Source organism: Pseudomonas entomophila L48, assembly GCF_000026105.1.
GTDB lineage: Bacteria > Pseudomonadota > Gammaproteobacteria > Pseudomonadales > Pseudomonadaceae > Aquipseudomonas > Aquipseudomonas entomophila.
Window position 1 is genome coordinate 5,839,268 of sequence record NC_008027.1, and the last position, 49,513, is coordinate 5,888,780.

A 49,513-nucleotide genomic window follows, 5' to 3' on the forward strand; every position below is an offset into this window, starting at 1 on the left:
TGCTGAACCCCGGACGCATTGAAGGTGCCGTTGACCTTGGTCAGGAACTCCCGGTCGCTGAGGAACGTGGCCTGGCCTTGCCCCTGGGCCTTCGGGCAGCTGAACTGGAACTTCCAGACGTTGCCATTGCGCTCGGTGATCTTCTGGGTGCACCCGGACTGCGGATCCTGCAATGGGATGTCATTGGTACGGACCTGTTCCGGCGTCAGGCACGAACGCACGCCCTTGCCACCCACGCTGATGCCTTGCTTGGCCAGCGCCCCCTCCATCATCGCCCGCTGTTCGGGCGGCAGGTTCTTCAGTTGGCCCAGCATGAAGGCCATGTCCGGCAATGGTTTGCCATCGACCTGCATGTTGCTGGTGGTCAGCTCCCACAAGCCGGGTTGCAACATCTGCGCTTGGACCAACGGGCTGCCCAGCCCCAGGACCAGGGCAAGCAGTGGCAGGCGAATCTTCATGGATCTAGGCTCCTCGAAATACCGGCTCCGGCCGGACTGTGCCGTTAGACGTCATTTTCCCCCACAGGTTGCAGCCCCCCCCACGAACGTGGTCTGTTAGGCAGCAGTGTGATTGGCAAGCAGGATGCGTATGGATTACCACAGCCCCTACTTCTTCGGTTACTTGATCGGCCTGATTCATCTGCTCGGCATCATCGCCGCACTGCATGCGGTGTTCACCGTGCGCACCGCTCAAGGCGCAATCGCCTGGGCCTTGTCATTGCTGTTCATCCCCTACTTCACCCTCATCCCCTACCTGATCTTCGGTGCCCGCTCGTTCTACGCCTACATCCAGGCGCGTCGCCAGGCCAACCAGGAAATGCATGTGGCCATGGCCAACCTCAACTGGCGACCCTGGGTCGAAGAGGCGTTGACCGCGCGCGAATCCGACAGCTATGCGGCCCTGCGGGCGATGCCCAAACTCGGGCGCATGCCTTGCCTGGCCAACAATGAAGTCAAGCTGCTGATCGACGGCGAAGCCACTTTCAAGGCGATCTTCGCTGCCATCGAAGCAGCCCGGAACACGGTGCTGGTGCAATTCTTCATCATTCACGACGATACCCTGGGCAAGCAGTTGCAACGGTTGCTGTTACGAAAGGCCGCCGAAGGGGTACAGGTATTCGTGCTCTATGACCGGGTCGGCAGCCACGCCTTGCCAGGCAGCTACAGCCAGGTGCTGCGGGACGGCGGTGTGCAGATCCAGGCGTTTGCCACTCGCCGCGGCTGGTTCAACCGCTTCCAGGTCAACTTCCGCAACCACCGCAAGATCGTCGTGGTGGATGGCTTGCGCGGCTTCCTGGGTGGGCACAACGTGGGGGACGAGTACCTCGGCGCCAATCCCCATCTGTCGCCCTGGCGCGACACCCATGTGCAGATCGCCGGCCCGGTACTGGCCTGCCTGCAGGAGTCGTTCGCCGAGGACTGGTACTGGGCCACACGCCAACTGCCACCGTTGATCCTGCCAGACACCTACCCCGAGAACGGCGTACTCTGTCAGGCCCTGGCCAGTGGCCCGGCGGACCCGCAGGAAACCTGTGCGCTGTTCTTCCTGGAGGCCATCCACTCGGCCACCCGCCGCGTGTGGATCACCAGCCCCTACTTCATACCCGACGAAGCGATTTTCGCGGCCCTGCGCCTGGCTGTATTGCGCGGGGTGGATGTTCGCGTGCTGATCCCGTCGCGCCCGGACCATCGCATCGTCTATGCCGCCTCCAGCCTGTTCGCCTTCGAAGCGGTACGTGCAGGGGTGCGCATGTTCCGTTACCAGCCGGGGTTCCTACACCAGAAGGTGGTACTGGTGGACGATGAGGTCAGCGCCATCGGCAGCGCCAACCTGGACAACCGCTCCTTCCGCCTGAATTTCGAGATCACCCTGCTGACCGTGGATCGCGCCTTCGCGGACCAGGTGGAACAAATGCTGCAGAGCGACTTCGACCAGGCCCGGGAGATCACAGCCGAGGACAGCCGTGACACCCACCGCCTTCAACAGTTGGGGATGCGCATCGCGCGATTGATTTCACCGATCCTCTAACGACAAGGGCCTGCTTGAAGCAGGCCCTTGTGGTCTCAGCGGTAGAGATCCTCACGCGTCCATGGCAGTTCATGGTGACCGTCCGCGTAGGGTTTCACGGCGAGAATCTGGTGCAGGTTGATCCAACCCTTGGAGAACGCGTAGGCACAGCCGGCCAGGTACAGGCGCCAGATACGCAGGGCCTGCTCGGGCACCAGCGCTGCCGCACGGTGCAGCTGGTTCTCCAGGTTCTCGCTCCAATGGTTGAGGGTCTTGGCATAGTGCAGGCGCAAGCTCTCCACATCGACCACTTCCAGGCCCACCTCACCAATGCTGGCGCTGATCATCGAGATGTGTGGCAGCTCGCCGTGGGGGAAGACATAGCGGTCGATGAACTCACCCGCACCACGCCCGACCGGGCGGCCGTCCACATGCTTGGCGGTGATCCCGTGGTTCATTACCAGGCCGCCCTCGCGCACCGCGCTGAACAATTTCCGGCAATACAGCTCCAGGTTGGCGTGGCCGACATGCTCGAACATGCCTACACTGACCACCTTGTCGAAACGGCCATCCTCGGGCAGGTCGCGGTAGTCGAGAATCCGCAGATCGACCTTGTCGTCCAGCCCCTCTTCCTTGACCCGTTCACGGGCCAATTGCAATTGCTCCTTGCTCAGGGTGATACCGAACACCCTGGCGCCGTATTCACGGGCGGCGAAACGCGCCAGCCCACCCCAGCCGCAACCGACATCGAGCAGGTACTCCCCAGCCTGCAAGCGCAGCTTGCGGCACAGGAGATCGAACTTGTCCTGCTGGGCCTGGGCCAGGGTGTTGTCCGGCTCCTTGAAGTAGGCGCAGGAGTAGGCCATGTCTGGATCCAGCCACAGCTGATAGAACTCATTGGAGAGGTCATAGTGATAGGAGATGGCTTCGGCGTCGGTGCGCTTGTCGTGCGCGGTACGCACGGCCTGGGGTTCGTCTTCACCCTTGAGCAGCGCTTCACTGAGCTCGTCACAGACGCGGATGACCTCACCGATATCGCCCTCCAACTCCAGCTTGCCCTCGACGAAGGCTGCACCCAGCTCAGCCAGGCTCGGGTGAGTGAGCTGGGCGATCAGTTGGGGTTCCTTGACCAGGATGGTGACCTGCGGGCTGGGCCCGAGATCGAAGTGGTTGCCGTCCCACAACTTGACGCGCAAAGGCAAGTGCAGGCTCTGCAACGCGGGTGGAAGTTGCGCAAGCATTCATGACCCTCCCTATCTTTGATTCGGGACGCCACGCCTTACATTACGGACGTCACCGGATCAGGGTAGTTCATTCGTGCGAAGTTTCCGTTAATCGCGACCATGGTCTAGAACTATCTGGCGCGGCGAAACCAACAGATTGTATACAATCTTTCGCGCTCGGACTAACCTTGTGCCCCTCTTCGCTTCCTCACTCTGGAGTAGAACCCATGAAATCCTATGACGTGGTGATCATCGGCGGCGGCCCCGGCGGCTACAACGCAGCCATCCGTGCCGGCCAGCTGGGCCTGAGCGTGGCCTGTGTCGAAGGCCGTTCGACCCTCGGCGGCACCTGCCTGAACGTGGGCTGCATGCCCTCCAAGGCACTGCTGCACGCCTCCGAGCTGTTCGAAGCGGCCAGTGGCGAGGAATTCGCGCACCTGGGTATCGAGGTCAAGCCGACCCTGAACCTGGCCCAGATGATGAGGCAAAAAGACGAGAGCGTGACCGGCCTGACCAAGGGCATCGAGTACCTGTTCCGCAAGAACAAGGTCGACTGGGTCAAGGGCTGGGGCCGCCTGGACGGCGTTGGCAAGGTGATCGTCAAGGCCGAGGACGGCAGCGAGACTATCCTGCAGGCCAAGGACATCGTCATCGCCACCGGCTCCGAACCCACGCCGCTGCCCGGCGTTGCCATCGACAACCAGCGCATCATCGACTCCACCGGCGCACTCGCCCTGCCCCAGGTGCCCAAGCACCTGGTGGTGATCGGTGCTGGCGTGATCGGCCTGGAGCTAGGTTCGGTATGGCGTCGCCTGGGTGCCGAAGTGACCGTGATCGAGTACCTGGACCGCATCTGCCCAGGCACCGACAACGAGACGGCGAAGACGCTGCAGAAGGCGTTGGCCAAGCAGGGCATGACCTTCAAGCTCGGCAGCAAGGTGACCCAGGCCAAGGCCTCGGCCGACGGTGTCAGCCTGACCCTGGAGCCCGCCGCCGGTGGCACTGCCGAAACCCTGCAGGCCGACTACGTGCTGGTGGCCATCGGCCGGCGCCCGTACACCCAAGGCCTGAACCTGGAGAGCGTGGGGCTGGAAACCGACAAGCGCGGCATGCTCGCCAACGATCACCACCGCAGCTCGGTGCCCGGCATCTGGGTGATCGGTGACGTCACCTCAGGCCCCATGCTGGCGCACAAGGCCGAGGACGAAGCGGTTGCCTGCATCGAGCGCATCGCCGGCAAGCCCCACGAGGTCAACTACAACCTGATCCCGGGCGTCATCTATACCCGCCCGGAACTGGCCACGGTCGGCAAGACCGAAGAACAGCTCAAGGCCGAGGGCCGCGCCTACAAGGTCGGCAAGTTCCCCTTCACCGCCAACAGCCGCGCCAAGATCAACCACGAGACCGAAGGCTTCGCCAAGGTCATCGCCGACGCCAACACCGACGAGGTGCTGGGTGTGCACCTGGTCGGCCCGAGTGTGAGCGAGATGATCGGCGAGTTCTGCGTGGCGATGGAGTTCGCCGCCTCCGCTGAAGACATCGCCCTTATCTGCCACCCTCACCCGACGCGTTCCGAGGCCCTGCGCCAGGCGGCGATGAATGTGGATGGCAAGGCAATGCAGATCTGATTGATCCGCCGGCAAGCTCGCTCCCCCGTAGGAGCCGGCTTGCCGGCGAACCGTCTTCAGCCATGCACCAGCTTCTTGTCCACCCCCTCCCGAAACCGTGAGGCCAGGAACGGCGTGATATCCAGCGGCAACGCCTCATTGTGGACAACCCTGTCCAACAGCACCCCGGTAATGGCCGACGTAAGAATCCCGGTACGGAAGTGTCCACAGGCATTGAAATAGCCCTGCACATTATCCACAGGCCCGAGTATCGGCAGCTCATCCGGCGACCCCGGGCGCAGCCCGGCCCAGGTACGCTTGAGGTTGACCTGCGCCAGCTGCGGCACGCAGCGTATCGCCCCCTGCACCAACCCATTGATCTCCGGGAAGGTGTTGCTGACATCGAAGCCCTTCTCTTCGGTCGTGCTGCCGATCAGGATCTCGCCGTTGTCCTTCTGCGCCATGTAGCAATCACTGGTGGTCAGGCAGCCATCGAGCAGCTTGGGCAGGCGCTCGGTCAGGACGATCTGGCCCTTCACCGGCTTGACCGGAATGCTCTCCCCCGTCGCCCACTCACTGAGTTCGGCCGCCCAGGCGCCAGCAGCGTTGATCAATGTGCCGCAGTGGAACTCACCGGCTTCGGCGGTGCGCACGCCTTTGATCCGCGAGCCCTCATGCAGCACGCCCGTGATGTTCACGTTGGGGTACAGGTCGACGCCGTTCTGCCGCGCCGCTTCCATGAACGCATCGCCCAGGCGGAACGGGCTGACCTGGTGATCGCACAAGAACTCCAGCGCACCGGTGGCCTTCAACGTCACCGCTGGCTCCGACGTGCGCAACGCATCGCGATCCAACCAGCGCACCTGATCAGCCAGGTGGGGGATCTGCTTGACGATGTGCTCGGCGTACAGCTGGTCCTCTTCATCCTGGATGATGTATTTGAGCCCGGTGCGCTCGAACTTGAAGTCCATGCCGTGGCGCTCGATCAGTTCCTGGTGCAGCTGTGGATAAATCGCATTGGACTGCAGGGCGAAATCGAAGAAGCACTGCGGCAGGATATGCGGCGTACTGGAATCCACCGCCACCGCCGCGCCGTGGGCTTCGCGCTTGCTGCGCGTAGACATCATGCGGAAGAAAATCACCCCGCAGCCCAGCCCCACCGATTCACCGATGGCCCACAACCCGCCCGCCGAGGCACGGGTGGCGTTGCCCGGGCGCTTGCAGTCGATCAGCGCGATCTTCAGGTTGCCGCGCTTGGACAACTGGTAGGCACAGGAGGCGCCGATCACCCCGCCGCCCGCGATGATGATGTCGTAATGCTTGTTCATGCTCAGGCCTCCGTGGCCAGTTGTTCGAATGCGGAAAACGGAATCGGGTCTACCGGGAAGCGCGGCCGCAGCCAGCCCACGTCCTTGCGCCCAGTGGCGCTGCGCAGGCGATCGCTGCAATAGCCGACGCACATGCGCCCCTGGCAGTCGCCCATGCTCACCCGGGTGCGCATCTTCAGGCTGGCCATGTCCTGCACGCCCTGCTCCAGGGCCAGGTCGATCTGGTCACGGGTCACGTGCTCGCAGCGGCAGATCACGGTGTCGGCCTGGGGCAGGTCGATCTGCGCGGCACCACGCGCGGTGTAGCGCTCCACGCCAGAACGGAAACGCTTGATCGCCGCCAGCTTGCCCAGGTACTGCTCACGCCGTTCGATGGCATTCTCTGCATCGAGCTTGCCCATCTGCTGGAGCATCGACACCGCGGCGATGCGCCCGGTCAGCATGGCTGCCTCACCGCCACGAATACCGGCCATGTCGCCGGCCAGGTGCACATTGGGTCGGCTGCTCTGCTGCCAGACGTTGCACTCGGCACGCAGGTAGCCGTCCTCGCTGAACCCATGCGCCAGCCCCAACTGCTGGCTGAGCTGGGTGCGCGGGATGAAACCGTAGCCCACGGCCAGCGTCTGCACCGACTCGCGCTGGACGCGGGTCATGTCCGGCTTCCAGTCCTGGGTGTAGGGCGCGACGCTGACTTCGCGCAACTCCCCTTCCCCGGTGGCGCCAACCACACCCCAGCCGTAGTGCATGGGGATACCGTTGAGCTTCATGTAGGCGAGCATGCTCAGGCCATCGAGGAACAGCTGCGGCTTGTTCATCAGTGCCAGGCTTTCCTTGGCGATACGGTTGAACGAGCAGGCTTCGTACACGCCAGCGACCTTGGCGCCAGCGGCGTGCAGCTGACAAGCCACCAGCGGCAGCAGCGGCCCGGTACCGGCAATCAGGGTGCTGCCCAGAGGTTTGACCACGCCGCTCTTGATCTGCAGCTGCAGCCCACCCAGCAGGATGACACCCGGTAGCGTCCAGCCCGGGAACGGCACATTGCGTTCATGACAGCCGGCGGCCAGCAACAGGTGGGAATAGTCGATCTCGTGCAGTTGCTCGTCACCGTCCAGCACCATCAAGCGCTGATCATCCCCACCCACCACCCGGTGGTTCAGGCGCAGGTCGATGTGTTGGGCGCTGGCGGCGAAATCCTCGTGCAGCTTGTTCAGTGCCTTGGTGTAGCGTGGCCCCAGGTAGCCCAGGTCGACGCCCGCGCGCAATGGCCCGCGATACACCACCCCACCGGGGCGCGAAGCTTCATCGAACAACAGGCAATCGACACCATGCTCGGCCAGCTCGATGGCCGCCCCCATGCCGGCCGAGCCACCACCGACGATCACAGGACGCAGGCTCATGGTCGGCCCTCCTCTTGCACGCGATTGACCTCGGTCTCCACGCGCATGCCGGGCCTCACCACCGTCTGACAGGCGCGCCGCTTGGGCCGGCCATCGATCTGCACCAGGCAGCAGTGGCAGACGCCCATGCCGCAATACGCACCACTGAGCTGCCCATGGTCATTGATTGCCAACTGCCGCAGGCCGACCGCGTTGAGCACACTGAGGACAGTTTCACCCGCGCTCGCCACGGTGGGCAGACCGTTGACCAGCAGGGTCATCTCGGCGTCGTCCAGCGGCTGAATATCGTACTTTCGTTCCAGAATCTGCATTTCTTGTCGTCCTTGGTTGCTCGTGAGACGGCGACGTTAGGTGAAACGCAGTGTGAAAACATTGATCCATGCCAGATGCCAGACGTAGGGATTTTCCTCAGATGACGAACTGCAACATGGATCACGGATTAAATGGAATATTTGAAGGTTGGGCTTGGTCGATAAGAGCGCCGCAAGTGAACCGACATCGAACTGCGCCCACCGGTTTGCAAGCGATATAAATCGACCCAGCTGCGCACCGCCCGATTGCAGCAACCGTTAAGATCACTAGCCAACTGAGGCGCGGCCAACAGCACCGTGTTGCCGAACGATGCCTTTAGCCACCAGGTAATCGAAAATAGCGCCCACCACCTCGTTCACAGTGTGCGTGCTGGTATCGAACGCCAGATTGGGTCGAACGGGGGGCTCATAAGGTGAATCTATGCCAGTGAAATTCGCAAGTTCCCCAGCCCGAGCCTTGCGATAGAGCCCCTTCGGATCACGTCGCTCACAGTCGGCGAGCGACGTGCTGAGAAACACTTCAACGTATTCATCTTCATTGAGCAGTTGGCGAACCAGATGACGATCCTTCTCGTACGGCGATATAAATGCACAGGACACAATCAGCCCTGCATCGTTGAACAACTTGGCCACCTCGCCAACTCGGCGGATATTTTCCACGCGATCTTGCTCGCTAAAGCCCAGGTCTTTGTTCAGCCCTTGACGCACGTTATCTCCGTCCAGCACATAGGTATGGCAGCCGCGCCGGTGCAGCCAGCCATCCAAGGCGTTGGCAATGGTCGACTTGCCACTTCCACTGAGCCCGGTGAACCAGATAGTGCAGGGGCGATGTCCATTCATTTCGACTCTTGCCAACCGGCTGGTGGCATGACCATGCCAATGCAGATCCTTCATATTTCAAGCTTCCTTTTATTGTTGTGCTGTTGCCTGTTCAAGGATGAAACGCTCAAGCGCCTGGCAGATACCTGCAAGCTTCGGCATATCCACCGCATCTGGGAAACGGTCATCGGGATGGTGGAACAACGCATTTCCACCTTGCAGCGACAGGTAGTTCGCTTGTCGTGGGATCTGCTCACCCTCACCCGAAAGGGCACCGCCTCGCGGCGCAATGATGTCGGGTTCGATACCCTTGGCATTCAGGGCGTGCAGGAACGTCTGTTCGATCATTGCGTTTGACGCTTGCATGAAAAACAGCGGGTCATGCCGCGCGGAAAAGTTCGCCCCCAAGTGCACCCAGAGGTGCGCATCTTTGGGCAAGACCTCCCGAACCAGCTGCTTCATTCCGAGATAACCAAGCTCATGCCCGCTGCTGACTGCAAGAATCACCGTTCGCTGCACATCGGTGTCCCGAAGGGCTGAGGCAAGGCTGACCATCGCTGCCAGCCCACCGCCCCGTTCGGACGCACAATGCCACCAGCCTGTACGAGGAGTGAATACGATGATGGGGGCAAGATCGCCCCTTGCACCCTGCTTTATCGCAACGATATTGCTTGAGCGACGGGGCTGACGAATGACCCGGGAGTGCAAGGTTGCTGCCAAGTTTTGCTCGGCCAACGCCAGCAAGCGCGCCCGTTGCTCGCCCGAGACGAAAAACGTAGGCACTTGCAAGGGGGCTTCAAAGTGCTCGGCATTAGGGGGCGTGAGGCCGGGGCGCGACCCCATGGTGATGACGATCATCGCTGCTGCACGGCTGTTTTCGCGTATCTCGGTGAGCTGTGTATAACCCATGGTCGAACTTTGAACGACCTGAATGCCCTCGGTGGTCCGCGTGTCGATCTCCGCCTGCAGTTCCAACCGCTCCGGGAGCAGAGAGTCATGACAAGGCATGAGTTCAAACTGCTCGGTACCAATCTGTAGCTGGCAGCAGTGATCTGTGATGACGTCCAATGAAAATGGTCGGCTAACGATCTCCAGGCCCAAGCCGGTCAACGCATCGACAAACCATTGTGCTACCGCTTTATCCTGCTCGGCACCTGTACGGTGAGGCCCCATCTGATCATACCGGGCCAGCAATTTTTCGATCTCAAGCATTCCCTGCTCCTGAAATCAGAGTGTCAAATTGAACTGCTTTTGCAGGGAACAAGCGCTGGCCACCTGAATGAGCAGTGCATCTGCGCCCGCTTGCACGTTGGCGGGCAAGTTCGGGATGTTGTTGATCAGCGCCAGCAGCTTGCGGTTGTCATAAAACGGCAGGTCCTGAGCGGTACTGCTGTTGAGCATGTCACAGACGAATGCCTGCAAGGCACCATGGCTGGCCCGGGATATGGCCGGAGCCATGAACGGCTGTTTCTGACGATCGAAGATGCTCTGCGGAATCAGCTCACGTACCGAAGACCTGAGTAGGTGTTTTTCACGCTCGAGGTGGATTTTCTGGCTGACTGGAATGCCCGCGCAGAACTCGGCCAATGCGTGATCCAGGAACGGAGGGCGCCCTTCAATGGAGTGGGCCATTTCCATTCGATCACCCAACACGCTGAGCATGTAGTTGGGAAACGACGTCTTGTTCCACAAGTAAAGCGATTGATTGACCTCGTCACGCCCCTTGAGCTGACGCGAAACATCGAGCCCATCGAGGAAGGCAGCGATGCTGTCCCGGCCCTGCATCATCGAGAGGAACTCAGGTCGGTAGAATGACGAGTACAGCTTGAAGCGGCGAATACTGCCTGCCAGTTGAGCTGGCACATAACCGAGCAAGGACCGGATAAACGCATGCTCGCTTCCCGATTCCTCCGACAACAACAGGCCGATGGAGGTCTTGTTGGCAAGTTTGAGCGCGTCCAACTTGCGCTCCAGTTCCTCACGATCCATTTCGCCAGCCTGAGACATCAGCAGGTCCTGGCGGAAGATCGGGTATCCCGCGAGAATTTCGTCGGCCCCTTCGCCGGTGAGCACGGCTTTCAACCCCTGCGCCCTGACGGCCTTCGATAGCAGGAACTTGGCGACGCCGTGCGGGTTGATAAACAGGGACTCCGCATGCCAGACCGCCTGGTCAAAATGAGTCGCGAGATCGGCATCGCTCACATCGACGCGGTGTAGCCGCGACCCTGTGAAGTCCGCCATTTCCCGAGCCATGTCGAACTCGTCATAGAGTCCGTCGTTGAAGGAGATGGTAAAGGCATCCAGGGGTTTCCCAGCCAGCGCGTTGGCCATGCCCAATATGCTGCAGGAGTCCAGACCTCCGCTGAGGTAGCAACCCACTGGCACATCGGCATCCAGACGTAGCCTGACCGCATCGGCGAACAGCGCCTTGAACGGTTCCACATAGTCCTGCGGGCTGCGCTTGTCCTGCGCAAGTGTTGCCTGCGTGGCAAAGGTGGTGTCCCAATAGCCAACGGTTCGCACATGCCCTGTGCTTGCCAGCAGGAAGTGCCCCGGTGGCAGTTGCTTGACTCCACGGAAGAAACTGCGGTCGTTGTGCAGGATCCCGGCATCAAAGTCATAGACGCTCTGCACATCCCAGCGCGGCTCGACACCCAGGGCCAGCAGAGCCTTGATCTCGGATGCCAGGTACAGGTCATCCCCGTCCTGATGGTAAAAGAGTGGCTTGACCCCAAAGCGGTCCCTGCCGGCGAACAGCTGCTGTTTACGACCATCCCAGATAATGAAGGCGAACTCACCTCGGAGGGATTGCAGACAGGCGGTTCCTTGCTCCAGGTACAACGCCAGGAGCACTTCACTGTCGGAGGCGGTCTTGAATTGATACCCCTTGCCCGCCAGCAGCCCACGTAGTTCGCGGTGCCCATAGATCTCACCATTAACGACGGCCACCACGTCCTGCGAGGCCGCGTGCAATGGCTGTTGTCCATGTTCGAGATCGACCAGGCTCAACCGAGCATGTCCGAGGGCCACCTTGCCATCAGGTGCGATCCAGCTGCCTGAGCCGTCTGGGCCACGGTGCCCGAGTACCTTGATCGCTTGCTGCAACTGCCGTTGCTCGATGGTCGAAGCCTTGATGACGCCGATGATGCCGCACATTAGTGTTCCTCACTCACCACAGAGGTGTTGTCCGTTGACTGTCGTTTGCTGTCGATGAACGCTTGTCCGGTCGTCCTGATCTCCCATGCAAGGCCGATGACGCCCAGTGCCCTGATGATCGAACCCGTCAGGTCCAACTGCCACCACTCCACCTGCGTCGTGGCCGAAGCAGGAAATGCATGATGATTGTTGTGCCAGGCGGCACCGAGTGTAGGCAGGGCCAGCCAGGCGAGGTTGGTGCTCTTTTCCTGGGTTCTGAACGGGCGGCTGCCAAATCGATGGCAAAACGAATTCACGATGTACACACCGTTCTGGACAAACCAGATCCTGGCCAAGCCGGCCAACAGGAAACCTTTCAACGCACCTTCCCACATGCCACTCCAAACGAACGAAGCGAGCGTGGGAATGGCTAGGCCAAGCAGCACCCAAACGAGGTAATAGCGTGTGACGAAAGCGATCAGCGGGTCACGCAGCAGGTCGGCGGCAAACGCCGAAACATTCACATAACGGTTACCGAACGACCATCCGACATGAGCATGCCAAAGGCCGCGGATACCACTCACCGCGCCGTTCTCGTCAAACCATGGCGAGTGGGTATCGAGTTCGGTATCGGTGTACTGATGATGGCGCCGGTGATTGGCAACCCAGAATGCCGCCGGTCCCTGGGCCGCAAAGGCACCCAGTACAGCCAGAACGAACCGGGTGCGCTGGCCTGTCTTGAACGCACGGTGCGCCAAGTAACGGTGGTAAGCACCCTCGATGCCAAAAAAGCTGGTGACGTACATGAACACGAACAGCCCAAGATCGAACCCATCAAACCCCCAGTAGATCGCAACGGGGATGCAGGCCAGGGCCCCGCACAGTGGGATGCCATTGAACAACAGGCTAAGCATTCGCTGGCGTCGAATCAGGGTCGGGTCGCTGATCGTCACACGTACCGGTGCCGTCCTCGTGGCAGCCGACACTTCGGAATCAGGCTGTGGTCTCAGAGTGCTCGTCATCGCGCACCTCCTGTATTGGCGAAATACCTGGGTTGCGAGTGATGATTCGGGTGACTTCATCGGGATGTTGCAGATGCAGGTTGTGACCGCCGTCGATAAAGGTCACACAATCATCGTCCAGGCCTTGGGCCTGTAACTCGATGTCCTTGCGTCGGTTGGACCGGCTATCGCGGCCAAACACGATATGCACATCAACTTCCAGCGCATGCAGTATTTGCAGATAGGTATCCCGGTCCAGCCCAAGCCCAAGGCCAGCACGAAATCGAAGCCTGGGATCCCATGTCCAGCGCCGCTCACCATCGTCCCCTACCGTGGTCATTCGCTCCGCCAGTTCACAGGCCCTGTCCTGTGTAAGGAAGGAAGAGACCGCACGAATCCGCTCTGCGGCCTGTTGCAATGACCCCAGCGGCAGATGCTCATGGGGCGCTGCGAGAAACTGGACCATCTCACGATAGAACAGTCGAGGATCATGGCGTTTCTCTGCCAGCAGCACCGGCTCGATGAGCCAGAGCTTCTTCACCCTTTCAGGGAATGCGGCTGCATAGGCTACCGCGATGACCGCCCCGAACGAGTGAGCGACCAGTTCAAGCGGCTGTGTGCCAGAAGCTCGGTGCACAGCATCGGTATCCATGACGTAGTCCAGCAAAGCAGGCAACCGCTGCGGCGAACCGTGCCCGCTCAGGCCATGCCCACGGATGTCCGGAGCAATACAGGACCTTCCCGATGCGTACAGGTTTTGGGCAATGTCATCCCAGACCGTCGCCTGATCCAGCAGCCCATGCAAGCACAGATAGTCCGGGTGTTCGTATCGGCCCCAGGCACTGACGCTCAGTGAAACTTCACCCGCTTGCACATTCAGCGTCTGACGGGCCGCTTCGTCACGCTTGGCTGACGCTGGCAACGCCTCGTCGTAACCAAGCCGCCCGGCCAATGCAACAGTCTGGGGCCATAACGGACGATCCAGTGAACGGTGCCGCCAGGCGTCGGCGAGCGAAGCATCCACGCGGTCTCGCTTGAGAAAGTTCGGATCCTCGATGGCCAGAGAGCCCTCACGCACGCCGTCATTCATCCGCCCTACGCCGTACGGCATGGTCATGGATGGCTGGAACTCGATGTCCAGAAATGCACAAATGCCGCGCAGGGTCGTCTCGGGGTCCCTTACCAGGGTTTCATAGTCGACGCGTAATACCCGTTCGGCCTCGACGTGACGGGCAAAAAACGCTTCCAGATTGAGGTTACCCTCAAGCCAGATCCGTTCGGCCGTGGAGATACCATCGTTGTCCTGCTGACCTAACAACTTGTGCATGCGCATGCGACTGAACGACTCGATCATCGCCAGGGGATTGCGCACCAGATGGATGTAACGCGGTTTGTCGAACGCAAGCTCCGCTTGCAGCAATGCCTTCGGGTTGGAGGCATAACTGGGAGACTTGTCCACCAGCAAACCACAGCCGGAACGTTCGCGCATGAAGCGGTAAACCTCTGCGACCGCAATATCCTGGTCGACCCACTGACCAAGCAGCGACACTGCCTCGTCGAGCGAGCCCTCATGCAGTTCCATCAAGGCGCGCTGCAGCCCCTGGTCGAAATAGTTTTCCTTCGTCGCTTCATGCCATTGCGCAAGCGAGGTGTACCCCAGCAGGTGCAGCTCGGGTGGCGCGAATACCTGATCATGCCCCTGCAACATTGCACGCAGCAACGTGGAGCCGGACCGTGGGCTGGACAGAATGAACGCCACACCTGGCACCCGATCCGCAACGTCCTGCACCACCCCAGCCAAATCGGCCAGGGGGCTCAGGTAATCCTCATGCCGCTGCCTGCTATCGCCGCCCGCAAGAGGTTCGTCGTTGCCTGCCCTGAGCTGCCCGGCCAGGTAGTGGGCAAATTGCGACAGGGTCGAGTGGGTGTACATTTCCCGGGGATAGATAATCAATCCGAGATCCATCCGAACCGTCTTCAAGATTTCCATCAGTACCAGGGAGTCCAGGCCCCAGGCTTCGATACTGGCGCTAACATCGAGTGATTCAGTGGCGACAGTGGCTGCAGCACGGAACAGACCCAGCAGGTAATCCTGTAGCGCATGCTCCCTGGCCTCGTCACTTTCCAGTGCCAGGAGCCTCTCGGAAACCGCCAGGCCTCGCACCTCCGGTCGCTGCATCGGCGCCTTCAGGAGCTGTCCGACCAAGGCCTGGCTCAGCTTTCCATCCAGACGTGCCTGCAACTGCGCCCAATCAACTCGCGCGTGCAGCCAATGACGAATCGAACGGGAGGCCAAGGCTCCTAGACAATCGGCCAACGCTTCCACTTCGAGTGGATGAACGCCCAGTCCTTCCCAGCCCGAGCTGGCTGAAAACCCGGACATCGAAGCCATGCCCACGCCCAGCAAGGGCCCACTGTTAATCGTGTGCATCCGTCCATTGCAGCGGTCAGCCAAGTGATCGAGAAATGCGTTCGCGGCGCAGTAGCTGGCAGCGCCATGCGTTCCGACCAAAGAAGTGATGGAGGAAAGGGCGTAGTGATTTGTTGCCACGTCGTCGAATATTTCCAGCAGGGTTGCGCCACCCAACACCTTGGGCGCCAGCACCAACCAGTCATCTTCCTCGCTCGCATCGAAGATGCTGCTCTGCTTGACCGTTCCCGCCAGGTGAAAGACCGATTCGATTCTTGCGCCCTGCTGTTCCAGGTGGAGCTTGAGGCTGAGCACCTGTTCGGGCTCACGGACATCAACACTGAGATAGGTGATGCCCTCCTCGACCTGTGCCGAGGGCCTGCGACCCACGTGCCAGATACGGGTTGCCCCTTGGCGAGTCAGCTCAGCGCTCAAGTGCTTGCCGACTTCGCCAGCCCCTCCCACGATCAGGCAGTTGCCCCACGATTGCCCATGGCCAGAGTCCAGGAATTGTTCGGCGACCGGCCGCAACATCCGAAAGTGAACGGCCCCGTTCCTGTAGACCAACTGACGCTCTGCACCGCCCGAAAGAGCTAGCAAAACATGTAAATCGGATACGTCCATGTCAACGGTGGTGATGCGCAGACGCGGACACTCGATCGCGGCGCCCAATACCCACCCGTGGAAAACTGCAGCCAGGGGTGGCCTTGGATCGGATAGAGAGACGGGCCCAAGTGCGTCAGCGGTGCGCAAGACAATATCGACACCGTTTCGATCGGCGGCACTGAGTACGTGCTTGAGCTCAGCCAATATCGCAACAACCGCCTTCAGCCGATCCATCAATACTGCGCCCGGATCCACTTTTGAATGTACAAGTGAAAACAGGTCCACCACGAGGGCGGTGAAGGCTGGCGCTTGCCCCTCTTCAAGCAGGGCCAAGGCCTCATCCACCGAAGAAACCTGATAAGTGGGCTGTGCATCCACCGCCAAGGCACTCGAAAATTCCGCCCAGGTACTCCAGCACAGCAACGCTCCGTTGCGCGGCACCGAACATCCTTGTAGGTAGCTGTCCACAGCCTGTGTTTCCCAGACAATCTCGTGACAATCACCCAAGGTCACTGCGTCGGCGCCAGAACTGCTTGTCGCGAGTCTGCGCTGGATACGCCTCACCGTTTCCAGCAACTGTGGTCTGGAAAAACTTTCAACACTGGACAACACCGAATCCATGGTGCTCATGCGGCCCCTCGAAACTGTTGATTGATCGGAACTCATCTCACCCAGCCTCAGTGATGGCCACGTTTCCTGAGCATCACTTGAACGCCACTCTCCGGCCCCATGACAATCCTGCGAAGGCTCGGCGCGGCCCCTTCGGCAGCGTCCAATCGGTTATCCAGCAAGTAACGCTGGGAAACAGTGGCCAGTAACAACAGGCCATCCATCATTGCCATTCCCATGCCGATGCAAGAGCGACCACCTCCTCCGAATGGAATGAAGGCCTGCTTTACGCCAGGGTTGGCGACAGGGGCGTCGAAGCGATCAGGGTCGAAGGCCAGAGGGTTCTCCCAGTAGTCCGGATGGCGATGCATGAAATAGATGTTCAACACAATCATCGTTCCCGCTGGCACGGGGTTGCCCGCCAGTTCGGTGTCCTGTTTGGCACAACGGATGAGCATCGATCCGGGCGTGTAGTGACGCATCGTTTCATTGAGCACTTTGCGCGTGTAACCCAACTTGGCGACATCCGCGATGGTAGGCAGCCTGCCTTGGGTGACCTCATCCACCTCGGCAATGACCCGCGCTCGTACCTGGGGATATTTCGACAGGAAATGAAAGGCGTAAGTGAAGGTGTTGGCGCTCGTTTCATAGGCACCAAAACAAAGTGTCATGCACTCGGTCAGCAGTTGCTCGTGCGCCATTGGCTCACCGTTGTCGGCATAGCGGGCAGCCATGAACATCTGCACCATTGATCTGACCGGAGCTTGCTCGACGCGATGGCGTTCGATCACCCGCTCGATCAAGTGCAACATGCGCTCCTTGGCCTCCAGGAAGCGCCGGTTGGACGGGGTCGGGACCCATAGTGGAGCCGGCGCGATTTGACGCGCACGCTCCATCGTGACGATGTTGGCAACCTCGAAGCACTCGCGAATGGTCCGAGCGGCATCCTCGAAAGTCTCCTCCACGCCCAGCACGTTCTCGCAAATGTTGCGCCGCGTCAGCTGGAGAATGGCCTGTTTCAGGTCGATCTGCTGCAACCCTTGTTGTTCCCAGGCATCCATCATTTCCTTGGCCGCATTGACCATGGGCACAGCGAAACTGTCCGTCAGCATGGGATTGAATGTGGGTTTCAACAACTTGCGTTGGCGCTTGTTGAAATCACCGTCGCTGGTAAACAGGCTGTTGGTGAAAAAACGATCGATTTCCTTGAAGTTGCGATTTCCGCCTTTCTGGTAATGACCGCGGCGGTCACTCAACACCTCACGAATATCTTCTGGATGGCTGATGATCAGTGCCTGTTCCTTCAGCCCGAACTTTATCCGGCACAGATCACCGTACGTGGTATTGAACTCCACCAACGCAGCAAGGGCGTCCTTGCGCAGCTTCCTTACCGTGCCAAGAATGCTCGAAGGTCCATCGATCTTGCGATTGCCACCAGCCCCCTGCTCTACAGGCTCGAGCAAGACATCCATTTCCACGTCCGGTGCAGTATTGATACTCATGGTGGCGCTCCTCAGGCAGAAACTTCTTTTAGCAACAGGTTCAGCGCATCCTCATCGCTCATCGCTTCGATCTGTGCAACGTCATGCGTTACGGGCACTGCAGGCTTCTGTACAGTTGTCGACGGGCTACCTTGCACCTCGCTGAATTCACCAAGCAGGTACCCCACCAACGCGTTGATCGTTGGGTAGTTCCACAGCAGCGTGGCATCGAGTTCCATACCCAGGTGCTTTTCCAGGTCGCAGACAATTTCGACGGCATCGGTCGAATCAAGCCCGAAGTGGGTAAACGGTTCGTCCGTAGCCACCTGGGAAAACGGAATTTCGACGCACCGGGCAATCCACTCCTGCAACCAGGCCGTCAACTGCGTCGCCCGAACATTGCGGTCATCGACCATAGCCGCACCGCCCGGCCCTGATACCATCACCTCCTGAGGGGCAACCGACTTGGCCAGGTATGGGTCCAGGCTCTGGTCATCCAGTGGCAGCCTTTGTTCTATATCGTCGATATCTACCAGCAGACCTTCGATTTCCTTGCGAACCTGGGCGATATCGACCATGGCCACTTCATCAGGGCTGCCCTCGACAGCCTCGCGCAACAGCCTCTCGAACCGCTTTGCTGCCCACAGCGCAGAACGCTCGAGACGGTCATCGGGCTGATCCAGCAAAGCCTTGTGCAGAAATGCTCGCAGGATCCCGAAACTGGCTACCTGGCCGACCTTGAACTGGCACCACCGCTTGCCCAGCAACGGGTCGCCCTGCAGGAACGGATGGGAAACTGCAGCATGCTGGATAGCGTGGGCCGCATCCTGAATAAGCCGCACCAGAGCAGGTGCCTGCAGTGTTTCGTCGAGAAAACGGTAGAAAACATCAGCACCTTTGAGGATGCGACCACCGAGGTACATGTTCATGGTTTCTGTCGGACCTTCGAATATCCGCAGAATCCGTGCATCGCGCAGCAACTGCGGTACACCATTGGTCTCGATGTAACCGCGGGCGCCAAGCAGCTGGGTCAAGTGGTCGGTCGCCTCACCAAACAGTTCGGGCGCCGTGGACTTGCACGCGGTATAGACCTCGTCTGGCACCCCGATGTGCTGATCCATCAGCCTGCCAATCGAAAACACCAGAGTATCGACGGCCGTGATGGCTGCCGACACATCGCTCAAGCGTGCTTGCGTTACCGGGTTGTCCAACAGGACTCCCGTGGAGATCCGCCTGCGTTCTGCATAACGCAGCATCAGCTGTGCACAGCGCTTCATCCCACCAAGGCTGAGCCCGGCAATACCCAGGCGCGCATGCATCATGATCTGCTGAGCAATGTCCATGCCGGCATTGCGCGTACCCAGGAGATAGCGCTCCGATACCACGGCATCCTTGAAATCGACAATGTTCTGGATCATGCCCCGCATGCCCATCGTCAAGGCCTCGGGACCTTGCTCCAGGCCAGGCGTGCCCGCCTTTACGATGTAACCGCTGATGCCACTGGGCCGACCGGCTTCATCCAGTTGCTGGGCGAACACCGTGGTCACACCTGCCCAGGCCCCCGAGCCGATCCAGGCTTTCTGCCCATTGAGCCGTTGATAACCTGCCCCCTGGGATGTCGCGGTGGTGCGAATGGAACGCGCGTCGGACCCCGCCACAGGCTCGGTAAAGGCGAATGCCGCCAACTCACGCCCCCAGGCAAGTGCAGGCAGCAGCTCCTGCTTCACCTCTTCGCTGGCATACATCTGGATTGGCCAGATACCAAGCCAGTTGTTCAAACCTACGAACGTACCCAGCGTCATGTCGATGGCCGTCAACTGCTGGATCACCCTCATCAGGTCGACCGTGCTCAGCTCCAACCCGCCATAGCGTTTTGGCACCTGCATGCCGAGGATGCCCCTGTTGCCGAGGTCCAGCACGATATGAGGCGGAATGGTTCGCCGCTCATCGATCATTCTCGAGTTGATGCGCTCCGACGCGTATCTACGCAGCCAGGCAATGAGTTCGTCCGCGGTGCTTGTTGTCGTTGTTTGAGCCGTCATGGATTCATTCCGAAAGGTCTTAGGCGTTGTCGATCTTCAACCGGCGTGAAGCCAGCATCGGACGGAATCGAAGTGATAGGTGGGTAGCAAGGGGAAGAGCAGCGTGTCGTGAGCACTGAGCAGATGACCGTCGAAGGTATGTCCCAGGCACCAAAGTTCGGCGAGCGCATGGGCCAGATCATCGAAACGTGTACCGTCCTGCAGAACGAACCGCCCCCCGGCTTGCCTTGCTCCAGCAGTCACGATTTCCAGTACGGCTAATGAGTCCTGGGGGCTTTTCGGCTGTCGCGCAAGAAATGCTTCGAGTGCCTGGGTATTGCTCAGGACCTTGACCGCCTGACCCGCCTCCAGCCGTGATTCCAGATAGGCTGGCAGCAGAGCGCCGAGCCCCCTGTACCGGATGACGTCATCGAACAATTGGGTCGCGATGATCTGTTCCACCGCCCTCAACGTGGATAGAAATCCTCTGAGCGGTGCCGATGCGAGGTCACCCATGCAGGAGGTGCCCAGCAGTTCGGAAAATGGCAAGGGAATATCGAACGATGCCCCATCATCACTATGGTGCTCACCCTCCTCGAGGGAGAACGACACACCGATCGTGGTTGGGCGACGTTGCGGGCAATGCCGCACATGTCTATCAGGCTCGGCCAGGACGGCCTCTATGCCCTCGATCCATTCGCCAATGTGCTCACCGGTGATTGCAACACGCCAGGCAAATGCATCACGCCGAAGCAGTTGCCTGGCCAGTGTCCCGCGGTCCGCTTCCCGGTAACCCGGCAATGCCTTGCGCAAGGATGCCAGCATGGCAAGCAGTGATGTCTTCGATTTGGCCGAGACCACCAGCAAGCGGTCAACGCAACTTGATGCCTGGCTTGTCATCAAATTGCTGTGCGCCTTGAGCAGGGCGAATCCATTGGTTCCGCCAAAACTGAAGCCGCTGACCCCAATCAACCCTTGGGCCAATGAAGCGTCGCTACGGTGCTCTTGGGACACACGCAAGGTGCCTTCGGCATATTTATAGAAGCGATTTGGCCGAGAGAAATGCAACGTAGGGTAATACTCGCGAAAATGCGCCATACAGGCGGCCTTGATCAACGAGGCAATACCGGAAGCAGACTCCAGATGGCCAATATTGGTCTTTATCGATCCAACCTGTACCGTTTGCTTGGCCGAAGAAGTCCTGACCAGCTCATCTAGAACCTTCAGCTCGATGGCATCCCCCATCAGCGTGCCCGTGGTATGGGTTTCGACATAGCACAACCGCTCCACACCAGCCTCCACAGCGCCGAAGGCCTTGGCTAGAAGACGCTTCTGGGCTTGTACGTTCGGTGCGGAAAAACCGTTGCTCGCGCCTCCATGATTGACTGCGGTCGATACCACTGACGCCCAGATCCGTGCTTGTGCCGCAAGGGCATCGGCGTGGCGCTGGAGCAACACCACACCGCAGCCTTCGGCACGCACGTAGCCATTTGCACCATCGTCGAAGGACCGGCAACGGTCGTCCGAAGAAATGATCCCAGCCTGCATGTGTGCAACCGTATTGGCGGGATGAAGCATGCCGTTCACGCCGCCGACTATCGCGGCGTCGATCTCGCCACTGCGCAATGCGGCGACCGCCTGATGAAGCGCCACGAGTGAAGACGAACACCCCGTGTCCACCACCAGGCTGGGCCCCTGAAGATCATGGAAGTAGGAAAGTCGATTGGCCGCAGTTCCCAACGCTGTTCCCGTGGCACTGTGCTTACTCAACTCGGCGGGCTGTGCGAACAGCATGCGATGGTAGTCGGCATTGGTCGCGCCGATGTATACACCTGTATTGCTTCCACGCCAGGTCGAGGGAGCAATACCTGCATTTTCGAACGCTTGCCAGGTGACCTCCAGCAACAGGCGTTGCTGAGGGTCCAGGTGTTCCGCTTCATCCTGGGACATGCCGAAAAAGAGCGGGTCGAACAACTCTATCCCGTCGACAAACCCCCCCTTCGGAAAATCCCCTGCCAACCAGTCGAGTGCGGGGTCGCCTTCGCGTAACCGCCCAGCTGGCATCCCGCTCACCACCTGACGTCCCTGGCGTAGAAGCTCGACGAACGCGCTCAAGCTCGCGGCCCCCGGAAACCGGCATCCCATGCCTATGATCGCTACATCCGTCATCACCCTGGTCCTTTTACCTGTGCTGCCTACCGAAGCCCTTGGGCGGGCCGGTCGATTCGCTTGAACGTGATCCGCACAAGCCCCATCGAGCCGGTCTTGAAACCGACCATGCACATTTGCAGGTAAAGGTTGTAACGGTCGTATACGGCCTGACCAAAACGCTCGCAGATGATCTGCTTGTTGCGCTTCAGGGCCTGCCACCAGGCTTTTTGGGTCAGGTAGTAATGCATCCTGTCATTGCGCAGTCGCTCGACCTCAAACAGGCCATCTGCCGCCTGAATGATTTCGAACATGCGCGGAAGGTCCGATTCCGGGAATATTTCGTTGGCGAAGAATGGGCTGAAATCCTCACGGGTCGAGTTCTCGTAGGTAATGGTCTGCAGCGAGATGCGGCCACCCTCGACCAGCCAGCCGTGACAACGCTGGAAGAACGCGCGATAACCGGCGACCTTCTGCTCCACCGTCTGATCAAGGTTGGCAAAATGTTCAAACGCACCGACGGAAATGATGCTGTCGTACCGTGATGAAGGCTGATGGTCCTGCCAGTTCTCGACACGGACATCGACGCCTGGCAAGCCAAGCGTGTCGATATACAGTTTCTGCGCGTCGCTCAGGGTGAGCCCCACGGCATGCTGTACGTCATGCTTCCTGACCAGACTCTCCAACGTCCCACCCCAACCGCAACCGATGTCGAGGACATTGGCCGCGCCTTGGCTGGCTGCCTGGGTAATGTGGTAGTCGACCTTGCGCTGCTGAGCCGTGATGAAATCATCCTCGGGTTCGAACAATGCCGCGGAATAGCAGCGCGTCTGCGGATCGAGCCAGAGATGATAGAACTCGTTTGACAGATCGTAGTGCGACTGGATCGCTTCCTTCGAAGCACCGATCGCCGGGGCGGTTGGGGTGGCCATATCAACTCCTCGATGGGTTCAAGCTGCAGCAGTCTCACTGGCTTCCCAGGCATGGGTAGCCAATGCCTCGATGGTGGGGTGCTCATAGACAACGGTGGGGTCGATTTCCGTGCTGAGCCAGTCGGACAAATCCCCCGTCATGCCGATGACTGCAGCCGAATCAAGGCCAAAGGTGCTGAACGGAACATCCTGTGCCACCTCAGCCTGATCGATCCCAACCAGATCCGCGATATAGGCAACCAGCCAGTGTTTGATCGTTGTCTTCTTATCCATGTTGCTCTCCGGACCTCTCCGTCCTGTGCTGTGGTAATCGAATGTCGGTGGCCAAACCCAAGGCAGCCAACAACCTGATGAACCAGTACCCGATATCCATGTCCCAGAGACTGCCGGCGAATCGCGCCGATGCAGGGAATGCGTGGTGATTGTTATGAAACGATTCACCCACCGTCAGCGGACCCAGCAGCCAGATGTTGGTGCTTCTGTCATGCGTGGCATGGCGCCGACTGCCGAGCAGATGAGTGAGTGAATTGATCGCACTGGTCGCGTGGTAAGACAGGCAGACCCTGAACATGCCCCCCCAAAGCAAACCTTCCAGGGCACCGTAGAGACTGCGAGTGAGAAGCCCCCCCAAGACACAAGGAATGAGCAGACTGAGTCCGACCCAGTAGTAGTACTTGGCCGAAATCCAGCAGATATCCTTGTCACGCAACAAGTCCTTGGCATAACGAGCGGGTTGAGTGAGTTGGTGCTGGTACGTCCAAGCCACCTGAGCGAACCAGAACCCCTTGAGTCGACGCCAGGGCTCGGTGGGTGACAGTAGATTCGGAGAGTGTGGGTCACCCTCCTCGTCGCTGAATTCGTGGTGACGGCGATGATTGCTGACCCAGTAAATCGGCGTGCCCTGCGCCGTCATGCTGCCTAGGATGGCCAACAGGCATTTGGTATATCGACCGGTCTTGAAACTGCGGTGGGCGAAAAGCCGGTGATATCCCACCGAGCCTCCCAGCATCGTGAGCAGGTAAAGTACGGCAAATGCACTGAGGTTTTGCCACGCTACACCATGATGAAATGCCAGGAAGAACGCCAGCAAGGAGCCTATGGCGGGCACCCATAGCAGCGTCAGCGCATGCAGGCGCTGGAACCGCCGCAAGTAAGGGCTCGTAATGGTGATCCCTTTGAGCGCATCCGGTGATCGGGCTCTGCGCGGCAGCACTTCCATGTTCATAGGTTTGCTCCTTGTCCAATCAGGCCTGAAGTAACTCGCCGCGCTCGAAACGTGCAGCCGTTTCAGCTCGACGGAGCTTTCCGCTTGAAGTCTTCGCAACCCCCTTGGGCTTGATGAGCATCACTGCATCAGGCGCAATCCCATGCTGCTCGATGATCCGCTGCCGAATGGCACAGACCATCTGCTCACGGGTATGCGGGTCCAGTTCACCTTTTTCCACTTCGTGTACCAGCACCAGACCTTCTTGCTCCCCTGCGCGCTGACTGAACGCGACGCCGCAGTTTTCCCGCAGACCGGGGGTGGCAAGAAATGCCGTCTGCTCGATGTCTTGTGGGTAGTAATTGCGACCGCGGATGACGATCAGGTCTTTCAACCGTCCCGTAATGTAGAGCTCTTCATCCTTGAGGAAACCGAGGTCGCCTGTGCGATAGAAGACGACTTCAGGCTCGGTTTCGAAATAGGCGCCAAAACGTTCGCGTGTGGCGGATGGGTTGTCGAAGTAGCCCTGGGCCACAGAAGAACTGGCAACCCACACTTCGCCAATGTGCATATCCTGTTTGCGCGCACCGGTTTCGGGATCGACGATCGCCACCCGTGAGCCATTGATCGGGCGGCCATTGCTGACAAGCAAGTCACCAGGTGCATCGGGTCGTGCCGCAACGGCAAGTCCCAGTTGCAGGCTGTTTCTGTCCAGCTCAAGTACCCTGAGGCCAGCCCCTGCCGTTGGCCCGGTCACGATCAGGGTCGTTTCGGCCATTCCGTAACAAGGGTAGAAACTCGAAGGCGCGAATCCATACCGGGAGAAGCGCTTGGCAAATGCATCTAGCACCTCATGACGCACGGGTTCAGCACCGCAATAAGCTATTCGCCAACTGCTCAGGTCGAGGCCCACGCACTCTTCATCCTTGATTCGAGCCAAGCAATGGGCAAACCCGAACGTCGGCCCTCCCGATGTAGTCCCCCTGTAGTCACTAATAGCCCTGAGCCAGCGCACAGGCTTCTGCACGAACTCAAGTGGTGACATGTGGATGCAGGTGATCCCCAAGTACAAGGGCTGCAGAACGTTTCCGACCAACCCCATATCGTGGAACAACGGCAACCAGTTCACCCCAACAATGTGTTCATCGTTGGCAAATCCTGATTGAATCATTTCAAGATTGTTGACTAGGTTGGCGTGAGAAATGACCGCCCCCTTGGGATCCCCCGTTGATCCGGAGGTGTACTGAATAAACGCCGTTGCCTGCGAATGCGGCGAATCGGGTGACCACTCCGTCTGCTCAGCGACAAATTCATCTGTCGCCAGTTTGCCGAGCTCGCCGAACACGTCAAAATCGAACCGCTGCATCAGCCCACTGCTACTCAAGACATACTCGATGCGTGCGTCATCTATGATTTTCTTGAATCGATCCAGGGCATGAGGCTGTGTGGGCGTATTGACAGGTACGGGCACGGCACCGGCATACAAACAGGCAACAAATGCCTTGATGAACTCTAGCCCACTGGGATAGATCAGTAAGATGTTCCGACCTTGCAGGTTTTGTGTGCACAAATACAGTGCCAGTGACCTTGAAAAAGCATCAAGCTCACCAAAAGTCAGAATCTCTTCGGTCTGCCGTGTAATGAATACAAAAGCAGCCTTGTCGGCATGGGCAGAGGCATGCAAGCGACAACTATCAACAATATTGCAATGCGCGCGCGCAGGCGCCAGACAGGCATGAGGCATGGCGTGTAATCCTGAAACTTATTGTATTTATCGAGGATGGCGTTCAGCTTGAATGTGCAATGGCTTCGACGATATCCGCCAAGTCTTTTTCAGAGAAATAACTCGCCAGCCTCTGTTCCGCTGAATAGCAGTTCTGATTGAAACGGTAAGGGGGCAACAGATCGGCGCGTTGCGCGGAGTCATGTAGTTTGCCCCATGAGATACCTTGGCCTGACTCAAATAACGCAGACAATGTCGACATCCATTTGAAACTGTCATCCTGGTTTTTGTCCAGGGAGCTCAACGTCTGGTGTTCGCCGCCATTATCAAGCTCGTTGATCAATGTAGCCATTTGTCTGCCTGGGCCGATTTCCAGAAACAGGAACCGGCGCGTACTCATCAATGCACGTACAGCATCGGCAAAGCGCACCGTGTCTCTGATATGCCTCACCCAATAATCGGGTTGCGCAAGTCTGGTGATTTCTAGCTTGCCGGTTAGTGTGGAATAAAACGGCAAGCTCGGCACCTGAGGTGTAATGCCCTCGATGGCCGTCGCATAGGCTGGAAGCACAATATCCATTTGCTGGGAATGATAGGCTCGTTCGACGTCCAGACGTTTGTGCGCAATATCAGCTGCCTTCAAGGCCTCTCGACAAGCCAGCTCATCTTCGCAGGAAAGGGCCAGCACACAGCTCTGGGGCGTGTTGATCGCGGCTACCGAAAATGGGATGTTTCCCAGAGCCCCATTCGCCTGCTCGGCACTGGCATGAACGGCATACATACACCCTTCTGTGACATTACCCTCGATCAGCCTTCCCCGGTGCCAGACCATTCGGGCAGCCTGCTCCAGGGTCAAGACACCAGCGCAGCAGGCCGCTGCATATTCACCCAGGCTATGGCCGATTACTGCATCCGCAACGACACCGACACCCGCCCAACAACGCGCCAATGCATACTGGAGGGCGAAGGTGGTGACCTGTACCTGCGAGACGCTCAACGATTTCTTTGCTTCGAACAAGCAAGCCAGAAGATCGAATTCAAAATGTTCCTGGTAGAACGAAGCGACTTCATCCAGTGCTTGGCGGTACAGTACGTTAGTGCGATAGAGCGACTGGCTCATTCCAGGGTAATGCCCACCTTGGCCGGCAAACACCAGGCAGACCGGTAATCGCTCACGGTACCCGCCCTCCTTCCCTGCCAAGGTGCGATCAAGGTGTTCAAGCAACCCTTGCCTATCGGCAACCGGATAGGCAAAGCGTGCTGGCATTTGTGATTTGTACCGATTGCTCGCCCGGCAAAATGGCATCAGCTCAGCAGCCTCAAGTGCTGTTACATGAGCTCGCAGCTGCTGCAACTGCAGGCGTAACGCATCATGGTCGGGTGCACTGAGCGTCAGGCAGCCTGCGCCATCCATCTCGACCTCATCAGGGTCATCGGCGCTGGAAACAATCACATGAGCGTTGGTACCGCTCATGCCAAAACTGCTGACAGCGGCGACTCGCGATGCGCCCCCTCTTGGCCAGGGGTGGCTGCTAGTCGCAACACAGAGTTGACTACGTGACCAGTCGAAGTGGGGAGTAGGCGACGAACAATGGAGCGAGGGCACGATCCGGCCATGCCGCGCACTCAATACAGCCTTGATCAAGCCAGCCAGGCCAGCAGCCGCTTCAAGATGACCGATATTGCTTTTCACCGACCCAATCCAGGTCTGTTCGGTCTTGCCATAGTGTCGGGCCAACGCACCGAGTTCTATGGGATCACCCAGCGGCGTCGCAGTGCCATGACATTCGACATACCCGACGTCTGCGGCATCCATACACGCATTTTCAAGCGCTTTGCTGATAACTTCCTGTTGAGCGATACCGCTTGGGGCAGTCATGCCATTGGACTTCCCGTCATGGTTGACTGCAGAGCCGCGAATAAGCCCCCAGATCGGGAGCTTTTCCTTCTGCGCATCACTGAGCCGCTTGAGAACCAATACAGCCCCTCCCTCACCTCGGACGTAACCATCAGCATTACTATCGAAGGGGCGACTGCTTCCGCTGCGTGACAAAGCCTGCATCGCGGAGAAAGCCACTGAAGCGCCGGGCGTGAGCATAAGATTGACGCCACCGACAAAAGCCGCATCAATTTCGCGGCTGCGTAATGCCTTGCATGCAAGATCTGCCGCCACCAACGCCGACGAACAACTGGTGTCGACCTGCAACGCAGGGCCACGCAAGTTGTAGAAGTAAGAAATACGCCCGGGCGCTATGCTCTTCCCACATCCAAGCGCAGACAAAGGCGAGATCCGCTGCCGATCAGCAGAACGCGTGTAAAAATCCGCATAGTCATCACTGGAGAGGCCAATATAGACCCCTGTGGCCGAACCACTCAGCGAATGGCGGTCAATCCCGCTGTGTTCCAGTGCCTGCCAGCTGAGCTCAAGCAATAGCCGGTGCTGAGGATCCGTGCGCCGTGCCTCCTGCTCACTCATCGAGAAAAAGGAAGCATCGAAACCATAGGGGTTATCAATAAGGGCTGCGGTGCTCTGATAAGTGGTGCCGGGCTCCCCTGCACTCGAGCTGTAACTATCCCCTCCCCAACGCTTATTAAGGAAAGGCTCGATAGAGCAGTGGCCCTTGGCGAGGTTTTCCCAGAAAGCAGCTGGCGAATCAGCCTTCCCGGGAAATCGGCAGCTCATGCCGACAATGGCAATAGGTTCATGCTGTTGAGCGCGAAGTTTCTCAACTTCAACCTTCAGTGCATTGATGCGCAGCAGTGACTGTTTAATTACGTCTGTCGGGGCACCGGATACAGCTGAATTAGACGCACCATCGCTCAACATGGCAATTCCCTGTGCAGTTATGAGATTCCATCTCACGCTAATGCCGGAGTATTAATACTCCAATGCGAGCAGGACTATAGAGCATGAGTAATCTTAAGGGCAATAGGTATTCGTACTAATTCCACCCCCCCCCAAAGAACTGACCCACGAGATCAACCCGATGCAATAAGCTCATGATTTCTCTTAACTTTTAACTAAATTTCCTGCTGTTTTCTTTTCCCCCTGGTAGAAAAAAACAAGCCTGACCTCCAGTTTCGCAATATTTGGAAACAAGAGATCAGGCTTTTGTAACACCTGTTTAAATCGGACGTTTATTTAGTCTTTGGCAGAATAGTCACTCTACTGTGACCGATTTAGCCAAGTTACGTGGCTGATCCACGTCAGTCCCCTTGAGTACTGCCACATAATAAGAAAGCAACTGCAGCGGAATGGTGTAGAGGATCGGCGCCAGGGCGTCGTTGATGTGCGGCACCTTGATCACATGGGTACCCTCGCCGTTGCTCATGCCAGCGTTCTCGTCAGCGAACACCACCAGCTCGCCACCACGGGCGCGCACTTCCTGCAGGTTGGACTTGAGCTTTTCCAGCAGCTCGTTGTTCGGCGCCACGGTGACCACCGGCATGTCATTGTCCACCAGCGCCAGCGGGCCGTGCTTGAGCTCACCGGCCGGGTAGGCTTCGGCGTGGATATAGGAGATTTCCTTGAGCTTGAGCGCGCCTTCCATCGCCACCGGGTACTGGGCACCGCGGCCGAGGAACAGGGTGTGGTGCTTGTCGGCGAACAGCTCGGCGGTCTTCTCGACCACGCTGTCCATCGCCAGTGCTTCACCCAGGCGAGCCGGCAGGCGACGCAGTTCTTCCACCAACTCGGCTTCGACGCCGGCTTCCAGGGTGCCGCGCACTTGGCCCAGGGCCAAGGTCAGCAGCATCAGCGATACCAGCTGGGTGGTGAAGGCCTTGGTGGAAGCTACGCCGATTTCCGGGCCCGCCAGGGTCAGCAGGGTCAGGTCGGATTCGCGAACCAACGAGCTGATGCCGACGTTGCAGATTGCCAGGCTGCCGAGGAAACCCAGCTCCTTGGCATTGCGCAGGGCGGCCAGGGTATCGGCGGTCTCGCCCGACTGGGAGATGGAGACGAACAGGGTGTCCGGCTGTACCACGACCTTGCGGTAGCGGAACTCGCTGGCCACTTCCACCTGGCACGGGATACCGGCCAGGCTCTCGAGCCAGTAACGGGCGACCATGCCGGCGTGGTAGCTGGTACCGCAGGCAACGATCTGCACGTTACGCACTTTGGCGAACAGCTCGGCCGCCTTCGGGCCAAAGGCCTGGACCATGACGTGGTCCTTGCCCAGGCGCCCTTCCAGGGTGCGCTGCACCACGGTCGGCTGCTCATGGATCTCCTTGAGCATGAAGTGGCGGAACTCGCCCTTGTCGGCGGCTTCGGCACCTTCGTGATACTGCACGGTTTCACGCTGGACAGGGTGGCCGGCCTGATCCCAGATCTTCACCTGGTCACGGCGGATCTCGGCGATATCACCCTCCTCCAGGTACATGAAACGATCGGTGACCTGGCGCAGGGCCAACTGGTCGGACGCCAGGAAGTTCTCACCCAGGCCCAGGCCGATCACCAGCGGGCTGCCGCTGCGCGCGGCCACCAGGCGATCAGGCTGCTGCTTGCTGATCAGCGCCAGGCCGTAGGCGCCGTGCAGGCGCTTGACCGCGGACTTGAGCGCATCGGTGAGGTCCGGGATGCTCTTGAGGGTGTGGTGGATCAGGTGGACGATAACCTCGGTATCGGTCTGCGAGTCGAACACGTAGCCCAGGCCCTTGAGCTCATCACGCAGCTCTTCGTGGTTCTCGATGATGCCGTTGTGCACCACCGCCACGTCGCTCGCAGAGAAATGCGGGTGGGCATTGCCCTCGGTCGGCGCGCCATGAGTGGCCCAGCGGGTGTGGGCGATGCCCAGCTGGCCGATCAGCGGCTCGGCGGCATTGGCGGCGTCCAGTTCGGCGACCTTGCCGATGCGGCGGCGACGCTGCAGCTCACCCTGCTGGGTGTAGACAGCCAGGCCAGCGCTGTCATAGCCGCGGTACTCGAGGCGTTTGAGACCTTCGATGAGGATGGCCGTAATGTTGCGCTCGGCTACAGCACCAACGATTCCACACATGGTTATTGCTCCTGGCTGATCGCGGCACAGATCAGGTTGATGCCGCGGGCTTGAATATGTTCGCGCGCCGCTGCGGGCAGGCGTTCGTCTGTAATAAGGGTGTGCACGCTGCCCCAGGGCAGCTCGAGGTTGGGAATCTTGCGCCCAACCTTATCGGACTCGACCATCACGATCACCTCGCGGGCCACCTCGGCCATGACCCGGCTCAGGCCGAGCAGTTCATTGAAGGTGGTGGTACCGCGGTTGAGGTCGATGCCATCGGCACCGATGAACAGCTGGTCGAAATCGTAGGAACGCAGGACCTGCTCGGCGACCTGCCCCTGGAACGATTCGGAATGCGGGTCCCAGGTACCGCCGGTCATCAGCAGCACCGGCTCGTGCTCGAGTTCGCTGATGGCGCGGGCCACGTTCAGTGAGTTGGTCATTACCACCAGGCCTGGCTGGCGGCCCAGTTCCGGGATCATGGCCGCCGTGGTGCTGCCGCTGTCGATGATGATGCGCGCATGTTCGCGAATCCGGCCCACGGCGGCCCGGGCGATGGCCTTCTTGTAGACCGAGACGGGCTGCGCGGGCTCGCCCAGCATTTCTTGCGGGACGGGTACCGCACCACCGTAGCGGCGCAGCAGCAGGCCGTGGGATTCGAGCGCCGCGAGATCCTTGCGGATGGTCACTTCCGAGGTTTCGAAGCGTTTGGCCAACGCATCCACACTCACCTCGCCCTGCTCGCTGAGCAAGGCCAGGATGTTACGGCGGCGTTGGGGCGTGTTTCGTTTCGACATTGGTGCTTAAGTTTCGATTCGAAAGATATGGGTTGCAATCAAAACCTAAGTTTGGGGCTTCGTCAAGGCTGCTGATCAGAAAATGCAGCTTGTGGATAAATGGCTGACGGTACGCTGGCCCATTCGCCGGCAAGCCGGCTCCTACAGGTATAGCGCCAGCTGTAGGAGCCGGCCTTGCCGGCGAAGAGGCCATCACGAACAATAAAAAAGCCGACTTACTCACGTAAGTCGGCTTTCGATCGAAAGGGCTGTGGATAATCAGCTCTTCTTGATCTTCTCCGGCCGCTTCCAGCCTTCGATATTGCGTTGGCGAGCTCGCGCCACGCCCAGTTGCCCTGCTTCCACCGTCTGGGTGATAGTCGAACCCGCCGCTGTGGTAGCGCCCGCCTGGATTTCCACAGGCGCTACCAGCGAGTTGTTGGAGCCGATGAACACATCCTCACCCATCACGGTGCGGAACTTGTTGGCGCCATCGTAGTTGCAGGTAATGGTACCGGCACCAATGTTGGTGCGCGCGCCGATCTCGGCGTCACCCAGGTAAGTCAGGTGGCCAGCTTTGGCGCCTTCGCCCAGGTGCGCATTCTTCAGCTCGACGAAGTTACCCACATGCGCCTTGGCTTCCAGTACACTGCCTGGACGCAGACGAGCGAACGGGCCGGCGTCGCTGCCTTCGCCCATCACCGCGCCTTCGATATGGCTGTTGGCCTTGATCACCACGCCCTTGCGCAGGGTGCTGTCCTTGATCACACAGTTGGGGCCGATCTGCACGTCATCCTCGATGACCACCTTGCCTTCGAGAATCACGTTGATATCGATGAGCACATCGCGGCCGACGGTCACTTCACCGCGCACATCGAAACGCGCCGGATCACGCAGGGTCACGCCCTGAGCCATCAGGCGGCGGCCTTCACGCAACTGGTAATGACGCTCGAGTTCGGACAGTTGGCGACGGTCGTTCGCCCCCTGCACTTCCATCGGATCGTGGGGTTGCTCGGTGGCGACCACCAGGCCATCGGCAACGGCCATGGCGATCACGTCGGTGAGGTAGTACTCGCCCTGGGCATTGTTGTTGGACAGCCGGCCCATCCAGTCGGCCAGGCGCGCCGCAGGCATGGCGAGAATACCGGTGTTGCCTTCCTTGATCGCTTTCTGTGCTTCGCTGGCATCCTTGTGCTCGACGATAGCGGTCACGTTACCCGCTGCGTCACGCACGATGCGGCCGTAACCCGTCGGGTCCTGCAGCGTTACCGTGAGCAGACCCAATTGCTGCTCGCTGACCTTGGCCAGCAGTCGCTGCAAGGTCTCCACCTCGATCAACGGCACATCACCGTACAGCACCAGCACGGTGTCGGCAGTAATTGCCGGAAGCGCCTGGGCCACGGCATGACCAGTACCCAGTTGCTTGTCCTGCATGACGAAGTTCAGGTCCTCAGCGGCCAGGCGCTCACGTACCTGCTCGGCACCATGGCCGATGACCACGTGGATACCTTGGGGCTGCAACTGGCGCGCGCTGTGGATAACGTGGCCGAGCATGGAGTTGCCGGCGACCGGGTGCAGCACCTTGGGCAATGCGGAACGCATGCGGGTGCCCTGGCCTGCGGCGAGAATGACGATATCGAGGGACATGACTGGCTACCAATCCTGGGCGGTCAGGGATATGACCGAAGAGGGAATCTCGGAAAAAGAAAAAGGGTAGCCGAGGCTACCCTTTAACTCAATCGCAATGGAAGTGACCGGCCAAAGCCAGGTTACTTGCCTTTGCGCAATTGCTGGACAGTACGCAACTGAGCTGCAGCCTCGGCCAGACGTGCGGCGGCAGCGCCGTAGTCGAAGTCCGAGCTTTTCGCGTTCAGGGCGTTCTCGGCAGCCTTGAGGGCTTCCTGAGCCTGAGCTTCGTCCAGGTCGGCAGCGCGCTGCACGGTGTCGGCAAGAACCTTGACCATGTTCGGCTGCACTTCGAGGAAGCCACCGGAGATGTAGAACACCTCACGATCGCCACCTTGCTTGGTCAGCGTGATCGGACCTGGCTTGAGATTGGTGATCAGCGGCGCGTGGCCTGGAGCGATACCCAGATCGCCCAGGTTGCCGTGCGCTACTACCATCTCGACCAGGCCGGAAAAGATCTCTCCTTCCGCGCTGACGATATCGCAATGGACTGTCATAGCCATCTGCTTGCCTCAACCTGAAAAGCGCCCCTTGCGGGGCGCCGGGATTACAGTTTCTTGGCTTTCTCGATCGCTTCGTCGATGCTGCCGACCATGTAGAACGCTTGTTCTGGCAGGTGGTCGTAGTCACCTTTGAGGATACCGCTGAAGCCAGCGATGGTGTCCTTGAGCGAAACGTACTTACCTGGCGAGCCGGTGAAGACTTCGGCCACGAAGAACGGCTGCGACAGGAAGCGCTGGATCTTACGAGCGCGGGCAACCAGTTGCTTGTCGGTCTCGGACAGCTCGTCCATACCCAGGATCGCGATGATGTCTTTCAGCTCTTTGTAGCGCTGCAGAACATACTGAACCTGGCGGGCGGTTTCGTAGTGCTCGTTGCCGATCACGTTCGGGTCCAGCTGGCGCGAAGTCGAGTCCAGTGGATCGACCGCTGGGTAGATACCCAGGGAGGCGATGTCACGGGACAGAACGACGGTGGCGTCCAGGTGGGCGAAGGTGGTGGCTGGCGACGGGTCGGTCAGGTCGTCCGCAGGTACGTATACGGCCTGGATCGAGGTGATCGAGCCTTCCTTGGTCGAAGTGATGCGCTCTTGCAGAACGCCCATCTCTTCAGCCAGGGTCGGCTGGTAACCTACTGCCGAAGGCATACGGCCCAGCAGTGCGGATACTTCGGTACCGGCCAGGGTGTAACGATAGATGTTGTCGACGAACAGCAGAACGTCGTTACCTTCGTCACGGAACTTTTCAGCCATGGTCAGGCCGGTCAGCGCTACGCGCAGACGGTTTCCTGGTGGCTCGTTCATCTGACCGTAGACCAGCGCTACCTTGTCGAGAACGTTGGAGTCCTTCATCTCGTGGTAGAAGTCGTTACCCTCACGAGTACGCTCACCCACACCGGCGAACACGGAGTAACCGCTGTGCTCGATTGCGATGTTACGGATCAGTTCCATCATGTTTACGGTCTTGCCGACACCGGCGCCACCGAACAGACCAACCTTACCACCCTTGGCGAACGGGCAGACCAGGTCGATAACCTTGATGCCGGTTTCCAGCAGGTCGTTGCCGCCTGCCTGTTCAGCGAAGGAAGGCGCTTTACGGTGGATACCGCGACGCTCTTCTTCACCGATCGGGCCAGCTTCGTCGATCGGGTTGCCCAGGACGTCCATGATACGACCCAGGGTTGCCTTACCGACAGGTACCGAGATGGCAGCCTTGGTGTCGACAACATCCAGACCGCGCTTCAGACCTTCGGTCGAGCCCATCGCAATGGTACGAACCACGCCGTCGCCCAGCTGCTGCTGAACTTCGAGGGTGGTTTCCGCGCCTTGTACTTTCAGCGCGTTGTAAACACTCGGCACGGCATCACGTGGGAATTCCACGTCGATGACGGCGCCGATGATTTGAACGATACGTCCGCTACTCATAGCTGGATCCTCTGAATATTTGAACCGTTAAACCGCGGCAGCGCCGCCGACGATTTCCGAGATCTCCTGGGTGATCGCAGCCTGACGCGCCTTGTTGTAGATCAGCTGGAGTTCGCTGATCAAATCACCGGCGTTGTCTGTGGCGTTCTTCATGGCGATCATCCGGGCCGCTTGTTCAGCAGCGTTGTTCTCGACCACCGCCTGGTACACCTGCGACTCCACGTAACGCACCATCAAGCCGTCCAGCAGCTCTTTTGCGTCGGGTTCGTACAGGTAGTCCCAGTGATGCTTGAGATCCTGATCCGGGGTTGCCACCAACGGTACCAATTGCTCGACCGTCGGTTTTTGGGTCATGGTGTTGATGAACTTGTTCGAAACCACCGAAAGGCGATCGATACGGCCGTCCAGGTAGGCGTCCAGCATCACTTTGACGGAGCCGATCAGATCGTTGATCGATGGCTCTTCGCCCAGGTGGCTGATCGCGGCTACGACGTTGCCGCCAAAGATGCGGAAGAAAGTCGCACCCTTGCTACCGATCACGCACAGGTCGATTTCCACGCCCTGTTCGCGGTTTTCGTTCATGTCCTTGACCAGGGCCTTGAACAGGTTGGTATTCAAGCCACCGCACAGACCACGGTCACTGCTCACCACGATATAACCAGCGCGCTTTACAGGGCGCTCGATCATGAACGGGTGGCGGTATTCCGGGTTGGCGTTGGCCAGATGACCGATCACCTGGCGGATACGCTCCGCGTAAGGACGGCTAGCAGCCATGCGCATTTGTGCCTTGCGCATTTTGCTGACCGCCACTTTCTCCATGGCGCTGGTAATTTTTTGCGTGCTTTTGATGCTCGCAATCTTACTGCGAATCTCTTTTGCGCCTGCCATGTATCACCTATCAGGTTAGCAAGCGGGGGCCGGAGCCCCCGCTGCGGCTTACCAGGTCTGGGTGGCCTTGAACTTCTCGATACCGGCTTTCATGCCAGCGTCGATTTCGTCGTTGAAGTCACCCTTCACGTTGATCTTCGCCATCAGTTCGGCGTGATCACGGTTGAAGTAGGCGATCAGAGCTTGCTCGAAGCTACCGACCTTGGCGACTTCTACGTCGGTCAGGAAACCACGCTCAGCGGCGTACAGCGACAGGGCCATGTCGGCGATCGACATTGGCGCGTACTGCTTCTGCTTCATCAGCTCGGTAACGCGCTGACCATGCTCCAGCTGCTTGCGGGTAGCCTCGTCCAGGTCAGAAGCGAACTGGGCGAATGCCGCCAGTTCACGGTACTGAGCCAGAGCGGTACGGATACCACCGGACAGCTTCTTGATGATCTTGGTCTGGGCGGCACCACCAACACGGGATACCGATACACCGGCGTTAACGGCAGGACGGATGCCTGCGTTGAACATGGCCGATTCCAGGAAGATCTGACCGTCGGTGATCGAGATCACGTTGGTCGGAACGAACGCGGAAACGTCGCCAGCCTGGGTTTCGATGATCGGCAGAGCGGTCAGCGAGCCAGTCTTGCCAGTTACGGCACCGTTGGTGAACTTCTCGACGTACTCTTCGGAAACGCGCGATGCACGCTCCAGCAGACGGGAGTGGAGATAGAACACGTCGCCTGGGTACGCTTCACGTCCTGGTGGACGGCGCAGCAGCAGGGAGATCTGACGGTAGGCAACGGCCTGCTTGGACAGGTCATCGTAAACGATCAGGGCGTCTTCACCGCGGTCACGGAAGAACTCGCCCATGGTGCAGCCGGCGTATGGGGCCAGGAACTGCAGTGCGGCGGATTCCGAGGCGCTGGCGGCAACAACGATGGTGTTGGCCAGGGCGCCGGCTTCTTCCAGCTTGCGAACAACGTTGGCGATGGTCGACTGCTTCTGGCCGACGGCCACGTAGACGCAGAAGATGCCGCTGTTTTTCTGGTTGATGATCGCGTCGACCGCCATGGCGGTCTTACCGATCTGACGGTCACCGATGATCAGCTCGCGCTGGCCACGGCCAACCGGGATCATGGCGTCGACCGACTTGTAGCCAGTCTGTACAGGCTGGTCTACCGACTTACGCCAGATCACGCCTGGAGCAACTTTCTCGACCGCGTCGGTCTCGGTGTTGTTCAGCGGACCTTTGCCGTCGATCGGGTTGCCCAGTGCGTCGACGACGCGACCCAGCAGTTCCTTACCAACCGGAACTTCCAGGATGCGGCCGGTGCACTTGGCCGACATGCCTTCGGCGAGCGAGGTGTAGTCGCCCAGGACAACTGCACCCACGGAGTCTTGCTCCAGGTTCAGTGCCATACCGAAGACGCTGCCCGGGAACTCGATCATTTCGCCGTACATGACGTCGGCCAGACCGTGGATCCGTACGATACCGTCGGAAACGCTTACGACGGTACCTTCGTTACGGGCTTGGGAGCTGACATCGAGTTTCTCGATGCGGCCCTTGATGATTTCACTAATTTCGGAAGGATTGAGTTGCTGCATTGCTCTGCTGCCCCTTCAAACTCAAGATTTCAATGCTTCGGCCAGTTTCGCGATCTTGCCGCGAACCGAGCCATCGATTACCAGGTCGCCGGCGCGGATGACGACGCCGCCGATCAGGCTGGCATCCTCCGACGCGTGCAGGCGCACTTCCTGGCCTAACCGTGCACTGAGAACCTTGGCGAGTTTGTCTTGCTGTTCTTGGTTCAACGCAAAAGCACTGGTGACTTCCACGTCCACGGATTTCTCTTGCTCGGCCTTGTACAGGTCGAACAGAGCCGAAATCTCCGGCAGAAGCAGGAGACGGTCGTTTTCCGCGGCAACATGAATGAAATTCTGTGCCTGGGCGTCAAACTTGTCACCGCACACTTCAATGAATGCGGCGGCCTTTTCTGCGCTAGTCAGTTGCGGGGCCTTGAGCAGGCGCTGCATGGTGCCGTCTTCCGACACCGCAGCAGCCAGGCCGAGCATGGCTGACCAATTGGCCAGTTGCTGATGGGCCTGGGCGTGCTCGAAGGCCGCCTTAGCGTAAGGTCGGGCCAACGTGGTCAGTTCTGCCATGATCGCCCTCGCTTAAATTTCAGCGGCCAGTTTGTTAACCAGCTCCGCATGCGCGTTTTGATCGATTGTGGCGCCAAGGATCTTTTCAGCACCGCCAACGGCCAGGGCACCCACTTGGGCACGCAGGGCGTCTTTGACGCTGTTCAGTTCCTGTTCGATCTCGGCTTGAGCCTGAGCCTTCACACGGTCAGCTTCGACGCGAGCCTGTTCACGGGCTTCGTCGACAAGCTGAGCAGCGCGTTTCTTGCTTTGCTCAATGATTTCGGCTGCCTGTGCCTTCGCTTCACGCAGTTGCTGACCCACTTTTTCTTGGGCCAGCTCCAGGTCGCGAGCTGCGCGGTTGGCAGCGTCCAAGCCGTCGGCAATCTTCTTTTGGCGCTCTTGCAGGGCAGTGATGACCGGAGGCCATACGTACTTCATGCAGAAGAGTACAAAAATCAGAAAAGCAACGGATTGGCCAATCAGGGTTGCATTAATGTTCACGCCAACACCTCGCTCGGTCTTTGTCCATCACACCAATCAACTCGTAAGAACGAGTGATTAGCCGGCGATCTGACCAACGAAGGGGTTCGCGAAGGTGAAGAACAGAGCGATACCAACACCGATCATGGTGACGGCGTCGAGCAGACCGGCAACGATGAACATTTTGACCTGCAGCATCGGAACCATTTCTGGTTGACGAGCAGCGCCTTCCAGGAACTTGCCGCCCAGCAGGCCGAAACCAATGGCGGTACCCAGAGCACCCAGGCCGATCAGCAGAGCAACAGCGATAGCGGTCAGACCAACTACAGTTTCCATCTTTCCTCCCGACTTTTACGTCGTATTGGTTAGGTTTTTAGTTTGAAGCGGTAAAACAAATCGTTTGGTACAGCTGCCCTTGCGGACTTTTTAAGCCCTCCCCCCGGACAGGCGGGGAAGGCTATCAGACACGCCAGGCGGTCTTAATGGTTATCTTCATGAGCCATCGACAGGTAGACGATGGTCAGCATCATGAAGATGAAGGCTTGCAGGGTGATGATGAAGATGTGGATCAGCGCCCATGCCCACTGCAGCACAACAGCGATGCCGCTCAGCCAAAGCAGGCCAGCACCGAACATGACTGCAATCAGGATGAAGACCAGCTCACCTGCATACATGTTACCGAACAGACGAAGCGCCAGAGAGAACGGTTTGGCGATCAGCGTCACGAATTCGAGCAGGAAGTTGACCGGAATCAGAATGATCTGCAAAACGATGTTCTTGCTGGAAAACGGGTGCAAGGTCAGCTCGCCAAGGAAACCACCCAGGCCTTTGACTTTGATGCTGTAGATGATGATCAGGGCAAAGACCGACAGCGACATCGCCAGTGTGGCGTTCGGGTCGGTGGTTGGTACGGCGCGGAAGAACAGGTGCTCATCACCCGAAATCGCCATCGCAATCTGTGGAATCCAGTCGACCGGAACCAAGTCGATGGAGTTCATCAGGAACACCCAGGCGAAGATGGTCAATGCCAGCGGGGCAATCAGAGGGTTACGCCCGTGGAACGTGTCCTTGACACTGCTGTCGACGAACTGGACCAAAACCTCGACAAAATTCTGCAGACCTCCAGGAACGCCAGTGGTCGCACGCTTGGCCGCCATGCGGAACAGCCAGATGAAAAGAAGGCCCATTGCCAGCGACCAGCCGAGCGTGTCCACGTGGAACGCCCAGAAGCCCATTGCCTTGGCTTCCGCAGCCGAATGGGCGAAGCCCCAGCTGCCGTCTGGTAGTTGACCGTAGGTCAGGTTCTGCAAGTGGTGCTGGATATAGCCCGAAGCGGTTTCTGCTGCCATGGTTGCCTCAAACGCCCTAAGGTCTCGAAAGTCTTTTATTCATCAGCAGGGGCGCGAACCAGCTGACCAAAAGGGTCAGCACGAAGACGCCGAATACTGCCAACGGCGCCAATGGCTTCACTCCTGCGAAGGTCAGTGCAAACAGCACTGCCGTCAAAATCATCTTGCCTGCCTCGCCCGCGTAGAACGACTTGACGATGGCCTGCGCCGCCCGGGCTCCGCTGAAGCGAAAAGCCTTCCAGGCGAAATACACATTGGGCAGCCAGGCAATCAGCCCTCCGCAGAGACCTGAATATCCACTGACCACCCCTTTCCACTGCCACAACACCAACGTTGCCAGCAGCAGCACGACAAATTGAGCCAGCAGTACCGGAAAAACCGCCCAGCGATGGAAAGGCAGGCGGTTTGGCGTGCGGATTTCCATCACAACTGCTCCTCGAAAGTCGACCGCCTAGTCAGCAATGACTTGGCATAATTTGTGCCGACAAAATGCGCGCAGAGTATAGGGGTGGATTAACCCCTATTCAACTCTTCGGTAGTGATTTCCGACTGCGCGCTACAACGGGAATTGTTTCAGCGGATGTGAGCAAGCACGCCTTGCAACTCGTCAAGCGAGTTGTAGCGAATAACCAACTGGCCCTTGCCCTTGTTGCCATGGCGAATTTGCACCGCCGAGCCCAGGCGCTCTGCCAGACGCTGTTCGAGGCGCGCGATATCCGGATCAGGTTTGCTCGCTTCGACCGGCTCAGGCTTGCCATTGAGCCACTGACGCACCAGTGCCTCGGTTTGGCGCACGGTGAGGCCACGTGCGACAACATGACGCGCCCCTTCTTCCTGGCGATCTTCCTCGAGGCCGAGCAAGGCGCGGGCGTGGCCCATCTCCAGGTCGCCGTGGGCGAGCATGGTCTTGATTGCCTCGGGCAGCGAGATCAGGCGCAGCAGGTTGGCCACGGTCACCCGCGACTTGCCGACCGCGTCGGCCACTTGCTGTTGCGTGAGCTCGAACTCTTGCTGCAGGCGCTGCAGGGCGAGCGCCTCTTCCAGCGGGTTGAGGTCCTCGCGCTGGATGTTCTCGATCAGAGCCATGGCGATGGCGGCTTCGTCGGGCACTTCGCGGACCATGGCCGGGACAGTGTCCAGGCCGGCCTGCTGCGTGGCGCGCCAGCGGCGCTCACCGGCGATGATCTCGTAGCGGTTGTCGCCGATCGGGCGCACCACGATCGGTTGCATGACGCCGTGGGTGCGGATCGAGTGCGCCAGTTCTTCCAGCGCCTCGGGATCCATGTCGCGGCGCGGCTGGTACTTGCCGCGCTGGATCAGCTCGACCGGCAGCTGTTGCAGTTCTTTCTGGTCGATCTTGACAGCCTGCGCCTCGAGCGCGCTGACGGAAGGACCACTGAGCAGTGCATCCAACCCACGTCCGAGACCGCGTTTCTTGATGGCCATGCGGATTCCTTAAGTTGTTTGTGCAATGCGTGATGGACGGCGCTGGCGGCGCACCAGTTCCCCGGCCAGCGCCAGGTAGGCGAGCGCGCCACGGGATTGCTTGTCGTAGGCCAGGGCCGGCATGCCGAAGCTCGGCGCCTCGGCCAGGCGAATGTTGCGCGGGATCACCGTGTCGTACAGCTGGTCACCGAAGTGTTCCTTGAGCTGGGCCGATACATCGTTGTTCAGGCTCAGGCGCGGATCGTACATGGTCCGCAGCAGGCCTTCGATCTTCAGCTCCGGGTTCAACCGGGCGGCGATGCGCTTGATGTTATCCACAAGGTCGCTGAGACCTTCCAGCGCGTAGTACTCGCACTGCATGGGGATGATCACGCCATCGGAGGCGACCAGGGCGTTGAGCGTCAGCATCGACAGCGACGGCGGGCAGTCGATGAGGATGTAGTCGTAGTTCTCGCGGATCGGCGCCAGCGCGTTGCGCAGGCGGCTCTCCTTCATCTGCATTTCCAGCAGGACCACTTCCGCGGCAGTCAGGTCGCGGTTGGCCGGCAACAGCTGGTAACCGCCGTGCTCGGAATAGTGCATGGCCTGGGCCAGGTCGCATTCCCCGATGAGCAGGTCGTACACCGAGTGCTCGAGCTCGTGTTTATCCACACCGCTGCCCATGGTGGCGTTGCCCTGTGGATCGAGGTCGATCAGCAGCACGCGACGCTTGGTCGCGGCCAGCGATGCGGCGAGATTGATGCAGGTGGTGGTCTTGCCCACACCACCTTTCTGGTTCGCGATTGCGAATACCTTAGCCATTGTTGCGTGTGTTCCCAGTCATGCCTTGCGGCGCAGTATCAGCAGATGGCGCTGGCCCTGGCAACCTGGAACGGTCAGGGCCTGCTCGCTTTCCACTGTGAAGTCTGCGGGCAATGCTACCAGTTCATCGGCAGGATGCAGCCCCTTCATTGCAAGCCATTGCGTGCGGCTGTCACCCAGGTGGCGGGTCCAGTTGGTGAAATTCTCCATGCTGCTGAAGGCGCGGGAGATGATCCCGCAGAACGGCTGCTCGGGCTGGACCTCTTCCACCCGGCTGTGGATAACCGTGAGGTTGTCCAGTTTCAGTTCCATCTTCACTTGCGTCAGGAAACGGGTCTTCTTGCCGTTGCTGTCGAGCACGGTCACCTGCTTGTGCGGATGCAGGATCGCCAGCGGGATGCCCGGCATGCCGCCGCCGCTGCCCACATCCAGCCAGCGTTGGGTGTCATTGTGGATAAACGGCATGACACTCAGGCTATCGAGCAGGTGGCGCGAGACCATCTCGTCCGGGTCGCGCACCGCGGTCAGGTTGTAGGCCTTGTTCCATTTGATCAACAGGGCCAGGTAACCCAGCAGCAGTTCGTGCTGCTGCGCGCTCAGCTCGACACCGAGCTGGCGCGCGCCTGTGGACAACTCTTCAGCGTGTTGCGGGGTGACCAGGGAACTCAAGCGCTTTGCTCCAATTCGCGGCCTGCGCCGCGTTTTTTCAAGTGAATCAGCAACAGGGAAATCGCCGCCGGGGTAACGCCCGGAATGCGCGAAGCCTGGCCCAGGGTTTCTGGACGGGTCTGCTCGAGCTTGCCCTGGATCTCCTTGGACAGGCCGGAAATCGTGGTGTAGTCGATATCCACAGGCAGGCGCGTGTCTTCGCTGGCGCGCAGGCGGGCGATCTCTTCCTGCTGACGGTCGATGTAACCGGCGTACTTGGTCTTGATCTCGACCTGCTCGGCGACCTGTGGGTCGATGACCTCGCCCCCCGTGGCCTCGATCAGCCCAGCGTAGTCGACTTCTGGGCGGGCAAGCAGGTTCAGCAGGCTGTATTCATGCGCCAACGGGGTGCCGAACTTATCCACAACGGCCTGGCCTTGTGGCGTGCCCGGGCGAACCCAGGTGCTCTTCAGGCGCTGCTCTTCACGTTCGATACCTTCGCGCTTGGCGCAGAAGGCCGCCCAGCGCGCGTCGTCGATCAGGCCCAGCTCGCGGCCTTTTTCGGTCAGGCGCAGGTCGGCATTGTCCTCGCGCAGGATCAAACGGTATTCGGCACGCGAAGTGAACATCCGGTAGGGCTCTTGGGTGCCCAGGGTGATCAGGTCATCGACCAGCACACCGATGTAGGCCTCGTCACGACGCGGGCACCAGCTTTCGCGGCCCTGCGCACGCAGCGCGGCGTTGGTTCCAGCCAGCAGGCCCTGGGCGCCGGCCTCTTCGTAACCGGTGGTGCCGTTGATCTGGCCAGCGAAGAACAGACCGCCGATGACTTTGGTCTCGAGGCTGTACTTCAGGTCGCGGGGGTCGAAGTAGTCGTACTCGATGGCATAGCCCGGGCGCACGATGTGGGCGTTTTCCATGCCGCGGATCGAGCGCACGATCTCCAGTTGCACGTCGAACGGCAGCGAAGTCGAAATGCCGTTGGGGTACAGCTCATGGGTGGTCAGGCCTTCTGGCTCGATGAACACCTGGTGGCTTTCCTTGTCGGCGAAGCGATGGATCTTGTCCTCGATCGAGGGGCAGTAGCGCGGGCCGATGCCTTCGATGACGCCCGAGTACATCGGCGAACGGTCGAGGTTCGAGGCGATGATCTCGTGGGTGCGGGCGTTGGTGTGGGTGATCCAGCAGCTCACCTGGCGCGGGTGCATTGCGGCGTTGCCCATGAACGACATCACCGGGATCGGCGTGTCGCCCGGTTGCTCGGTCATCACCGAGAAGTCCACCGAACGACCATCGATACGCGGCGGGGTGCCGGTTTTCAGCCGGCCGACGCGCAGCGGCAGTTCACGCATGCGCTGGGCCAGGGCATTGGCGGGCGGATCGCCGGCGCGGCCACCGGAGTAGTTCTGCAGGCCGATGTGGATAAGTCCACCGAGGAAGGTACCGCTGGTCAACACCACCGAGTCGGCGAAGAAGCGCAGGCCCATTTGCGTGACCACGCCCTTGACCTGGTCCTGCTCGACGATCAGGTCGTCGCACGACTGCTGGAATATCCACAGGTTCGGCTGGTTTTCCAGGATCTCACGCACCACCGCCTTGTAGATGGCGCGGTCGGCCTGTGCACGGGTGGCGCGCACGGCCGGGCCCTTGCGGTTGTTCAGAACGCGGAACTGGATGCCGCTCATGTCGGTGGCCAGCGCCATGGCGCCGCCGAGCGCATCGATCTCCTTGACCAGGTGGCTCTTGCCGATGCCACCGATAGCCGGGTTGCAGCTCATGTGACCGAGGGTTTCCACGTTATGGGTCAGCAGCAAGGTTTTTACACCCATGCGTGCGGACGCAAGCGCAGCCTCGGTACCGGCATGGCCGCCGCCGATGACGATCACTTCAAAACGGGAAGGGAAATCCACCACGCACCTCGTGCCTGTTTTTGCGAATAGAGAAGGTAAGCGGACAAGTATAGGGACTTCCCCCCCTTCAAAGGAACCTTCTGAGCAAAATTTGACCAGGCTGTGGATGAGTGGCAGGCAAAAGTAAACAAAGAGGAAAAATTTATAAAAGCTTTGTTTTTATGTTTATGTTTAGGCACCTATCCACATGTGGATAAGTCTCTTAAGCCCAGTATCAGTAAGGCTTTTCTGGAATCATAACCCTGTGGCGTAGTGGGTCTGAGGGTTCTGGATAACGGCGTGTAACCTGTGGATTAAAGTATCGCTTACCCACAGGCTGGTTTGTCCTCAGAAAAAAAGGTCAGTTATCAACGGAGCTGATGGCGAGTTTTCCACAGAGTTCCTGAGCCGCTGCTTGCACCTGTTGATGAAAAGGATCCCTCGTACAGGAAGCGTGAAACCTTGTAGGAGCGGGTTTACCCGCGATCACCGGCTACGCCGGTGCCATGCGAGGCGATGACCTGTAAATCACAGGCAAAAAAAAGCCGCTCCAGTCAGGAGCGGCCTCGATATTGCGCAGCTGCGGGCTACTTACCGATGCAGAAGCTCGAGAAAATTCTGCCAAGCAGGTCATCAGAACTGAACGCTCCGGTGATCTCTCCCAACGCCTGCTGTGCCTGGCGAAGATCCTCCGCCAGCAGCTCTCCGGCACCCGCCAGGGTCAGTTGTGCCCGACCATGCTCCAGGTGCGCACTGGCCTGACGCAGCGCCTCCAGGTGCCGACGACGGGCGCTGAAGCTGCTTTCCGCCGTCTGTTCATAACCCATGCAAGCCTTGAGGTGATCGCGCAGCAGATCCAGCCCCATGTCGTCTTCGCGGGCACTCAGGGTAATCGTCACGTGCCCATCGTCACTCTGCTCCATGCCGACGTGTTCACCGCTCAAGTCGGCCTTGTTACGGATGAGCGTGACTTTTGCCACATCTGGCCGCTGATCAAGGAACTCCGGCCAAAGGGCAAAGGGGTCACTGGCCTCCGGAGCGGTCGAGTCGACGACCAGCAGCACACGATCTGCCTCGCCGATGGCCTTGAGCGCCCTTTCCACCCCGATCTTTTCCACATGATCGTCGGTGTCACGCAAGCCTGCGGTGTCCACCACATGCAGCGGCATGCCATCAATGTGGATATGTTCACGCAAGACATCCCGGGTGGTGCCGGCGATATCGGTAACGATGGCTGCCTCGCGCCCGGCCAGCTGGTTGAGCAGGCTGGATTTACCGGCATTCGGACGGCCGGCGATGACCACGGTCATGCCATCGCGCAACAGGGCACCTTGCCCGGCTTCGCGCTGCACTGTGGACAACTCGCTGCGCACATCATCGAGCATGCGCAACACATGGCCGTCCGCGAGGAAGTCGATTTCCTCTTCAGGGAAGTCGATCGCTGCCTCGACGTAGATACGCAAGGCAATCAGCGCCTCGGTCAGCCCATGCACGCGCTTGGAGAAGGCCCCCTGCAGCGAACGCAGGGCGTTGCGGGCGGCCTGGGTGGAACTGGCTTCGATCAGGTCGGCAATGGCTTCGGCCTGGGCCAGATCGAGCTTGTCGTTGAGGAACGCACGTTCGCTGAACTCGCCAGGCCGTGCCAGGCGGCAGCCCAACTGCAGGCAACGCTGCAGCAGCATGTCCATCACCACAGGGCCGCCATGGCCCTGCAATTCCAGTACATCTTCACCGGTGAACGAGTTCGGCCCAGGGAAGAACAAGGCGATGCCTTCGTCCAGGACCAGGCCATCGGCGTCACGGAACGGGCCGTAATGGGCGTGCCGCGGTGTCAGCGTGCGGCCGGTGATGGCCTGCCCGGCCTGGCTGGCCAGCGGCCCGGACAAGCGGACGATGCCGACCCCGCCGCGGCCCTGGGCGGTGGCGATGGCGGCGATGGTTTCACGCACAGTGTTCATGCTCGAAAGCCTCTACAACGAATTCGTCAGATAGCAAAAACGCCCCACTAGGGGGCGTTTTTATTCACAGGCAAACCGGGTTGCCCGTCAAGCGGCAGCTTTCTTGGTGGCTGCCTCGATGCTGCGAGTGATGTACCACTGCTGTGCGATCGACAGGCAGTTGTTCACAACCCAGTACAGCACCAGACCGGCCGGGAACCACAGGAAGAAGAAGGTGAAGATGATCGGCATCATTTTCATGACCTTCGCCTGCATCGGATCCGGCGGCGTCGGGTTCAGGCGCTGCTGGATGAACATGGTGGCGCCCATGATGATCGGCAGGATGAAGAAAGGATCCTTGATCGACAGGTCGGTGATCCACAGCATCCATGGGGCCTGGCGCATCTCGACGCTTTCCAGCAGTACCCAGTACAGGGCCAGGAACACCGGCATCTGCACCAGGATCGGCAGGCAGCCGCCCAGCGGGTTGATCTTCTCTTTCTTGTACAGCTCCATCATCGCCTGGGACATCTTCTGGCGATCGTCACCGAAGCGTTCCTTGAGCTGGGCCAGTTTCGGCGCCACGGCACGCATGCGCGCCATCGAACGGTAGCTGGCGGCCGACAGTGGGAAGAACAGACCCTTGATGAGCATGGTCAGGACGATGATCGACCAGCCCCAGTTGCCCAGCAGGCTGTGGATATGTTGCAGCAGCCAGAAGATCGGCTGGGCAATGAACCACAGGAAGCCGTAGTCGACGGTCAGTTCCAGGCCTGGGGACAACTCCTTGAGCTTGGACTGGATCTTCGGGCCGGCGTACAGCATGGCGCTGGTTTCGACCTTGCCGCCGGCAGGGACGTTAAGCGCAGGGCCGGTGTAGCCGATGATGTAGTTGCCCTGGCTGTCCTTGCGGGTCTGGACGGCATTGTTGTCCGACTTGCTCGGGATCCAGGCGGTCACGAAGTAGTGCTGCAGCCAGGCGACCCAGCCGCCAGCCACGTTTTCCTGCAGGCCGCCCTTGTCCATGTCCTTCATCGACACTTTCTTGTACGGCTCGGAAGCAGTCCACAGGGCAGCGCCCAGGTAGGTCGCGGTGCCGGTGGCGGTGCTCGACGACGGATCGGAGCTGGCGTCACGCTTGAGCTGGGCAAACATGTTGCCGCTCCAGGCCTGGGCGCTCTGGTTGTCGATCAGGTAGCTGACGGTCAGGTCGTACTCGCCGCGCTTCAAGCTGAAGCGCTTGATGTAGTTGACGCCGTTCTCGCTGAACTTGAGGTCGACGACCAGTTGGTCCTGGCCATCGGCCAGCTGGTAGCTCTTCTGTTCGGTGGCGTACAGCGGTCGGCCGCTGGCGCGGTCCGGGCCGTCGGTGCCGATCAGGCCGCTCTGTGCCAGGTAGACACGCTCGCCGCCGTTGTCGAACAGCTGGAACGGAATCTCGGGGTGGTCCTGGCGACGCGGGAACTTGGGCAGTGTCAGTTGGACGATATCACCGCCAACCGGGTCGATAGCCAGGTTCAGGACATCGGTCTTGACCTGAATCAGGTCCTTGCTGACCGCAACTGGCGCCGGAGCCAGGCCGGTGGTGCCGTTTTGCGCATTGACGCTCGGCAAATCAGCGTTCGCGCCGTTGTTGCCGGCGGGCACGCTGTCCGGCAAGGACGCGTTGGCAGTGCTGGCAGCAGTATTCTGAGTCGGCAGGGCAGCCTGGCCGTAGTCCTGGTTCCACTTGAGGACCATGACGTAGGACACGATTGCCAGGGCGACGATCAGGATCGTGCGTTTAATATCCATGATTACTCGGCTATCGAAGAAGTTCGGGAGGAAGGAGCAGGTGGAACGGGATCGAAACCGCCGTCGTTCCACGGATGACAACGCCCCAGGCGACGAACGGCCAGCCACCCACCACGCAAGAGGCCATGGTTTTCGATGGCTTCATAGGCGTAACAGGAACAGCTGGGATAGAAACGACAGTGACTGGCCATCAGTGGACTGATGGCATAACGGTAGAACTGGATCGGAACGAGGGCCAGTTTACGCATTGTGACTGTCTACCCCTGCGGAATCGGCGACCGCTGGAGAGGGCCGACTGCGGACCAGTCGCTTCCAGAGCTTGCCAAAGTGTTGGTGCAATTCTGGGTTTTCCACTTCGCCCAACCCCTTGCGCGCGACGATCACGATATCCAGCCCTGCCAGCATTTGCTGGTTGAGGCGGAACGAATCACGCATCAGGCGTTTCAGGCGATTGCGTTGAACGGCGAGCTTGACGCTCTTCTTGCCGATCACCAGGCCGAGGCGTGGATGATCGAGGCCGTTTTCGCGGGCAAGGATAAGCAGGTTTTTCCCTGGAACCTTGCCGGTTGGGGAGTCGAAGACCGCTTTGAAGTGCCGGGGTGTAAGCAGTCGCTTGTCCCGACTGAAGTCCTGACTCACCACCTGTGCCGAAAAATCAAATGGCCAGACGCTTACGGCCTTTGGCACGGCGACGCGACAGAACAGCACGGCCGTTCTTGGTAGCCATACGGGCACGGAAACCGTGGGTGCGGGCGCGCTTGATGGTGCTTGGTTGGAAAGTACGTTTCATGGCGTGTTACCTGGGTTGGTCGACAACGGGC

41 protein-coding genes (1 of these 41 only partly in view) are annotated in these 49,513 nt (G+C 59.5%); 2 read left to right on the top strand and 39 right to left on the bottom strand.

From position 1 onward, the window contains the following. A protein-coding gene (locus tag PSEEN_RS25520) for a DUF3617 domain-containing protein (protein WP_011536477.1) crosses the window boundary here: on the bottom strand, positions 1-458 show its 5' portion. It extends 70 nt beyond the left edge of the window; the window shows 458 of its 528 coding nt (coding positions 1-458); it begins with the start codon at positions 456-458; its stop codon lies beyond the left edge, outside the window. Positions 459-588: 130 nt separating this feature from the next. Here PSEEN_RS25520 and cls point away from each other — a divergent pair, with 130 nt between their 5' ends. After that, positions 589-2,028, top strand: coding sequence for a cardiolipin synthase (gene cls, locus PSEEN_RS25525; RefSeq protein ID WP_011536478.1), 1,440 nt, complete (start codon positions 589-591; stop codon positions 2,026-2,028). Between the two features lie 35 nt (positions 2,029-2,063). Here cls and cfaB read toward each other — a convergent pair whose 3' ends face one another. Next, on the bottom strand, positions 2,064-3,248 hold the full coding sequence (cfaB, locus tag PSEEN_RS25530; RefSeq protein ID WP_011536479.1) for a C17 cyclopropane fatty acid synthase CfaB: 1,185 nt from the start codon (positions 3,246-3,248) through the stop codon (positions 2,064-2,066). Between the two features lie 209 nt (positions 3,249-3,457). Here cfaB and lpdA point away from each other — a divergent pair, with 209 nt between their 5' ends. After that, positions 3,458-4,858, top strand: a complete 1,401-nt coding sequence (gene lpdA, locus PSEEN_RS25535; RefSeq protein WP_044488604.1) for a dihydrolipoyl dehydrogenase — start codon at positions 3,458-3,460, stop codon at positions 4,856-4,858. 56 nt (positions 4,859-4,914) lie between these two features. Here lpdA and hcnC read toward each other — a convergent pair whose 3' ends face one another. The 37 genes from hcnC to rpmH form a co-directional block, all read right to left on the bottom strand. Further along, positions 4,915-6,165 carry a cyanide-forming glycine dehydrogenase subunit HcnC gene (gene hcnC / locus PSEEN_RS25540; protein WP_011536481.1) on the bottom strand — a complete coding sequence of 417 codons (1,251 nt, stop codon included), beginning with the start codon at positions 6,163-6,165 and terminating at the stop codon, positions 4,915-4,917. 2 nt (positions 6,166-6,167) lie between these two features. Continuing rightward, positions 6,168-7,562, bottom strand: a complete 1,395-nt coding sequence (hcnB, locus tag PSEEN_RS25545; RefSeq protein ID WP_011536482.1) for a cyanide-forming glycine dehydrogenase subunit HcnB — start codon at positions 7,560-7,562, stop codon at positions 6,168-6,170. Then, positions 7,559-7,873 carry a cyanide-forming glycine dehydrogenase subunit HcnA gene (hcnA, locus tag PSEEN_RS25550; protein ID WP_011536483.1) on the bottom strand — a complete coding sequence of 105 codons (315 nt, stop codon included), beginning with the start codon at positions 7,871-7,873 and terminating at the stop codon, positions 7,559-7,561. The genes hcnB and hcnA overlap by 4 nt, the downstream gene beginning before the upstream one ends. Positions 7,874-8,140: 267 nt before the next feature. After that, on the bottom strand, positions 8,141-8,767 hold the full coding sequence (cysC, locus tag PSEEN_RS25555) for an adenylyl-sulfate kinase (RefSeq protein WP_011536484.1): 627 nt from the start codon (positions 8,765-8,767) through the stop codon (positions 8,141-8,143). 15 nt (positions 8,768-8,782) lie between these two features. Then, positions 8,783-9,904 carry a hypothetical protein gene (locus PSEEN_RS25560; protein ID WP_011536485.1) on the bottom strand — a complete coding sequence of 374 codons (1,122 nt, stop codon included), beginning with the start codon at positions 9,902-9,904 and terminating at the stop codon, positions 8,783-8,785. A 15-nt stretch (positions 9,905-9,919) separates the two neighbouring features. Continuing rightward, positions 9,920-11,848: an asparagine synthase (glutamine-hydrolyzing) gene (gene asnB / locus PSEEN_RS25565; protein ID WP_011536486.1), complete on the bottom strand. Its 1,929-nt coding sequence runs from the start codon at positions 11,846-11,848 to the stop codon at positions 9,920-9,922. After that, entirely contained in the window at positions 11,848-12,849 is a 1,002-nt protein-coding gene (locus tag PSEEN_RS25570) for an acyl-CoA desaturase (protein ID WP_044488606.1), read from the bottom strand. The genes asnB and PSEEN_RS25570 overlap by 1 nt, the downstream gene beginning before the upstream one ends. Continuing rightward, entirely contained in the window at positions 12,821-16,474 is a 3,654-nt protein-coding gene (locus PSEEN_RS25575; protein ID WP_011536488.1) for an alpha/beta fold hydrolase, read from the bottom strand. Before PSEEN_RS25575 ends, PSEEN_RS25570 begins: the two co-directional genes overlap by 29 nt. A gap of 47 nt (positions 16,475-16,521) precedes the next feature. After that, complete coding sequence (locus PSEEN_RS25580; protein ID WP_011536489.1) at positions 16,522-17,955, bottom strand: cytochrome P450; 1,434 nt, start codon at positions 17,953-17,955, stop codon at positions 16,522-16,524. Positions 17,956-17,966: 11 nt separating this feature from the next. Next, the gene (locus tag PSEEN_RS25585) at positions 17,967-19,976 is read right to left on the bottom strand and encodes an acyl-CoA dehydrogenase family protein (RefSeq protein WP_011536490.1); all 2,010 of its coding nucleotides are present in this window, start codon (positions 19,974-19,976) and stop codon (positions 17,967-17,969) included. Between the two features lie 36 nt (positions 19,977-20,012). Continuing rightward, positions 20,013-22,124, bottom strand: coding sequence for a polyketide synthase (locus tag PSEEN_RS25840; RefSeq protein ID WP_048815110.1), 2,112 nt, complete (start codon positions 22,122-22,124; stop codon positions 20,013-20,015). A gap of 26 nt (positions 22,125-22,150) precedes the next feature. Continuing rightward, the gene (locus PSEEN_RS25595; protein ID WP_011536492.1) at positions 22,151-23,035 is read right to left on the bottom strand and encodes an SAM-dependent methyltransferase; all 885 of its coding nucleotides are present in this window, start codon (positions 23,033-23,035) and stop codon (positions 22,151-22,153) included. 18 nt (positions 23,036-23,053) lie between these two features. Beyond that, positions 23,054-23,308 carry an acyl carrier protein gene (locus PSEEN_RS25600; protein WP_011536493.1) on the bottom strand — a complete coding sequence of 85 codons (255 nt, stop codon included), beginning with the start codon at positions 23,306-23,308 and terminating at the stop codon, positions 23,054-23,056. Beyond that, on the bottom strand, positions 23,301-24,260 hold the full coding sequence (locus PSEEN_RS25605) for an acyl-CoA desaturase (protein WP_011536494.1): 960 nt from the start codon (positions 24,258-24,260) through the stop codon (positions 23,301-23,303). The genes PSEEN_RS25600 and PSEEN_RS25605 overlap by 8 nt, the downstream gene beginning before the upstream one ends. 19 nt (positions 24,261-24,279) lie before the next feature. After that, a complete protein-coding gene (locus PSEEN_RS25610; protein WP_011536495.1) occupies positions 24,280-25,983 on the bottom strand; it encodes a fatty acyl-AMP ligase in 1,704 nt (567 codons plus the stop codon). A gap of 43 nt (positions 25,984-26,026) precedes the next feature. Further along, positions 26,027-28,825: a type I polyketide synthase gene (locus PSEEN_RS26440; RefSeq protein ID WP_158020279.1), complete on the bottom strand. Its 2,799-nt coding sequence runs from the start codon at positions 28,823-28,825 to the stop codon at positions 26,027-26,029. 298 nt (positions 28,826-29,123) lie between these two features. Beyond that, positions 29,124-30,959, bottom strand: coding sequence for a glutamine--fructose-6-phosphate transaminase (isomerizing) (glmS, locus tag PSEEN_RS25625; protein ID WP_011536497.1), 1,836 nt, complete (start codon positions 30,957-30,959; stop codon positions 29,124-29,126). 2 nt (positions 30,960-30,961) lie between these two features. Beyond that, a complete protein-coding gene (locus tag PSEEN_RS25630; protein ID WP_011536498.1) occupies positions 30,962-31,738 on the bottom strand; it encodes a DeoR/GlpR family DNA-binding transcription regulator in 777 nt (258 codons plus the stop codon). 258 nt (positions 31,739-31,996) lie between these two features. Beyond that, complete coding sequence (gene glmU, locus PSEEN_RS25635; protein WP_011536499.1) at positions 31,997-33,364, bottom strand: bifunctional UDP-N-acetylglucosamine diphosphorylase/glucosamine-1-phosphate N-acetyltransferase GlmU; 1,368 nt, start codon at positions 33,362-33,364, stop codon at positions 31,997-31,999. 122 nt (positions 33,365-33,486) lie between these two features. Next, positions 33,487-33,906, bottom strand: a complete 420-nt coding sequence (locus tag PSEEN_RS25640; RefSeq protein WP_011536500.1) for a F0F1 ATP synthase subunit epsilon — start codon at positions 33,904-33,906, stop codon at positions 33,487-33,489. 44 nt (positions 33,907-33,950) lie between these two features. Beyond that, a complete protein-coding gene (gene atpD / locus PSEEN_RS25645) occupies positions 33,951-35,327 on the bottom strand; it encodes a F0F1 ATP synthase subunit beta (RefSeq protein ID WP_011536501.1) in 1,377 nt (458 codons plus the stop codon). 27 nt (positions 35,328-35,354) lie between these two features. Next, entirely contained in the window at positions 35,355-36,215 is an 861-nt protein-coding gene (atpG, locus tag PSEEN_RS25650) for a F0F1 ATP synthase subunit gamma (protein ID WP_011536502.1), read from the bottom strand. 48 nt (positions 36,216-36,263) lie between these two features. After that, entirely contained in the window at positions 36,264-37,808 is a 1,545-nt protein-coding gene (gene atpA, locus PSEEN_RS25655; protein ID WP_011536503.1) for a F0F1 ATP synthase subunit alpha, read from the bottom strand. 21 nt (positions 37,809-37,829) lie between these two features. After that, the gene (locus tag PSEEN_RS25660) at positions 37,830-38,366 is read right to left on the bottom strand and encodes a F0F1 ATP synthase subunit delta (RefSeq protein WP_011536504.1); all 537 of its coding nucleotides are present in this window, start codon (positions 38,364-38,366) and stop codon (positions 37,830-37,832) included. A 12-nt stretch (positions 38,367-38,378) separates the two neighbouring features. Then, positions 38,379-38,849 (bottom strand): F0F1 ATP synthase subunit B, encoded by a 471-nt coding sequence (locus PSEEN_RS25665; RefSeq protein ID WP_011536505.1) that lies wholly within the window; start codon positions 38,847-38,849, stop codon positions 38,379-38,381. A 57-nt stretch (positions 38,850-38,906) separates the two neighbouring features. Continuing rightward, positions 38,907-39,164: a F0F1 ATP synthase subunit C gene (gene atpE / locus PSEEN_RS25670; RefSeq protein WP_003097235.1), complete on the bottom strand. Its 258-nt coding sequence runs from the start codon at positions 39,162-39,164 to the stop codon at positions 38,907-38,909. A 143-nt stretch (positions 39,165-39,307) separates the two neighbouring features. Beyond that, positions 39,308-40,177: a F0F1 ATP synthase subunit A gene (gene atpB / locus PSEEN_RS25675; protein ID WP_011536506.1), complete on the bottom strand. Its 870-nt coding sequence runs from the start codon at positions 40,175-40,177 to the stop codon at positions 39,308-39,310. 16 nt (positions 40,178-40,193) lie between these two features. After that, positions 40,194-40,601, bottom strand: a complete 408-nt coding sequence (locus tag PSEEN_RS25680; RefSeq protein ID WP_011536507.1) for a F0F1 ATP synthase subunit I — start codon at positions 40,599-40,601, stop codon at positions 40,194-40,196. A gap of 149 nt (positions 40,602-40,750) precedes the next feature. Then, positions 40,751-41,623, bottom strand: coding sequence for a ParB/RepB/Spo0J family partition protein (locus tag PSEEN_RS25685; protein WP_011536508.1), 873 nt, complete (start codon positions 41,621-41,623; stop codon positions 40,751-40,753). Between the two features lie 9 nt (positions 41,624-41,632). Then, complete coding sequence (locus tag PSEEN_RS25690) at positions 41,633-42,424, bottom strand: ParA family protein (RefSeq protein ID WP_011536509.1); 792 nt, start codon at positions 42,422-42,424, stop codon at positions 41,633-41,635. Between the two features lie 18 nt (positions 42,425-42,442). Next, the gene (rsmG, locus tag PSEEN_RS25695; protein WP_011536510.1) at positions 42,443-43,093 is read right to left on the bottom strand and encodes a 16S rRNA (guanine(527)-N(7))-methyltransferase RsmG; all 651 of its coding nucleotides are present in this window, start codon (positions 43,091-43,093) and stop codon (positions 42,443-42,445) included. After that, entirely contained in the window at positions 43,090-44,982 is a 1,893-nt protein-coding gene (gene mnmG / locus PSEEN_RS25700; RefSeq protein ID WP_011536511.1) for a tRNA uridine-5-carboxymethylaminomethyl(34) synthesis enzyme MnmG, read from the bottom strand. The genes rsmG and mnmG overlap by 4 nt, the downstream gene beginning before the upstream one ends. Positions 44,983-45,548: 566 nt before the next feature. Further along, positions 45,549-46,919 carry a tRNA uridine-5-carboxymethylaminomethyl(34) synthesis GTPase MnmE gene (gene mnmE, locus PSEEN_RS25705; RefSeq protein ID WP_011536512.1) on the bottom strand — a complete coding sequence of 457 codons (1,371 nt, stop codon included), beginning with the start codon at positions 46,917-46,919 and terminating at the stop codon, positions 45,549-45,551. Positions 46,920-47,006: 87 nt separating this feature from the next. Beyond that, positions 47,007-48,692 (bottom strand): membrane protein insertase YidC, encoded by a 1,686-nt coding sequence (gene yidC, locus PSEEN_RS25710; RefSeq protein ID WP_011536513.1) that lies wholly within the window; start codon positions 48,690-48,692, stop codon positions 47,007-47,009. Between the two features lie 2 nt (positions 48,693-48,694). Then, positions 48,695-48,940, bottom strand: coding sequence for a membrane protein insertion efficiency factor YidD (yidD, locus tag PSEEN_RS26445; RefSeq protein ID WP_011536514.1), 246 nt, complete (start codon positions 48,938-48,940; stop codon positions 48,695-48,697). Next, a complete protein-coding gene (gene rnpA, locus PSEEN_RS26450; protein WP_011536515.1) occupies positions 48,933-49,334 on the bottom strand; it encodes a ribonuclease P protein component in 402 nt (133 codons plus the stop codon). The genes yidD and rnpA overlap by 8 nt, the downstream gene beginning before the upstream one ends. 13 nt (positions 49,335-49,347) lie before the next feature. After that, positions 49,348-49,482, bottom strand: coding sequence for a 50S ribosomal protein L34 (gene rpmH / locus PSEEN_RS26455; protein WP_003253163.1), 135 nt, complete (start codon positions 49,480-49,482; stop codon positions 49,348-49,350). Positions 49,483-49,513: the final 31 nt, after the last annotated feature.

Excerpts from the sequence above, each read along its gene's own strand:
- yidC (WP_011536513.1), bottom strand. The coding sequence starts at position 48,692 with ATGGATATTAAACGCACGATCCTGATCGTCGCCCTGGCAATCGTGTCC.
- PSEEN_RS25580 (WP_011536489.1), bottom strand. The coding sequence starts at position 17,955 with ATGAGTATCAATACTGCACCGGACGTGGAAATGGATGTCTTGCTCGAG.
- PSEEN_RS25685 (WP_011536508.1), bottom strand. The coding sequence starts at position 41,623 with ATGGCCATCAAGAAACGCGGTCTCGGACGTGGGTTGGATGCACTGCTC.
- glmU (WP_011536499.1), bottom strand. The coding sequence starts at position 33,364 with ATGTCCCTCGATATCGTCATTCTCGCCGCAGGCCAGGGCACCCGCATG.
- glmS (WP_011536497.1), bottom strand. The coding sequence starts at position 30,959 with ATGTGTGGAATCGTTGGTGCTGTAGCCGAGCGCAACATTACGGCCATC.
- mnmE (WP_011536512.1), bottom strand. The coding sequence starts at position 46,919 with ATGAACACTGTGCGTGAAACCATCGCCGCCATCGCCACCGCCCAGGGC.
- PSEEN_RS25610 (WP_011536495.1), bottom strand. The coding sequence starts at position 25,983 with ATGCCTCATGCCTGTCTGGCGCCTGCGCGCGCGCATTGCAATATTGTT.
- hcnB (WP_011536482.1), bottom strand. The coding sequence starts at position 7,562 with ATGAGCCTGCGTCCTGTGATCGTCGGTGGTGGCTCGGCCGGCATGGGG.
- PSEEN_RS25630 (WP_011536498.1), bottom strand. The coding sequence starts at position 31,738 with ATGTCGAAACGAAACACGCCCCAACGCCGCCGTAACATCCTGGCCTTG.
- atpE (WP_003097235.1), bottom strand. The coding sequence starts at position 39,164 with ATGGAAACTGTAGTTGGTCTGACCGCTATCGCTGTTGCTCTGCTGATC.
- PSEEN_RS25605 (WP_011536494.1), bottom strand. The coding sequence starts at position 24,260 with ATGAACATGGAAGTGCTGCCGCGCAGAGCCCGATCACCGGATGCGCTC.
- PSEEN_RS25680 (WP_011536507.1), bottom strand. The coding sequence starts at position 40,601 with ATGGAAATCCGCACGCCAAACCGCCTGCCTTTCCATCGCTGGGCGGTT.
- cysC (WP_011536484.1), bottom strand. The coding sequence starts at position 8,767 with ATGAAGGATCTGCATTGGCATGGTCATGCCACCAGCCGGTTGGCAAGA.
- hcnC (WP_011536481.1), bottom strand. The coding sequence starts at position 6,165 with ATGAACAAGCATTACGACATCATCATCGCGGGCGGCGGGGTGATCGGC.
- cfaB (WP_011536479.1), bottom strand. The coding sequence starts at position 3,248 with ATGCTTGCGCAACTTCCACCCGCGTTGCAGAGCCTGCACTTGCCTTTG.
- PSEEN_RS25660 (WP_011536504.1), bottom strand. The coding sequence starts at position 38,366 with ATGGCAGAACTGACCACGTTGGCCCGACCTTACGCTAAGGCGGCCTTC.
- atpD (WP_011536501.1), bottom strand. The coding sequence starts at position 35,327 with ATGAGTAGCGGACGTATCGTTCAAATCATCGGCGCCGTCATCGACGTG.
- PSEEN_RS25560 (WP_011536485.1), bottom strand. The coding sequence starts at position 9,904 with ATGCTTGAGATCGAAAAATTGCTGGCCCGGTATGATCAGATGGGGCCT.
- PSEEN_RS25575 (WP_011536488.1), bottom strand. The coding sequence starts at position 16,474 with ATGAGCACCATGGATTCGGTGTTGTCCAGTGTTGAAAGTTTTTCCAGA.
- PSEEN_RS25585 (WP_011536490.1), bottom strand. The coding sequence starts at position 19,976 with ATGACGGCTCAAACAACGACAACAAGCACCGCGGACGAACTCATTGCC.
- PSEEN_RS25570 (WP_044488606.1), bottom strand. The coding sequence starts at position 12,849 with ATGACGAGCACTCTGAGACCACAGCCTGATTCCGAAGTGTCGGCTGCC.
- PSEEN_RS25640 (WP_011536500.1), bottom strand. The coding sequence starts at position 33,906 with ATGGCTATGACAGTCCATTGCGATATCGTCAGCGCGGAAGGAGAGATC.
- asnB (WP_011536486.1), bottom strand. The coding sequence starts at position 11,848 with ATGTGCGGCATCATCGGCGTCATCAAGGCTTCGACCATCGAGCAACGG.
- atpA (WP_011536503.1), bottom strand. The coding sequence starts at position 37,808 with ATGCAGCAACTCAATCCTTCCGAAATTAGTGAAATCATCAAGGGCCGC.
- PSEEN_RS25595 (WP_011536492.1), bottom strand. The coding sequence starts at position 23,035 with ATGGCCACCCCAACCGCCCCGGCGATCGGTGCTTCGAAGGAAGCGATC.
- PSEEN_RS25600 (WP_011536493.1), bottom strand. The coding sequence starts at position 23,308 with ATGGATAAGAAGACAACGATCAAACACTGGCTGGTTGCCTATATCGCG.
- rpmH (WP_003253163.1), bottom strand. The coding sequence starts at position 49,482 with ATGAAACGTACTTTCCAACCAAGCACCATCAAGCGCGCCCGCACCCAC.
- atpG (WP_011536502.1), bottom strand. The coding sequence starts at position 36,215 with ATGGCAGGCGCAAAAGAGATTCGCAGTAAGATTGCGAGCATCAAAAGC.
- PSEEN_RS25840 (WP_048815110.1), bottom strand. The coding sequence starts at position 22,124 with ATGACGGATGTAGCGATCATAGGCATGGGATGCCGGTTTCCGGGGGCC.
- cls (WP_011536478.1), top strand. The coding sequence starts at position 589 with ATGGATTACCACAGCCCCTACTTCTTCGGTTACTTGATCGGCCTGATT.
- lpdA (WP_044488604.1), top strand. The coding sequence starts at position 3,458 with ATGAAATCCTATGACGTGGTGATCATCGGCGGCGGCCCCGGCGGCTAC.
- PSEEN_RS25690 (WP_011536509.1), bottom strand. The coding sequence starts at position 42,424 with ATGGCTAAGGTATTCGCAATCGCGAACCAGAAAGGTGGTGTGGGCAAG.
- atpB (WP_011536506.1), bottom strand. The coding sequence starts at position 40,177 with ATGGCAGCAGAAACCGCTTCGGGCTATATCCAGCACCACTTGCAGAAC.
- hcnA (WP_011536483.1), bottom strand. The coding sequence starts at position 7,873 with ATGCAGATTCTGGAACGAAAGTACGATATTCAGCCGCTGGACGACGCC.
- yidD (WP_011536514.1), bottom strand. The coding sequence starts at position 48,940 with ATGCGTAAACTGGCCCTCGTTCCGATCCAGTTCTACCGTTATGCCATC.